This is a genomic window from Cardinium endosymbiont of Dermatophagoides farinae (genome assembly GCF_007559345.1).
Taxonomy (GTDB): Bacteria; Bacteroidota; Bacteroidia; order Cytophagales; family Amoebophilaceae; genus Cardinium.
In genome coordinates, this window is the sequence record NZ_VMBH01000001.1 from 230,687 (window position 1) to 288,357 (window position 57,671).

A 57,671-nucleotide genomic window follows, 5' to 3' on the forward strand; every position below is an offset into this window, starting at 1 on the left:
GGAAAACTGGGGTAAAGCAGACAACTATACAGATGAACAATTAAAACAAGCGTTAAAAGATTATTACAATGGCTACTGTTTTAGTCGCAATAAGCGTGTAAGGCGGATGTATAACCCAGACTCCATATTGAAGTTCTTTAAAGATAAATCATTTGGTAATTACTGGTCTAACTCTGGTAATCCTGCCATCTTACTACAACAAATAAAAAACAATATCAATAGATTTACTGTCCTTTGGGATCAATCTAGTTTTCCAATCAGTCAGCTAGACTTTGAAACCCCAGCAGGCGCTCTTTTCGAGATAGCTTTATTTCCTTTAATGTACCAAACAGGTTATCTGACCTTAGATCCTAATGGATTTAAAGCAGACACACGAGCAGATAAAAACGCAACGGACTACTATTTAAAGTTTCCGAATCAGGAAGTGCAATCTGCTTTAAAGCTGACTTTATCTAGGTTTGTAGTTCAAAAACAACAGGAAACAGGAATAGCATATAGCGATTCTATTTTAGAAGCATTAAGAAATGAGAAGTGGTGTGGCTTTTTAAATCTTATTAAAGGGCTTGCTTATCTAAAGCAGGTTACCATTTTCTAGATAAAACAGAAAGGAGCTTTCATGGTGCTTTATATTCCTTTTTAAATGGTGTTTTTCATATCACGGAGGGGATGCAAGTGAATGCTGAACTAGCTAGTGGATTGGGCCGTTTGGATATCGCGCTAGAGGATAAATTGCACCAAACCGCTTACATTTTTGAGTTAAAAGTAGGAAAATCAGTTTCAGAAGCGTTACAGCAGATCTACGATAGAGATTACAGCATGTCATTCCATACATGCGCTAAAAAAGTATGCGTAGGGTTAAAATGTGATCCTGTAAGACTCAATATTACGGAAGCAGCTATTGAAGTACACCAACGCAATGAAGAACATGCTTTTCAGGTGATGCCGCGTAAAAACTTTGCAGTGAACGCTATGGGGTATTTTCAAGAAGTAAGGTAGAAACGCATATTCCCATTTTGTTGGCTCCTATTTTTGTCCGAGTTTTTCAGTCCATGATAGGTTAGTCACAATTTTTTACAAGGTCTCTTTTTGCTTGTTTCATTTTTCCAGAAAGCTAAAAGACCGATATTTTTCCTTAAGTTGGTCTCATTTATAAAATAGCGCGTAGGATCGTAAAAAGTGGTATACAGTTGAGTATTCTGGCACTGCTCCTAAAAATTGCGCACCACAAGTAGTTTTTGAAAGGGGTCTATTGCTTACTTTTTCCTTATACTTGGTAATATGTTGTATGAATGGTTATGCTAATCGCTAAGCTCTGGCACTTTTTAGTCGTATTATTTAGACCACGCTTATGGTGGTTTGTTGCGGTGCTCTCTGCTTTTGCAGCGGATGAAAAAGTACTTGAAATCTTGGAGAAAACTGTAGATGAAAAAGCACTTGAAATCTTGGATAAAACTTCTGCCTATTACCAAGGACTGGAAGACTTTAGAGCGGTCTATGGCGTGACCATTAAATATCCAGAAGAGGATACCGTTCAGTGTGGTAAAATGGAGATCACTGCTCGAGGGCAGCAATATAGGCTATCCTATGGCAAAAAAAAGACTATAACGGATAGAAAAACCGTTGATAAAAAAGAGACTATAACGGATGGAAAAACCGTTTGGGTATATGATGAAGATCTAAACGAGGTTACCATTAGCGAGTATGCTAAAACAGACTCCGATTTAAATTTCGCTGAATTATATAATCTCTATCAACAAGGGTATCAATCCGTTTATATTGGAGAACGTATCGTACACAAAACCAAGAATATAATACGAGATATTGTCCAGTTAACACCGCTTGATGAGGGTAGCAGTTTTAAAAGTATTACCCTTGAAGTGGATCGTGCTACCGCACAAATTCATAGATGGGAAGTAGTACAAAACGAAGAAACGAGGTATATTTGTACAGTTTGTAGATTTTCCGTTAACATTCCGCTATCAGATGACTATTTTACCTTTGATATGGGTGCACATCCGGGCGTAGAGGTTATAGATCTCCGGGAGAGTGAAGAAGAGCAGTGTGAAAAAACGGCTGATGTAGATGAAGGGTAGTATAGACCTTCTTCAAAACCTATTTGTGATCAGCAGTTTTTAGGAGAAGTGCAGTCGCCAGAATACTAAATGTATTTGAGGAGCATAGACCACAAAATTGCCATTTAGCAATAGGTTTTGCAGAAGGTCTTATGTAGGCTCGTTGTTTCCATAGCACCGGATCGGATCCCCTGGATCGACGTGCAAGTTACCAGTGGTGTTTCGAAAGAAGTCTACTATATAATTTACTATTTATGGAAGTTATTCAACAACATTTAGACGAAGCTGAGCGCAGCATGGATAAAGCTTATATCCATGCGCAGGATGCTTTTGCAAAGATTAATGCAGGACGTGCGCTACCTACTATGTTACACCATTTGATGGTGTCTTACTATGGGAATCCAACACCACTCCATCAAATCGCTGCTATTAGTACTGCTGATCCGCGTACTTTGACGGTTCAACCATGGGAACAAAGTATGATTCCCCATATAGAAAAAGCGATTGCAGAGAGTCAGCTTGGATTTTCTACTAGAAATGATGGCCGTGTCGTTATGGTTATGCTGCCTCCTCCTTCTGAAGAAAGACGCAAGAGTTTGGTAAAGCTTATTAAAAATGAAGCGGAAAAAGGAAGAGTGGTGATTCGAAATCTTCGCCGTGACTATAAAGAAATGCTCAAGGCTACGCAAAAAGATGGTATACCAGAAGATGCTATAAAAAGGGCAGAGAAAAAATTACAAGAGCTTACGGATGGCTACATTGATAAAATCAACCATCTTTTAGCCTTAAAAGAGGCAGATGTAATGGCTGTATAGTCCATCTGCTATATGAGACCTTCTGCAAAACCTATTGCTAAATGGCAATAACGACATCATCCGATTTACTCAATAAGACAAAAAGATAATGCTTACGATAGCAGATTTACATGTACATATAGGCAGTAAAAAAGTACTCAATGGCGTAAGCCTTCAAGTAGATGCAGGTCAGGTGCATGCGATTATGGGGCCCAATGGCGCGGGTAAAAGCACTTTAGCGGCTGTTTTAGCAGGTAAGCCTGGTTATGAAGTAACAGGAGGGCGTATCTTGCTGCATGGTCAAGATCTATTGCAGTTAGCGCCAGAGGCTAGGGCGGCACTTGGTCTTTTTTTAGCCTTTCAATATCCGGTTGAAATTCCAGGTGTAACGACCACTAATTTTTTGAAAACGGCGATCAACCAGATAAGAAAACAGGGGGAGCTGCCTCCTTTAGATGCTGTTGCCTTTTTGGCGCTTTTAAAAGAGAAGCGCAAACTACTCCGTATGGATGACGCTTTGGTGCAGCGTTCGCTCAATGAAGGCTTTTCAGGAGGCGAAAAGAAAAGAAATGAAATGTTGCAAATGGCTGTATTGGATCCTTCTTTGGCCATTTTGGATGAGACCGATTCTGGTTTGGATATTGATGCCTTAACTATTGTAGCGCAAGCCATCAATCAGTTGCGCGGGGCAGCCAATGCGATGGTATTGATTACCCATTACCAAAGGCTATTGGATCATGTGGTTCCAGATGTGGTTCATATTTTCTATGATGGAAAAATTATAGCATCCGGCGATTATACACTTGCCAAACGGTTGGAAAAAGAAGGGTATGCATGGATTACAAAACTTCATTTATGATGGCATTTATAAATTGGTTGGCAGAGGCTTTTGCAACTTTTTCTACTACAGATCCTTGCTATACAGAGCGGCTATGCTTCTTTAATAAGGTAAGCCAGCCTGCTTTTATAGCCAGTCAAAAAGAAGCCTATACCAACCTTCGTGAACTCCTTGAGTTGTTGACGCGTCAGGCTTACCATTCCCATTTACCGATTCAACCCGTTCTACCGGTGGGTGGGTATGCGCTTCCTGAAGCAGTGACCTTAACCTTTGTAAATGGCTGCCCATCTGGCGATCTTCATGCAGGGGTTGCGTTGCACAGCGTAGCAGCGCTACCCCTCTTCAAGCAGCAAGAGGTCTTGGACACTTATATGGCTGATATTGGAGCCAGTGATGATCTTTTTGTGCTATTGAATAGGGTCCTCTCTCCAGACAGCTACCTGCTCGAGGTTACTGGGCAAAAAGTGATTGTTTTGCGGCATATTGTTACCGATGCTGCCCGTCATGTAGTCCCCCATCTGATGATTAAAGTAGGCAGGGAAAGCCAAGTAACCATAATAGAAAGCTGGCATATGGCAGCCTGTAACATGCCAGCTTTTATAAACAACTTGACCCATATTCTACTAGAAGAAGCTGCCCATCTAGTTTACCATACCCTTTACACAGATGCGCCCTCATGTTGCCAAGTAAATAGCCTCTATTGCAATCAAAAGGACCATAGCACTTTTACCCATCATACCTTTTCCTTTGGTGCTGCTATGTTGCGTATGCATATTAGGGCTCAAATGAATGGCAGCTATGCCCGTGCCAACCTATATGGTCTATCTGCTCTTGCTGCAACAGAAAAAGTAGCACAACAGATCCAAGTGACCCATATTGCGCCCCATAGCCTGAGCAAACAACATTACAAATCTATCCTAGGTGGTCAGTCAGTAGGTAGTTTTAGTGGTAAGATTTACCTAACACCTGCTGCACAGCAAACCAATGCTTACCAAACCAATAATGTGCTGATTTTATCCGATGCAGCCCACCATTATGCCAAACCGCAATTGGAAATTTATGCAGATGATGTCAAATGTTCCCACGGTGCAACGGCTGGGCAGTTAGATGAAGCACAAATCTTTTACTTACAAACACGCGGCATAGCCGCTCCCTTAGCCAAAAGATTATTATTGGAAGCCTTTGGTAGTGAAATCATTGACTCCGTTACGCTTGCACCATTGCAAGATTATTTGTCTGATCAGCTCGTAGCAAAGCTTGTAAATTTGTAGTATCTTAGGTCTATTAACTTCGTCAACTCCTACTCATGTTTGCTACGCGTCCTTTAGATATAGGCCAGATTAGGGCTTTGTTCCCTATTCTAAATCAACAGGTGCATCATACACCTTTGGTCTATTTTGACAATGCCGCTACGGTCCATAAGCCACTTTCTGTTATAGATTCTGCCATCCATTTTTATCAGCAGGATAATGCCAATATTCATCGCGGCGTGCATGCCTTAGCGGCTCGTTCTACGACCGCTTTAGAGGAAACCCGTCTGGCCGTACAAAAATTTATACATGCCCCTGAGGTAGAAAATATTGTTTTTACTTCAGGTACTACAGAAGCCATTAACTTAATCGCAGCCACTTATGGAGCGATGGTAGTGGGTGAAGGAGATGAAGTGGTCATTTCTGAAATGGAGCATCATGCCAACCTCATTCCTTGGCAGCTGCTTTGTAAGCAACGAAAAGCTATTTTAAGGGTGATTCCTATAGATGACAAGGGGCAATTGGATCTTACCCATCTTTCGTTTACCACCCGCACCAAGATCGTTGCATTGAGTTATGTTTCCAATACATTGGGCACCATTAATCCCATTAAAACCATTATCGATCAAGCACATGAAATAGGTGCCGTTGTGGTCATCGATGGTGCGCAAGCAGTGGCCCATATGCCTATTAATGTTACCGACTTAGACTGTGATTTTTTTGTTTTTTCTGCCCATAAAATGTATGGACTTACTGGGTGTGGCATTTTATATGGTAAGAAAAAGTGGTTAGAAGCCATGCCGCCCTATCAGACAGGTGGTGGAATGGTCAAACAGGTTACTTTAAGAGAAGCCATCTACCAAGATCCTCCCTATAAATTTGAAGCAGGCACACCACCATTGGCTGCTATTATCTCTTTTTCAGAAGCACTTAAGTTTATTTTAAGTATAGGCTATTCCAGGTTAGCTGCCCATGAAGACAGCTTATTGGCTTATGCATTGGCTGGTTTAAGCCGTATGCCAGCGGTACAATTGGTAGGTACTGCTACCCATAAAGTAGGTATTATTGCTTTTAATTTGGCTGGTATGCACCACTTAGATGTAGGTCTATTTTTAGACGCCAAAGGCATTGCCGTTCGTACAGGCCATTGTTGTACCCAGCCACTTATGGAAAGGCTGGGGATAGAGGGGGTGGTCCGTATTTCTTTTGCGGTCTATAATACCATTGAAGAAGTAGATCGGTTTTTCGATGCATTGCAACAGATTATTTATAAAGGAACGTATTAGTATGGTACAAATAGGATTTAAAACAGTGGATCAACACCAAGACGAAATCATAGATGCCTTTGCAACCTTGTCTGATGATAGAGTCGCCATGCTGGACTACCTGATTGATTTAGGGAATACATTAGTCCCCATGGATCCCTTCTATAAGACAGCGGACTATTTGGTGCAAGGCTGTATGTCTAAGGTATGGGTAGCCCATACATGTATAGAAGAACGGCTATTTTTTCAAGCTGATAGCAATACCGCTATTACAAAAGGATTAATTGCTTTGCTATTAAAGGTATTGTCTGGCCAATCTGTACAAGCTATTATAGCGGCCGATCTCTATTTTATAGAAGCCATTGGCATCCGTTCATTGATTGGATTTCAGCGTGCCAGCGGCTTGGCACATATGATTAAAACCCTCAAGCTAAGGGGGTTATCTACATTTAGTAGCAGTAACGCATCTATCATGCCTAATTATGGGCTCGTTTAAGTAGCATCTAGTATGAAAACCTATACTAACAACCAGGTACCATCTAATCTATCTGATACCCTTGCCGTTAATGCAAAGTGTCCCCCGCATGCCTTAGATTTAGAAGAGGGCGTCTTGGGTGCATTGATGTTAGAGAAAGAAGCATTGGTGAGTGTGATTGATCTCTTGCGGCCTGAAAGTTTTTATAAAGAATCTCACCAGGAAATCTATCGAGCCATTCTACAGCTGTTTAATGACTCAGAGCCCATAGATATGCTTACGGTAGTCAATCAGTTGCGCAAGGATGGTAAATTGGCTGCAGTAGGCGGAAGCTATTATGTAAGCTATCTAACAACGCGCATTAGCTCTTCGGCCAATATTGAATTTCATGCCAGGGCTATTCTAGAATATGCCATGCGCAGAAAGCTAATAGAAATTTCCAGTATGGTTCAGAAGCATGCCTATGATCCTACTATGGATGTTTTTAATACTTTAGACCGCACGGAACAAGCACTATTTGAAGTTTCTGATGGAAACATTCGCAAGAGCTATCTAGAGATGCGTTCATTACTGGTAGAAGCCTTTGATAGTTTATCCAGTCGGCGTACCCGAGCCAATGGCCTTACTGGCATTCCAAGTGGGTTTACCGCTTTGGATCGTATTACCTCTGGTTGGCAGAAGTTTGATTTGATTATTATTGCTGCTAGGCCTGGTATGGGTAAAACTGCTTTTGTACTCTCTGCTTTACGCAATGCAGCTATAGATTATAAGACACCGGTGGCTATTTTTTCCTTAGAAATGGGTGCATTACAGCTCGTTAATCGGTTGATATCAGCTGAAGCAGAGCTAGCCGGTGAAAAAATAAAGCAAGGTAAATTAATGGACCATGAGTGGGAACAATTGCTTCATAAGACGGCTGCGCTTTCCAGTGCCCCGATTTATGTAGATGATACGCCTGCACTTTCTGTCTTTGAACTGCGCACCAAATGTAGAAGGTTAAAAGCCAAACATGATATCCAACTGGTGGTTATTGACTATTTGCAGTTGATGTCAGGCGATCCTAATAGAGGAGGGAGCAATCGCGAACAAGAGATTGCTTCGATTTCACGGGCGCTTAAAAGCATTGCCAAGGAGTTGGACATTGCGGTGGTGGCGCTTTCGCAGTTAAGCAGGGCAGTAGAAACACGTGGAGGAAGTAAACGGCCCCAATTATCTGATTTGCGTGAATCTGGTTCTATTGAACAAGATGCAGATCTTGTTTTATTTTTATATAGACCAGAATATTATGGACTAACAGAAGATGAGTCGGGCAATCCTACACAGGGGCTAACAGAGGTTATTGTGGCCAAGCACCGGAATGGCGCATTAGATCAGGTCCATTTGCAATTTATGGGCCGATATATGAAATTTATGGATGCCGATATGCCCCCTTCTATGGTTCAACCGGAACAGTTTGTCATTCATTCAAGCAAGGCCAATGCGTTAGATGATGCATCTGAATAGTTTTTCGAAGGTATCTACCTGTATTGTAGCTTACACATATAGCGTATTTCATATCATTGATAAACCTATTGTATTGATCATACGAGTTATTATATTGATTGGCAGCTTGATGAGATCTCCAAATAATCTCACTAAGCTTATCCAAAGCCTGCTGTATATCTGACTGAATCATCCTTATAGTATTCAGGGCAGTTCTTAGGTAACTAGTGTAACTGTTTTCGGCTGGTTGTGCGGTATGCACAAATGCATTACAACCATTCAGCATCGTTTGAATGGTTGGTGTAAATTGGTCAAAATATTCAGCAAAATCGCGATAAGCCTTTCTAGCGTTTTGAGCAGCATCTCTGGCCTCTATTGTACAATCAAATGCTTGCTCGAGCGCTTGAAGCGAAAAAGGATGCTTACAAATAGATGCCCATATATGTTGAACCTTTTTGTTGGCGTTATTAGCCTTTGCAAAGGCATTATAAGCCTTATTGCGTAACCATTCAAGTTGGTCTTCAGTAAAGAATACTTCATCAATCCTATGGTATTTGCTATCAATTGCGTTGATCGTAGCATGGGCATATGCTAGTATAGATGGAAGTATAGCTATAATATGATCATGATAAGCATGATATGCAGGCGTAACACTGGTGTGGTTTAGTAGAAAGTCAGCAATATGTCTGCTATAATTTTTGTTTATAGTAGGTGTAACACGGTGTAGCATCATGTGAATATAATTTGCAAGCTCATCTCTGTCGAAAATAAAAGTAGCATAGTGGGTTATAGATTGCGCTATATACATAATATTACTGTTGCCAACAAGCTTAGGTTGCTCTAAGGCGATCTTGATAATAAGTAAATATTCACACAGCTTATAAGTATATTCATATAGCTTAGACATAATATTTTCTACTTTTACAATCCCAGTAGGTATGGTCTGATCCGTTAGGGCATTGGCATAGGTTTTTCTTATTTTTTCTTGAATATGAGCATATTGAAGGCTATACAGCGGTTTTTTGTCTATTTTTTCGGGGAATTGAGCGTTTGTATTTTCAATACTCATATTGGCCAGATGTGCCTCTTTTACCTTGCTTATGTGTATGCTATTACATGCAGATAGGTAGACATAAAGCAGTGCGCTCAAATAAACATAGCCTTGTTTTCATAATGGTTTGGCTTAAAGATTCCAAATCAGATGTACAATCAAGATGCGTCATCTTTACGCACCAATACGAGTCAATCCATATATTAGGCCTTCTGTAAAACCTATTGCTAAATGGCAATTTTGTGGTCTATGCTCCTCAAATATATTTAGTATTCTGGCGACTGCGCTTCTCCTAAAAACTGCTGATCACAAATAGGTTTTGCAGAAGGTCTATAGATTGCATATTCAATTCTATTAACTATACTATATATTTTTGAATATAGCAAGCGGTATATGGTACCTTGCTTTTTTTACTTTTAAGCTGTTTTGTTTGTTTGGTCTGGTTGGGGAGCTATGAATACTATATGCATAGTATCTGCAATATTGTTGTATTGATTATAACAGGTAGTATACAGCTCAGCAGTCTTATGCGCTTCCTCAATAGCGTTATTCACGCTATTACAATTCTCCTGTACATCTTTATAAGATTTTTTAATAGCCTTATTAAGTTTATCCACCACCTCCTGTACTGCTTTAAGGTCAACTCCTAAGGGAACCGTTTTATTACCTAGTTGTTTGGCCTGTGTTACATTGACACACTGATCACAACTACGAAGCGTTTTCTGGATGGTTGGTCTGAACCATGCTGTACAACTATTCAGCATGGTTTTAATGACTGATGTGAGTTGACTAAAATAGTCAACAAAATAGTTAACCAAAGCACAATAAGCGTCACTAGCGTTTTTAGCAGCATCTCTGGCCTTTATAGTAGCATCAAATGGCTGTTGCAGTGCTGCAAGCGGACAATGTGTAAGGTTCATAATAGGGTTCCATGCATTTTGAAACGCCTGGTTCGTGTTATTGGCTTCTGTAAAAGCAATAAAAGCCTGATTGTATAAAGATACAAGACTATCTCTGGTATTATCTGTTGTATTGCAATGAAAAAATACATCATCCTCAAGGTAGTTGGCATCAATTTTATTTATTGTATCTATTTTCTCTATAGCAGCATGTGCACTTTTTAGTATAAAATCAAGCGTGTCAGTGATATTGTTATCAGGCAGCTCATCTATGGTAGGAGTGGGGTGTTTCAGTTTATATTTAAGCAAATCCTCAAGTTCGTTTTTATTTTGAATAACAATGGTATTTTCCAGTATATCGGTAGCAAGTTTAAGCATATCGTTACCTACAACACAATGAGGCTGGTTTAAAGCAATATGTATGCCAATCGCACATAAGACTAGCTTAGCAGCATGCGTCCATATATTATGCGTGGCACCTGCTATTGCTATCATACTAAAGAGCTTCTGCTTTTTCCTAGGTGCATTGGGAAAATTTTTATCTATTTTCGCTTGAATCTTCGTTAGATTTGCTATAGCCTTATCTGGATTTCTATTTTCCCGTGCATCACCTTTTTTTAAGCAAGGCGTAATGCTTATAGGTGCAATATTGTGCATCTTTTGATTCGCACTGCTTGCACTTTTATGAGCTTTGTTAGCATCACTAGTAACTAATGAAACAGCTTCAACGTCCAGATAATCATTATTCATCTTCCTTATATGTATGTTGTTGCATGCATTAAGCCATACATAAACATAAACAATTATAAGGGAAGATAGGCTTGTTATCATAATAACAAGATGGTTATGATGTTACTATAGACCTTCTGCAAAACCTATTGCTAAATGGCAATTTTGTGGTCTATGCTCCTCAAATACATTTAGTATTCTGGCGACTGCGCTTCTCCTAAAAACTGCTGATCATAAATAGGTTTTGCAGAAGGTCTTATTTCATATTTAGGTCATAAAATTTTTATATGCGAATAATTTTTGTTAAAAACAATAGTTGGTATGGCTAGCTATAATAAATGCGTTTCACTCTTTGGCCTATTTGCGTGAGCAATTCATACGAAATAGTACCCACCTGTTCTGCTAGTGTATCTATTGAGTGTGCTGCACTAAAAATAATCACTTTATCGCCACGTTTTAATGCCATACCGGTTACATCCACTATGGCCATATCCATGCATACATTGCCTATAATAGGACATTGACGACCTTGGATGACTACCCTGCCTTTTCCACCGCCAAATGATCTGCTTAACCCATCTGCATACCCTATAGGTATGGTGGCAATTGTCATATCTTGCGTGGCTATTGCTTTGCGATCATATCCTATGCTATCCCCTTTTTGAACAGATTTGATCTGTGAGATGGTGGTCTTAAGCTTACTGGCTGGCAATAGGTGGGGCTGTATGGTTGCATCAACTCCTACACCATGTAACCCAATCCCTAGCCGTACCATATCAAATTGGAACTGTGGGAAACGTAGGATGCCATTGGTGTTTAAAATATGTTTTAAGGTTTTTATTTGCATATTTTTTTCTATATACCGTGCCATTTTTATAAACCTTTCTACTTGTAAGTGGGTATAGCCATCGTGCACATCTGCTTGTGAAGCGGCTAAATGGCTAAAAATACTGACGATATGTAGGGAAGGCATTTGTTGTAACTGTTCTATAAGCTGGTCCAGCTCGTTTTCTGCTATGCCCAAACGGTGCATGCCTGTTTCTAGTTTAAGGTGAATGGGTATGGGTTGAGTGTTTCTTTCTGCTATAAAACAAGATAGCTCATCTAATAGTGCTAAGCTGTATATTTCTGGTTCTAAATGGTGGCTTAGGATGGCATCAAAGTTATCATCTGTTGGGTTCATCACCATAATGGGTAGGGTAATGCCTTTTTGTCGCAAACAAATGCCTTCGTCCATATAGGCAACGCCCAGGTAGGCAATGCCATGGCGTTGTAGTGCGGAAGCAAGTTCAAAGCTACTGCTACCACTTCCGTAGGTGGAGGCCTTTACCATCGCCATGATTTTGGTAGTTGGATTTAATTGTCTTCTAAAGTAGGAGAGGTTATGTCTAATTGCATGCATGTCTATTTCTAGAATCGTTCCATGGCTGTTTTTTTCTATCGACTGCACGATGCGTTCTAATTGAAAGGTACGTGCTCCTTTTACTAAAATGGTTTCATCTTTAAAGGATGGCTTTTGGGTTATAAAATCTGCTACGCTATTAAAAAAAATAGTTTCTGGTATGGGAAAAAGGGTGCTGTAATGGCTGATAACGGGTCCAATACCGACTAATCGATGGATGGCGTGTTTGGCCAATAAAGTAGCTAGCTCCTGGTAAAGCTGGCCATCAGCGGTGGCAGATTGGAGGATATCTGATAGAATAACCGTTCGTTTGGTGGGCTGTTGTTGCTGCATAAAATCTAGTGCAACCCTTAAGCTGGCGATATCATTGGTGTAGGTATCATCTATAATCTGACATCGATGCACACCAGTTTTAAGGGTCATACGCATTGGTATAGATTTAAGTTGCAGCAGTGAGCGTTGCAGTTGTGCTGGATCAGACCCATTGTCTAGTAGGTAGACCAGACAATGGGTGATGTTTGCTATCGATGCATTGTCCCGAAAAGGGATTACAAAAGTGTTACTTCCAGTTGAACTGGTAATTTGTAGCGTGGTTTGATCCGCTAATTGTTTGCATGTCACCAGATAATCTGCCCAAAAAGGGCTATTCAAGGAGGACCAACTGACCAGTACTTTTGTTTGACCATATAGATTGGAAAGGGTTAGGTGAATCAGTGGATCGTCTTTACAATAGTAAATGGTACTACAGCTGGTAAACAACTTTATTTTCTCCTGAATCTTTTGCGTAAGGTTTTGAAAGCCTTGGCTGTGCGCAGGGCCGATATTGGTCAGTAGTCCATGGGTGGGTTGAATCAGTGGTGCCAGTTTTTCCATTTCACCTGTTTGCGAAATACCTGCTTCAAAAACACCATATTCATGGTTGGGCTGTAACAAACTTACCGCAAGCGGTACACCCACTTGAGAGTTATAACTATGTGGGTTGCTAACGGTTTTGTACTTTCTGGATAACAATTCATGCATCCACTCTTTGACAATTGTTTTGCCATTGCTACCTGTAATACCCAATAGCGGCAATCGATATTTTGATCGATAAAAAGCAGTAAATTGATGCAACGCCTTTAATGTATCGGTTACTGCTAGCATGTTTACATCCTTGTATGTTGCTATAACAGAAGGGTTATATCGGTCGTTTACTACAAACTGGCGTATGCCTTTGTGGTAAGCTGCTGCTATATAATCGTGTCCATTGTGGTTGATGCCTACAATCGCAAAAAAAATCGGAAATGGGGTAAGGGTTTTGTTTCTGCTGTCTATGCTGAGCTCTGTTATAGGCAAGTTAGCCGTTTCAGCTACTACTTGGCCAGCTGTAACCACTACTAAGTCTTTAAAATAGGCAAGGGTATGGTGCATGGTAGACTAAATTTGAGTTGTTCGATAAAGCCATGTTTGTTTTACTGTTTGCTTGATCATGCGTGGTTTTGCTTTTTTCTGAGCACATAACCGAGCAAATAATGGTGTGAATGTAAGAAAAAATATCAGTTAATTGTTACAGTATACTACTGTAGGAGGGTATAAATTGTAGGCGTTTTGCAATGCTTTGCAATGGGCTTAATGAAGTTTTGTACTTCTTGAATGTAGATAGGCCTTTTGCAAAACCTATTTCTAATGGCAATTTTGTGGTCTATGCTCCTCAAATACATTTAGTATTCTGCGGTGCTCGACTGCGCTTCTCCTAAAAACTGCTGATCACAAATAGGTTTTGCAGAAGGTCTAATGTACCATTTAGAAGCGTGATCCCGCTGGGACTCGAACCCAGGACCCTCTCCTTAAAAGGGAGATGCTCTACCAGCTGAGCTACGAGATCAACATCAACTTACATAAGTGTAAATTTATTCATTTTTTAGCGAAAATAAAAATTATTACTACTTTACAAAAAAGGAAATATATTTTATTACAACTGTAGTTGCCCCTTTGCTAGTGGCGGCCGATAAAGGCCACCAGTACACAGGGAAAGATTACAACTATCATACCCCCTTTATCGGCGGTCACCAGCACGCTAAGGTTTTAATTTGATTGATTATTAATTTAATAACTTAATACTTTCTATCCATTTAGTCTTATTACGACTCAAGACAAGAAAAACCGCGCCCTTGGACAAAGTTACGATCAGAAGGTGCAGCTTATAGACCTTCTGTTCCTGCTTGTAACTTTTCTGCATGATCTGCAACGCGCAGTGCTTTGATCATATCCAATATGGCTCCATCTAATATAGCAGCTAGGTTGTGTTCAGTATAGCCAATCCGATGATCTGTTGCACGGGCCTGGGGGAAGTTATAGGTTCTGATTTTATCTCCTCTATCACCACGTTTCACCATAGATCTCCGTTCTATACCAATCGCTTCCTGTTGTTTTTTAACTTCCATATCATAAAGGCGGGAACGCAATACCTTTAAGGCTTTCTCATAATTTTTGATTTGCGATTTCCCATCTTGGCAGGATACAACCAGACCAGTTGGAATATGGGTAAGCCGTACAGCTGAATAAGTAGTATTGACCGATTGGCCACCTGGACCGGAAGAGCAAAAAGTATCCTTTCGCACCTCATTTAAATCCAAGTTGATTTCCACTTCTCCTGCTTCTGGTAATACGACTACGCTGGCTACTGAAGTATGTATACGGCCCTGTGTTTCAGTAGTAGGGACCCGTTGCACACGGTGTACCCCAGATTCATATTTCATAAGGCCATATACATCTTCACCTGCTATGGTACAGACAATTTCTTTCCATCCACCTGCCGTTCCTTCTATGGTATATACAATGGAAAAATCCCATTTCATTTTTTCTGAAAACCGCTTGTACATCCGAAAAAGATCCCCTGTAAAAATAGCAGCCTCGTCGCCACCAATACCAGCTCGGATCTCTAAAACAATATTTCTACTGTCATTGGGGTCAGTCGGCGTCAGGGCATCTCGTAATGCTACTTCTAAATTGGATTTTTTATCTACAGCAGATGCTAGCTCTTCTTTGGCAATTTCACGGAATGCTTCTTCTTTTTCATTATTTAATACTTCTTTTGCCTCTTTTATGTTTTCTAATACCAGCTGGTAGTCTTTGTATAAATCAACAATTTTAGACAGCTTTCTATACTCTTTATTCAGCGCCGCGTAGGCCTTCATATCATTTAAGGCATCTGGCTGATGGATCGCAGCCTCCACCTCGTGAAACCGTTCCTTGATGGATTTGAGTTTTTCAATCATATGATGGTGATGTGTCTACTTAACCGTATGGCTGTGCTATAAGGTATTTTATCGCACTTTATTTCTTGATAAAAAAGTGCTCAAAAAATCAAGCCGTCGGCAAAAAGTTGCGCCTAGAAAGTGTTAGCTTATAGATAAAAAGAAAAAGCGTGGATTTAGCCATTATGGCACCACTACCCCCAAAGCAAGCAAAAACGCGCGTATCCATTCAGCCATTTGGCGATGTTATACTCCAAAAAAAGAAAAACGCCCATTGTAAAAAGTTACGTTTAGAAGGCAGCGCTTAGAGCTGAATAGAAAAACAGCATGTCTGAGCCCGCATAGCGGGCGAGTTCTGTTTTTCCAGCTCTAAGCGCTGCTTTTAGCAACTTTTTGCACAGGGCTTGATTTTTTGGCTACTTTTTGATCAAGCAAAAAGTAGCATACAAATTCTATTTGTAAGCTGCACTTTCAGCAACTTTTTTCATTAGCGCTTGATTTTTTGGCTACTTTTTGATCAAGCAAAAAGTAGCATACAAATTCTATTTGTAAGCTGCATTTTCAGCAACTTTTTTCATCAGCGCTTGATTGTTTGCTTACTTTTTGATCAAGCAAAAAGTAACGCCCTCTACGCTACTTTTTGTACAATAGCTTCAAATGCATTTGGATGGTTCATAGCCAGATCAGCTAGTGTTTTTCTATCTATATCCATATTGGATTGCTTCAGCTTGCCCATAAACTGGCTGTAAGCCATTCCATGGAGACGAGCAGCTGCATTGATGCGTTGTATCCACAACGCTCTTATGGTTCTTTTTTTTGTTTTGCGGTCTCTATAAGCATACAAGAGCCCTTTTTCAACGGCATTCTTAGCTACTGTCCAAACATTTTTTCTTTTGCCCCAGTAGCCTTTTGCTAGTTTTAATACCCGCTTTTTACGTGCTTTTGATGCTACCGAATTAACTGACCTTGGCATGTTTATGTTTTAATTTATATGATAGGTTGATTAGACCTTCTGGAAAACCTATTTCTAATGGCAATTTTGGTGTCGAAGCTTGTCTATGCTCCTCAAATACATCTAGTATTCTGCGGTGCTCGACTGCGCTTCTCCTAAAAACTGCTGATCACAAATAGGTTTTGCAGAAGGTCTACTATTAAGATTATAGAAAAATAAAGCCTACAGTTGTATAGTAACGCTGCTATACCCATTAAACGGCTAGCAGTTTGCGAATAGTGGGTGCATTGGTTTCATGCACCAGTGCACTCCGTGTAAGATGCCTTTTTTGCTTTGTGCTTTTAATCTTCTTTGCCAAGCAATGGTTTTTAAAAGCATGCTTTCGCTTAATTTTACCGCTACCAGTTAGCTGAAATCTTTTTTTTGAACCAGAATGTGTTTTAACCTTTGGCATAGCTTTAGTTGTAACAGATGTTGAATGGGTTAAATAATGCTGCTTTTTTCTTGATAATTTTTTATAAAAGAGCGGCTTTGCTTCTTTTTTTGAGTAGTGTTGCCATCCTATTGCAACAAATACCTATATAAACCTTAAGTTTAGTGAAAAATATTTAAATAAAAGCAAGGGGGCGTCAAAAATAATCTTATTTTTTTGTTCCCAATGGGGCTATGGTTAAGCTCATTTTTCTGCCTTCTAGCTTAGGTAGTTGTTCTACCCTTCCATAGGCTTCTAACCCTTGCGAAAATCTAAGTAAGATCAGCTCACCCCGTTCTTTAAACATAATTTCCCTTCCTACAAATTTAACACAAACTTTAACCTTGGCACCAGCTTGTAAAAAGTTAATGGCATGCTTTAACTTAAAATCAAAATCATGATCACTTGTATTGGGACCAAAGCGAATTTCCTTTATAACAACCTTTTGGGCATTATTTTTTATTTCTTTATGTTTTCTCTTTTGTAAGTATTTGAATTTAGCATAATCCATCACTTTACAAACAGGGAAATCGCTTGCCTTGGCAATTTCTACTAGGTCAAGTTCTTGCGCTTCTGCAATGGCTAAAGCTTCCGAATGTCATACACACCGGTAACCACATTATCACCAACCAAACGTACCTGAGATGCAGTGATACGTTCGTTTACGTTATGGGTTTCTTTTATTATATTTTTCAAATGGCGAGATATTGATTATGGTCTACTGCAGGTATCAATTTAACCAGGGTTTTTCTGGTTATCTGCATCAATATACAAATATCTGAACAAGTTTCCAATAAATCAAATCAAAACAGAAGCTGCTTTTCTGCTTGCCTAGCTGTTTTAACCAGACCTTCTGCAAAACCTATTTGTGATCAGCAATTTTGGTGTCGAAGCTTGTCTATGCTCCTCAAATACATTTAGTATTCTGGCGACTGCGCTTCTCCTAAAAACTGCTGATCACAAATAGGTTTTGCAGAAGGTCTACCGATCTACCCGGCAGTATGGCTATGCTGTATTTTTTATACTGTTTTAGGCTTTGGACGCAGTATGAAAAATAGTCCTACTATGGCCCAAGGTAGGCTAAGCAATTGCCCCATGTTTAACCACATAGCATCTTCAAAATCAACTTGATTTTCTTTATAGAATTCGTAAAGGAAGCGAATGCAAGCCGCTGCTACTATAAGTACTCCAAAGATACGACCAGGTGTTATAGTTTGACCTTTTTTGTACCACCATAAAAATAGGATAACGAAAAGCAAAAAGTAGGACAAAGATTCATAAAGTTGTGCGGGGTGTCTTGGAATACCCCAGGTATAGACACTAGTTTGATAGCCTCCGTTTTGCTTTTGTAGGGTATAGGATAGCGGTGCGCCATAGGTTTCATAGATGTGAGGTGATCTGCTAAAATAGGATTGCTGAACCAAATGGTTTTTTAAAGACTGCTCAAGGAAACTTTCAATCCTCTTTTTATCTGTAATGGTCTCTTTAAAAGAAATGGCCAATTCAATCGGTTGGTAGTTGGCTTTTATGGCTGGTAGGTTGGCCTTAGATGCTTTACGTATGGCTAGCTTATCAATTATATCAGGATAACTTTTACATAAATCATCATGTAAATCCCTGGCGAATACTACGCCATAGTTGGTCCCAGTTGGTTTGCCGATGATTTCAGAATTCATAAAATTTCCAATTCGAATCAGTGCGCCACCCAAAGGAAATAAGATAGACAAATGATCTACGATCCATAAAAATTCTCCAGCAGATCGGCGGTTTTTAAAACGAATGCGAGGAGGGAAAAGGGAAATGGTAGTTCGCTTTACATAGAAGAGCACAGCCAGTATGATGCCAATACCACCTCCATGACTTGCCAAACCGCTGAAACCAGTTACCTTAAAGGAAGGGGAGAAGGTAACAGGTAAAAATATTTCTAAAAGGTGATCTTTATAATAGTTCCATTCATAAAAAATAACATGACCTAAGCGAGCCCCGAGTAATATGCCAATTACAATATAATTCCTGAGCTGCTCTACTTCTTCGCTTTTTTTGCTAGCTTTGGCAAACATATAATATAAGATAGGAGAACTTCCCAATACACCGGTAGCAAAGAGCAGGTTATACCAGCGAAGGTGTAAAAATCCTTTTGTGAATAATTCTGGGATATATCCCATAAAATGGCGTTTAGCATAGGTTTTAAGGTAAATTAACCAGGACCTTTCTGGTTATCAGCATCAGATATACAAATATCTAAACAAGTTTCCAATAAATCAAATCAAAATATAGGATGTTTGTATCCTTTCCTAACCGCTTTAACCGATCTACCCGGCAGTAGGACTATGCTGTATTTTTTGTACTGCTTTAGGCTTTGGACGCAGTATGAAAAATAGTCCTACTATGGCCCAAGGCAAGCTAAGCAATTGTCCTATGTTTAACCACATAGTGTCTTCAAATTCAACTTGATTTTCTTTATAGAATTCGCAAAAAAAGCGAATGCAAGCCGCTGCTAATATAAGTACTCCAAAGATACGACCAGGTGTTATGGTTTGGCCTTTTTTGTACCACCATAAAAATAGGATAACGAAAAGCAAAAAATAGGACAAAGATTCATAAAGTTGTGCGGGATGCCTTGGAATACCCCAGGTATAGACACTAGCTTGATAGCCTCCGTTTTGCTTTTGTAGGGTATAGGATAGCGGCGCGCCATAGGTTTCATAGATGTGAGGTGATCTGCTAAAATAGGATTGCTGAACCAAATGGTTTTTTAAAGACTGCTCAAGGAAACTTTTAATCCTCTTTTCATCTGTAATGGTCTTTTTAAAAGAAATGGTCAATTCAATGGGTTGGTAGTTGGCTTTTATAGCTAGTAGGTTATCCTTAGATGCTTTGCGTATGGATAGCTTGAATTGTATCAGGATAGTTTGTACACAAAATCATGATGTACATATCTAGCAAATATTACGCCATAGTTGGTTCCAGTTGGTTTGCCGATGATTTCAGAGTTCATAAATCCAGTTCGAATCAGTGCGGCACCTAAAGGAAATACGATAGACAAGTGGTCTACGATCCATAAAAATTCTCCAGCAGATCGGCGGTTTTTAAAACGAATGCGAGGAGGGAAAATAAAAATTTTAACCCGTTTTACATAAAAGAAAACAGCAAGTATAATGCCAATACCCCCCCATGACTTGCCAAACCGCTGAAACCAATTATTTTAAAGGTAGGAGAGAAGGTAATAGGTAAAAATATTTCTAAAAGGTGATCTTTAAAATAGTCCCATTGATAAAAAATAACATGGCCTAAACGCGCCCCAGCTAATATGCCCAATATGATATAACCTCTGAGTTGTTCTGCTTCTTCTTTTTTTCTACCAGCTTTGGCAAAGATATAGCATAAGATAACAGAACTTCCTAGCACACCGGTCATAAATAGCAGGTTATACCAGCGAATGTTTAACAATCCTTTTGTGAATAGCTCTGGGGATATATCCCATAGCATGGTGTTTAGCATAGGTAATGGTGTAAAATACAAGACCTTCTGCAAAACCTATTTCTAATGGCAATTTTGGTGTCGCAGCTTGTCTATGCTCCTCAAATACATTTAGTATTCTGGCGACTGCGCTTCTCCTAAAAACTGCTGATCACAAATAGGTTTTGCAGAAGATCTACAGTTATATAAAATTGGTTAAGACTGCGCAGTCCCTGTTCGATTTTAGCATAAGGCTGCGCCTATGATAGGGTAGTGCAGCCGATTCATTAATTTACAAATACTGACTTTATAGATAAAAAACTAGCTATTTAGGATCCAGTCTACTAGCAGGCGTACGCCAAAACCTGTTGCACCTGCATTATAGTAGCACCAAGGCTTCTCTGTCCAGACGGTACCAGCTATATCTAGGTGGACCCAAGCTGTTTTTTCAACAAATTGTTTTAAGAAGAGCGCAGCTGTAATAGATCCAGCTCCTTTTTTGCTCCCTGTATTGCGCATATCGGCAATAATAGAATGCATGTGTTCGAAATAGGATGATTCCAATGGCATCTGCCAAGTTTTTTCACCCGTTCTTGGCGAAGCAGCCATCAGGCTGTTGATCAGTTCTGGATCGCTGCCAAATATACCTGCCATGCGTGTGCCGAGTGCAACTACTATGGCACCTGTTAAAGTAGCCAGGTCGACAATGGCGTCTACACCAAGCTTTTCTGCATAGACCAATGCATCTGCCAGGGTAAGCCTTCCCTCGGCATCTGTATTGTCTATTTCAATGGTCTTGCCATTAGAAGCGGTTACTACATCACCAGGCTTGGTGGCGCTTCCACTGATCATATTTTCTGTGGCGGCAATGATAAAATGAATCTCTTTATTGGGTTTAATAGCGCCAATAGCTTCTGCTGCGCCAAGCACTGCTGCTGCACCAGCCATATCGTATTTCATTAACTCAATTTGAGCATTTCCTATTTTTAGGTTCAGCCCACCAGAATCAAAGGTGACGCCTTTGCCTATTAGGGCAATTTTAGGAGGTTGGGTGTCAAGTGATTTTGGCTTATAACAGAGATGAATAAACTTAGGTGGCGCATTAGAACCTTGTGTAACGGAAAGGTAAGCGCCCATGCCCAATCGTGCGCAATCTTCTTTTTCTAATATGTTAAGTTCCAGGTGATGCCTTTGGGCTAATTCAGTAGCGGTTTGGGCCAACATGGAAGGGGTTACATGGTTGGCTGGCGCATTGACCAAGGCCCTGGCTAGGTTTGCGCCTGTTGTAATCTTTTGGGCGAGTTCAATGGTTTGGTCATCTGCTGTGGCATGTAATAGATGTACCTCTTTAAGGTATATGGCTTTTGTCTCTTTTTGGGATTTGAAACGTTCATCTAAATACGCAGCAAGGAAGATGCCTTCAGCAAAAGCTTTTAAGTGGGCTTGCTGGCTGAATAGTGTCATAAAATGAACGACTACTGATGGACTGTGTAACTTGACACATGCGTTATAGACGGTGCCTGCAGCTTGTCGCATCGTTTCTTGGTCAACGGTTTCTTGTTTGCCCAAACCAACCAGTATCACTTTACCTACTGAATGGAAACAATTGGCCGTAGTGGTTGTTCCTTGTTTTCCGGTAAACCCAGACTCTTTTATCAAGGGTACCACGACATCATGGTAAAAAGGTTCATCGACCAGATGCATGGCATCTGGGGTCGTATCATCTTTTTCAAAGATACCAAGTGCATAACAGCTCTTTTCTGCTGGCGAGGCTTTACTGCTTAAAAATTGAAATTTAGGATAGTTCATGGTAAAAAAATAGTAGTTTAGGTTGATCAGTAGATCGTTAGACTTTCTGCAAAACCTATTTCTAATGGCAATTTTGGTGTCGAAGCTTGTCTATGCTCCTCAAATACATTTAGTATTCTGCGGTGCTCGACTGCGCTTCTCCTACAAACTGCTAATCACAAATAGGTTTTGAAGAAGGTCTGTTTTTGTTTTTGTATCAATAGCATTTGCTGCAACCAACGATTGATTAAATATAAGCAATTTATTAATAGCTACTGCAGGATAGCGTTATGAAAAAAATGGCTTATAGAGGCAATTCGCTCATATCATCATTTTCGTGTGGCCTATTTTCTGGCCTATGATTGATTACATGTACCCCTTGTGTTTTCGTTTTGCTACCACCTAATAACACCAGGTGTTGGCAGGTAATTTGTATACTATATCTTTGCTGCCCATCTTTGTCTGTATACGACCTATGGTTTAATTTTCCTTCTATATAGACTTGTTTGCCCTTGCTTAAGTATTGTGCTGCAATTTCTGCATGAGGGGTCCAAAGTACTACTTCATGCCAATCTGTATGGTTTATTTTTTCACCTTCTTTGGTTTTATAGGTATCATGTGTAGCCACCGTAAGCTGTGCCCGCATGCGCCCATTTTCTAAGTGACGTATTTCTGGATCTTTGCCTAGATTGCCTAAGATGATTACTTTATTGACGGTTGCCATGTTATGTTGAGTCGAGTCTTGATATAAGATTATCCTTTTTTACATGCCTAATCTAAGTGATTCATCCCTACTTTGCAAGTAGAGACCTTCTGGAAAACCTATTTCTAATGGCAATTTTGGTGTCGAAGCTTGTCTATGCTCCTCAAATACATTTAGTATTCTGCGGTGCTCGATTGCGCTTCTCCTAAAAACTGCTGATCACAAATAGGTTTTGAAGAAGGTCTTAGGTTGTGCTGCTATGGAAGGTAGTATCTGAGGTTGAATTTTGGAACATCAGAAGCTGGCTTCAAGTCTTTTCAATAGGGGACCAGCGGTAAGGTAGCCTTTATCTTTTCTTACCTCTAACGAGCGTTTGATGATAAAGGTAAGCAGCTGGGTAGGGTGGAGGCCAATTTCTGCTGCTTGATCGAATAAGAAGGAGGCGGGATTCATGCCAGCTGTAGTATTGGGGTCATTTAAGATGACCTGGTTATCCTTGGTTAGGAAGCCATCTATACGGGCATATACTTGACACCCTAGTAGTTGGAATAAGGCGGTAGCTTCTTTACGAATGGCATCGAGTAGGGGGGCAGATACCTCCATAGGGGTTTGTTTTCGTACCATACCAGGCAAATATTTTGCTTTGTAATCAAAATGGCGTTCTCCTTTTAGGATTTCAGTTGGTGGGAGTGCAATGGGATGACCGTTTTCTGCTTCTAGTACAATACAAGAAAACTCTCTTCCTTCTATAAAGGCTTCTATGATAATGGCGTCTTCTGCTTGTGCACTTTTTAAAAGTATAGGATCCTGTCGCTTTTGAAAATAAAGTTCTATGTAGTCTAGTAAGGCATGCGGTGTATGACAAATTTGATCTGCTACCAATAGGGGAAACCCTATGCCCTCGCGTACATCTATCAGGCTATTGAACCAATTTTTTTTGTCTGCGGGTGTGTAGCTTTTCCAGCTATCATAGCTAAGGGTTTCAATAAAAAAGGCTTTATGAATGGCAGCAATAAAGGCAGGGAGTATGGTGTCTTGCACAACAGTTACCCCTATAGAGGAGCCTTGTCTGCTGCTTTTCACAACAAAAGGTAGGCCGATGGTAGCGATGATTTGGTCTAGCAATTTGCTTTTATCAGCTCTATGCAGCCATTCTTTTTGGGTTAAAACGAAACTAGGCGGTACTACAAAACCAGCTTTTTGCAAGAGCTTTTGTTGGAATATTTTATCGATTCCCAGTGCGGCTGGTAATAGGTTAGATCCTGTATAGGGCATTTGGTACCATGCCAATAGTCCTTGAATGGTGCCATCTTCTCCATAAGGCCCATGCAAGCAGAGAAAGGCTATATCGAAGTATTTTGAAAACGCAGCGGGTTCTATTTTATGCCCTATCTTTTCACTAAATGGTTCATGGCTTTCGGGTAGTGATTCTATGTATAGGGGAATTCCCCAAAAATTAGCGTTAGCAGCAGAGGGGTAAAATTCTCGAATGGTGCCTTGGTAAAGGTATTGTGTATGGAGTAGGATAAAATTCCCCAGGCTATCTACAAAAACGGGAACGGGTTCGAATCGTTTCCGGTCCAAGTGGTCGTAGACGGTACGTCCGCCTGCAAAGGAAATCTCACGTTCTCTCGATTGCCCTCCCGAAAATATGCCTACTCTAATGGGTTTAAATAAAGAATTATGCACAAAGATGTTTTTATTATATAAGGAATTTATATACTACTATTACAAATATTTATTGTTCAGTCAGTGGTGGGGAGGGCTAAAGGAAAATATCATATCTATTCAACTGATTATCAGTACCATGAAAGAAACGCGCCTTGGAAAAAGTTGCGATTAGAAAGTGCAGCTTACAGATGAATAGAAAAACAGCTTGCAGGGAGGGCTGGAGGACGGCTCCTGTTTTTCCATCTGTAAGCTGCACTTTCTAATCGCAACTTTTTTCATCAGCGCTTGATTTTTTGTTACTTTTTGATCAAGCAAAAAGTAAGATAAAAATTCCTTATGCCATTTTTTTCAGTTCGCTTTCTTGGCTATTTTTTTCTGGTTGTCTAAGTAGTTCCAATCGTGTTCTACTGAGCTGCTCCAATGCATAGTTTTTATCTATAACTAATTTTTGTTGGTCTTTTAAGGATGGAGCAGTGTACATGATTTCACTCATAATGCTTTCACAGATAGACCGCAGCCCTCTAGCCCCTAGTTTTAGTGCTATAGCTTGCTCTGCAATCAGGTCAAGCGTTTCTTCCGTAAAGGTTAGGGTAATCCCATCTATTGCAAACAGCTTGGTATATTGCTTAACCAATGCATTTTTAGGCTCTGTAAGAATACGCCGCAGGTCAGATTTTGTAAGCAGTTCAAGCCCTTTTATAACCGGAAGGCGGCCTACTAATTCAGGAATAAGCCCATATGCTTTTATATCTGAAGCAGAAACATATTTAAGTATATCTTTGTCATCTATTTTGGCATTATGTTTTGCACAAAACTCAAACCCTATGGTATTGAAATTGATTCGATTGCTAATGGTTCTGGAGATGCCATCAAAAGCGCCTCCGCAAATAAATAAAATCTTTTCTGTGTTCACAGCGGTTAGCTTCTGGTCTGGATGTTTTCTTCCACCATGTGGCGGTGCATTTACAATAGAGCCCTCTAATAATTTTAGCAAGGACTGCTGTACCCCTTCACCACTTACATCTCGGGTGATGGATGGATTGTCTCCTTTACGGGCAATTTTATCGATTTCATCTACATAAACAATCCCTCGCTCAGCTGCGGTGACCTCATAGTTGGCAGCATGCAACAAGCGGCTGATAATACTTTCCACATCTTCCCCTACATAGCCTGCTTCTGTTAAAACGGTTGCATCTATAATGCAAAAAGGCACCTCTAGCATTTGTGCTAACGTGCGGACTAAATAGGTTTTACCTGTACCTGTTTCTCCGACCAGCAGTATATTGGACTTTTCAATGACTACATCATCTTCTATACTTGCCGGGTGGGCCAGCCGTTTATAGTGGTTGTAAACCGCAATAGACAATGCTTTTTTAGCCTCTTCTTGCCCAATCACATATTCATCTAAATGCGCTTTAATTTCTTGTGGCCGCAATAGGTTAACCGGTTTTATGTCATTGATGATGTTATCTTCCTTTTGCAGTTGGATAATCTGTGCAGCTTGCGTTACACATTGGTCACAAATGCGCCCTTCTGGACCAGTTACCATCATGCTGACGATCTCACTAGCTTTTTTACAAAAAGAACAATGGGTTTTCATAATGGTAATAATTATATGATTAATTTTTTTTCTCTTTCTCTAACACAAAGTCAATGACTCCATATTCCTTAGCCTCGCTTGCACGCATCCAATAATCTCTGTCTGAGTGGCGCTCTACAGAAGCATAGTCTTGACCAGTATGGTTAGATAGAATTTTATAAATATCTTTTTTAATTTCAATGATTTGCTGTATGGTAATTTCCATATCTGCAGCGGTTCCTTTGGCACCTCCTAGGGGCTGGTGAATCATAATCCTGGCATGTGGCAGGGAAGACCGTTTGTTTTTAGCGCCTCCAGCCAATAATACAGCAGCCATAGAAGCCGCAAGACCTGTACAGATCGTGGCTACATCAGGCGAAATATATTGCATGGTATCATAAATACCTAAGCCTGGGTATACAGACCCCCCTGGACTATTAATGTAAAGCAGGATATCTTTTTTAGCATCAACAGACTGCAAAAAAAGCAGCTGTGCAATAATAATATTGGCAATGTTATCATCTACTTGTGTACCCAGAAAAATGATTCGGTCCATAATCAGCCTGGAGAAGACATCCACCTCTCTAAAATGAGCGGGCCGCTGTTCAATAACGGATCGCGTCATGTTTTCAATATCTGATACATAGTTATGAACCTCTAAACCAGTTGCATAACCATTTTTAACTGCAAACTTTTTAAATTCTTTTTGATCTAACATAAGTAATGATGAGGGGTAAAGTATATCTATATCTTGGTTGCTACATAGGTAGTTTTTTTTGAAAGGTAGTATAAAATACTGTATTAAGCAAATTGTATGGTTGTAATTGTGCTGCCATAATCGTTATTGGACCTTTGGGCGTTGTGGCCACAGTACAAAAAGCAGTTTATGGATAGTTAGTATATTCCTCTGCCCATGGCCGCCAATAAAAAGTTTGGCACACGGATGTTAGTGGCCGTTGATAAAGGTCTTTGTAGTGCCCTCTTTGCTGGTGGCCGCCGATAAAGGCCTTTGGCACACAGAAAAGATAATGAAACGATTTATTTTTCAGCGGGGAAATCAGAACTCGCCCGCTGTGCGGGCTCAGACATGCTGATTTTCTGATCCGCTGAAAAACAAATCGTTAGAAAATTTTCCCTTTTCTGAAGCGCCGCATTCCTTTATCGGCGGGGCCACTAGCACGCTAAGTTCTCGATTTGATTGCGTATTAACTTAATAATTTTTATCCCTTTAGCCAGCACTACTACCCTGAAAACAAGAAAAAAGTAAGCAAAAAAACTCCTTTAGCCTATAATAGAACCAATATAGGCTTCTATTTTAGCTAGGTCATATGGGGTAAACCAGGTTGTCTGTTTATCTTTTTTAAACCAGGTCATTTGTTTTTTTGCATATTGCTGTGTGTTGGTTTTGATCTGGTTGATTGCTTCTGTTAAGCTGTATTTGCCATCGATATAGTTGAATAGCTCTTTATAGCCCAATGTTTGGAGGGCATTGGTCATTTTATAGGGGTAGAGTCTTTCCACTTCCTGCAACAATCCTTGTTCCATCATGGCATCCACACGCAGGTTGATCCGTTTGTGCAGCGCTGTTTTTTCTTGGGCTAGCCCTATGGTGATGGTATTAAATGGCCTGGTTGTTTTTGTCACTTGCTTACGTAGGGTAGAGTAGGGGATGCCTGTTCCCAAGCAGACTTCTAATGCTCTGATCACCCTTTTAGGGTTGTTTAGGTCTACTATATTATAGTAGGTAGGATCTTTTGCTGCCAGTAGCTGGGTCAGGTAGGGGAGCCCTTTTTCTGCTAAGGCACTATTGAGGGTGGTGCGTAGGTTGGTTGGCAGGGGAGGTATTTCGGCTAGTCCTTCACAGAGTGCTTTTAGGTAGAGGCCAGAACCGCCCGTTGCGATTACTACATTGTGATGGCTAAAAAGACCATCGAGCTTCTGTAATGCTTCTTTGGCAAATCTACCCGCTGTATAGGTTTCTTGAATTGGTAAAAAGGATAAAAAATGGTGGGGGATGCTCCTCATTTCTGCTGGGGTAGGCTGCGCAGTACCAATGACTAGGTCGCGGTAGAATTGCCTGGAGTCAACCGATAGAATCTCTGTTTGAAGCGCCTCAGCGAGTTGAATGGAGCATGCAGTCTTGCCTATAGCAGTTGGACCCACTATAACGATTAAGTGTTTAGGCTTAGTTGTGAAGGAGTTAGACATAAGGAATGTTTGTTCCTGTTTTTTGCTTGATATAAATGCTGTTTTTAAGATCTTGTATTTATTTTAACTATTACTTATATGACTAAAAAATGGATCATGCTGATTCAAAATTGGAATAGCGCTATAGCACATTTTATAATTAAACTTGAAAGAACAGTGTAAATACCTAATATATATTTACACACTTAAAACAAAAGACCCGTTGCAAGGCATGATTTTAGGACAAATTTTTAGCATAAACACCTAATTTTTGCCCTTCACACCTAATAGGCGTTCAGCTTGTTTCATTAATTTATACATGTCGTTCTTTTTTGCCTTGTCATTTTTTATTTCTTCTAAGTTTTGATTAATCAAGTTTACCCTTGTTTTTATACTGTCCAAACGTTCTTTGCTTATATTTTCATTTTTATTTAACGCTTCCTTACAGTTTGTTAAATCTTTTTTTATTTCTAGATGATTTGCCGTTTCTTTCATCTCCTCCTTTAACTTTTTCATTGTCTCGATCTCATCTTTTTTCTTTGCTGCTGTACCTTTTTCGCTTGCTCTTGTTTCCTTTCTTGTTATTTTTGATTCTAGTTTTTCTAGGAGTTCTTCATATCTTTTGGTTTGGGTGAGGGTGAATATTTTCTCTAATGTTTCGTCCCTTTTTTTATTTCCTCTTGTATCTCTTGAGTTTCCTTCTTTAATTCTGCTTCTTTTGCTTCTGCTTGTTTTGCTTTTACTTCTGCTTCCTTTGTTTTTGCGTTTAAGTGTTCATTGATTTTTTTTTTCTTTGTCTTCGTTTTCGACATTATTACTGTTTTGGAATTCTTCATTATCCTTATTTTCCTCACCACTATTGTCGTTCTCATTCTTATCCTCATCACCATTGTCGTTCCCCTTCTTGTCGTTGTTGTCGTTGTTATTATCTGCTGGTTTTTGCTGCCCTTCTTTGTTCTCAGGGCTTATTGTCATGGTGGTAAATTTGCCCTCCTTGGTTGTTGTAATAGAAGATGTACCTGTTGGTAGTAATGATTCTACTTGATCTATTCTAAATTCACCTATTAACTGTGTTCCATTGTTATTTATTATTAATGAAATGGTTCTATTTTTTTCCTTTTCCTTTTCTTCCTTTTCCTTTTTCTGTTCCTTGTCCTTTGATGGCGGAGATGTTAAGGTGGCTTTCTTATGGTTACTGCCGCAGCTAGATCCTATAAAAAAAGTAAAGCAAAAACATTGTGTGAATATAAGCTTAATAAGATGCATTGTAACTAATATTGGTTGAAATAGTGGCGAACAAATCTTTTCTTTCTTATTGACTTTTAGGTATTTTTGATCTAATCTTTTGTTGCTATCGTTGCATCCAAATAGACATTTGTTGAGGTGAGGCAATAACCTATTATTGGCCAAGCCATTTTAAAAAATATGGCCAACCCTTCCTTTGCAAAGCTACAAAAAAATTCTATGCCGTTTATATGAGCCTTTTATTTAGCCAATCGATTGTTTGCGTCATTTATACTATATTGCTTATATCCAATCAAAATAAGCCCATAGACCTTCTGCAAAACCTATTGCTAAATGGCAATTTTGTGGTCTATGCTCCTCAAATACATTTAGTATTCTGCGGTGCTCGACTGCGCTTCTCCTAAAAACTGCTGATCACAAATAGGTTTTGAAGAAGGTCTCTTGATAAGCCTTCTATCTATCTATCCTATAGTTATTGCTCCCCCTCCTAGCATTTTAGCTTTAAAAACTGAGCTGTAACACTTGTAGCGCAGTCTTTTAAAGAACATTTAGTGTTTATTTTTTTTGGTCTTGCGTCGTTTTTTTTCTGCTATAGCTTTTTTGATGTTTTCTGGTAGTTCGTCGTCTATGCTTTTTACTTCTGCTTCTAATTTTACTAAATCATCTTCTAGTATATCTTTTCTTTTCAGATTTGTTATCTCTTGCTGAGTCATTTTAACTTTGTTTTTTAGTTGTAGTAATTTTTTTGCAGCTGAGTCTGGAGATTTATTTGAACTGTTATTTAATTGTTTTAGTTGTTTTCGTTTGTTAGTTTTTTGTTTACTTGGTGTATTTTTTAATGATATTATCTTATTTTTTAATGCTTCTAATATATTATCTTCTATCGTTTGTAATCTTCCAGTCAACTTGCTTAATGTTGCTTCAATATTTTCTGCTGAGCGTTTAGTAGACGTATTTTGAGCATGTTGGCTAGTCTCTCTAGCATTATACATGTTGTAGTTGTAATATCTTAATTGAATCTTCTTTACTTCTTCAGCATTTTTTTTGGCATCAGCAGCAGCTGTACACGCAGCTTGAGCATCTTCACCTGCTTGTTGCGCATTGTACATCTTGCTACCAGCAGCGGCTTTAGCCATTTTAGTTGCTCTTTTTGCTGCTTGGTCTGCATCTTGGACTATTTGTTTGAATTTTTCAAGTTCTGATTGGATGGTGGACGCTCTTGCGTCAGCTAACGCTTGCTTGGATTGGTTAAGCCACTCCTTTGCTTTTTTACAAGCCTGTGCAGCTTGATCCGCATGATCTGAAACGGATGGAGTGTCTTCTGCTTTTTGCTTTGGGTTTGCATTGGGCACATTTAAATGGTCTAATTGATTGCTATGCGTTTTTATTTTATGATCGCATGCACCTCCAGTTAAGGCGACTCCAGTGAGCATTACTATAGCAAGGTAAGATAAAGTATTTTTTAATAAGCTTTTCATATTGTTTTCTATTGTTTTAATCCACAGAAATAGATGATTCTTACTTTTTAGAATGATAAAACTAGATATTTAGCAATCTTTTTTTAGATAAAATTTCATATTTATTAATAAAATTTTTATGATTATACAAAACTTACGCTATTGCATATTGGGGTTTTATATCTTTAGCGGCTAAAGGAATTTTTCCCTTGCTTTTTTTAAATAAAAACGCAACAAAAAATCAAGCGTTAATGGAAAAAATTGTTGGAAGGGCACCGGGAAAAACAGCAGGTAGGGGCGTGTTGTTGCTTGTTAACATGGTTCGTTTGAAGCCCGCGAAGCGGGCTGGATTTATGGTTTTTTTAGCTTAAAAACAGATTGTTTTATTAATTTTATAGGCGCCAAACTTTTTATCAGTGGCCATTAGAGATCAGTGACTGGTATAGCCTTTCTTAGCTCCTTAACATCCTTTAATAGCTTGTTTATTGCTTTTGCCATACTTTTCATCTCCTTGCTGTATTTTTTTGCACTTTGCTCTGTTAGTGTTATAGAGCCATCTAACCATTTACTCATATTGTTATAAAACCTAATTGCCTTGTCACATGGGGAGTCTAGTGCCTTTATTCTTGTTTTTAATGTTGCTAGCTCTTTTTTTGCTCCTCTGTTAGTAGATGATCAGGATATCTACGCATAGCCACCATCTCATTTGTTGTGGTTTCTATTTCCTTTATAAGGGCAATTATCCTAAACCCTTTTGAATTTGGTATCTGTTCATGTACTCTATCTGAATTGCAATTTAAATGTTTCGTTATTTGGATAGGATTGGTCGCTTCCCTATTGGCATCTGTTTTATTAGCTGCTTCATTACTGGGTTCATAGATACTGTCATAAATATTATTATCCGTCTGTGGCTGACCATTATGTTTTGAATTTTCTAGATATTCATAAATAGACTCCTCTGTTTTGTTATCACTGCTATATATCTGATGAGCGTTTTCTTGATCTTTTGGCTTATTGCTTTGCTTTCCATTTGTCTGTTTATATTCCGTTATAGAGGGTATGGTTGAATAAATATGCCTTTTGCTACCGTTCCCATTGCCGGACTTCTGGTCATCATCTTGTAGATCTTTATCAGTATATACGCGCTATCGTTGTCACTGCTATATTTTTGGTAAGAAGGCTTATTTGTATTTTTGTGATCCTGCTCTCTTTTTTCCTCGTTTATCTCCTCATAAATAGGGTCCGTTTCAGATTCAGAGCCGCTTTTATCCCCACTTTCATCCCCTCCATCATACCCTCTATCATACCATTTGTTGTATTCTTTGTAGTGCGTTAGGTTCTGTGTGGGTAGCTGTTTTTCTAATTCTTCTAGGTTAAGAGAGACCTTGCCTAGATTCTTTTTTAGCTCATTGAATGTCTCCTTTATTCTACCATCCCCTTCGGTCTCCTCTATTCCACTATCCTTTTTGGTATGTATCGTTGAACAACTGTTAGTGGTAGGTTGCTTTAAAGGTTGTTGGACAGGTTTTGGTTTGTTATTAAGGAGGCTACACATGTTCCCGTTTAGTATCAGTATGCTGCTGGTTAGTAAAAGTTTCGATTGATTGGTTGTTTTGTTTTTTATGAATTGCATTTTTTTATTTTGTTTTATGTATCAATAGTTCATGTATTTATAAGACGTTATGTAGAGGCTACTTTTCTATATAGATTCTACTGTGGCGTTTGTTCAACAGTATAGTCCATGTTAAGAAAGAAAACGCGCCCTTGAAAATGCTGCCAATAGAAGGCAGTATCACATAGTATTAGCTTAAAAAAAGGAAAACGCGCCCTTGGAAAAAGTTACGGTCAGAAAGGGCAGCTTACAGATGAATAGAAAAACAGATTCCTTTTGAAGCCGCGCGCAGCGGGCGGTTCCTGTTTTTCGATCTGTAAGGTGAACTTTCAGGAACTTTTTTCATCGGCGCTTGATGTTTTGCTTACTTTTTAATCAAGCAAAAAGTAGGATACAAATCCATTTTATCAAGCAAAAAAGTAATAAAGACACTTGATTATATCAAGCAAAAAGTAGGGTAAAAATGCTTGTACCCATAGGGTATGGTAAGTAAATTTTTATAGCCATCCAAATATATCTTTAGGATTTCCATCTTCTATGTGACCAAAGCCAAAAAGGCGGGTTTTGTAGAATAGCTGCTTCCAGCTTTCTGATATAACCTTCTGCAATCTCTTCGGTAGATAATTGGGCAGGCCTTTCTGCTAGTAATATCGGTCTTGCCTGGTATTGCCCTCGTTTGATGCGGTCTATTTGGATGTAAAAAATAGGTTGGTTATACTTTTGGGCGAGCTTGGCAGCTGTTAAGACAACAGTAGTTGGCTGGTTTAGAAGAGTAGTAGCATAGCCCTTTCCTTTTTCCAAAGGGGCTTGGTCTACTAAGAGTATGGTAGCTTGAGGAGGCCCCTGGTAGCTGCTTATATGCCTGAACAAGGCAGCCATTGGAATGGCTTTTCGTTGAAAACGACTTCTTATATGCCGTACGGTGCGGTCTATGCCTTTATGGTGTAGGGGTTGATAGCCTGCACATATCGTATAGGATGTTTGCAATGCAAAGGCGTTTCCAACCCATTCCCAGTTCCCAAAATGACCAGAAATGAGTATAATCGATTGCCCTTTCTTGTAAAACCTTTCTAAGATTTCTACCTCGTGCAGCTTAACCTGTTGTGCAAGGAGCTGAGGTGTAATGGTTAAGCCTTTTATCTGCTCCAATAGCAAGTCAGTTAGATGTTGGTAAAAGGCTTTTTCTATAGACTTGCGTTGCTGATCCGTTTTGTGGGGAAAAGCATTGGTTAAATTTTGAACGACTACTTTTTTCCTATAGCCTATTAGGTAATATAGGGCTATGTACAATAGATCTGAGATAAAGTATAATAGCCGAAGTGGTAAACAAGAAAGTAAATAACATAAAATGTATGTAATAGGCATAATGAAAGGGCAAGTCTTAGAAAAACAGGCCTATTCTGCTAAAAAGGGCATGCTTTAAAAAAATAAAATGTTTCTTATTTTATAGTTGCTTTGATCTTATTTTCAAGCAATGTATACAAACGGCTATATTCCGGATCTTTATTCAATAAGTTATCTATGACCTGTATAGCATGTATCACAGTTGTGTGATCCCTTCCACCAAAGTAGGCACCTATCGACTTTAAAGAGTGGGTAGTATACTTTTTGGTCAGATGCATGGCCACTTGCCTGGCAGCTACAATCTCTTTTTTGCGTGATTTGCTTTTGAGGTCATCCAAAGAAATATTATAATGCGCAACCACTTGCTGTTGCAGTGCCTCAATAGTAGTTTCAGCAGTGGGGCATTGTTGTACAATATGTTTTAAAATTTGTTGTGCCAGCTCTATGTTCATTTCTCGCTTGGTTAACGAAGCATGCGCGATCAGTGAGATCAGCACCCCCTCCAATTCTCGTACATTTGTGTCGACATGTTTGGCAATGTAATCGATTAAATCTGATGGCAGTGTGATGCCGTCCGCTGCCACTTTACTATGTATAATGGCAACCCGGGTTTCAAAGTCAGGGCACTGTAAGTCTGCTGTTAACCCCCATTTGAACCTAGAAAGAAGGCGTTCTTGTAGCCCTTTTAAATCACGTGGTGCACAGTCACTTGTAATGATAATTTGTTTTTTGAGTTGGTGTAGATGGTTAAAGATATGGAAAAATATTTCTTGTGTTTTTTCTTTGCCAGCTAAAAACTGTATATCATCCAAGATAAGCAGATCTACTGCTAGGTATTGCCCTGTAAAGGCTTGAACATGGTTGCTACGCAGGGCTTCTATAAACTCTGTAGTAAATTTTTCTGAGGAGACATAGGCTACTTTTTTTTCTGGAAACAATGTTTTAACCTCATTGCCAATAGCTTGAGAAATATGGGTTTTTCCTAATCCTACACTTCCGTAGAGCATCAGCGGATTAAAAGCAGTGCCACCTGGCTGATTGGCTACCGCTTGTGCAGCAGATTTAGCCAGTTGGTTACAACTACCTTCTATCAGGTTATTAAAAAGATAGTTAGGATTTAATCGGAAGATTTCATTCCCTGAAATAGTAAATGGCTGTGTGGCCATACCTTTTGGCGCTGGCCCTGGATAGGTAGGCAAGTTTACCATTAATGGTTTGTGCTTTTTATTCCCCTTGTCTATCACAACAGCATAGGCTAGTTTTCCATGAGGGCCTATTTCTTGAAGCACAGCTTGCTTGAGCAATGGCAAGTGGTGTTCTTCTAACCACTCATAAAAAAATTGACTAGGGACTTGAATGGTTAAGATACCATCCTTGAAGTCTTTAGCTATAATAGGGCTAAACCAGGTCTTATAAGTTTGTTCACTGATCTGACCTTGAATATATAGAAGACATTTATCCCAAATAATCTTGCTATCGGTATGCATGTATGACTTCTTTTTCAGCTTTTTTTAAACCCTATTACGATACGATGCACAATTGCTTTATGGCCAATTGTTGCACACGATAGATGCATGCCAGGGAGCCAACCACCTTATCTTTGATATTGTATTTTGTAGAAAGCTAGGTAGTCCATAAAATGGGATAGGAACTAGCGACACATCTGATCGATAATACATTGCCCTTGTTAAAAGGGGCAGGGCGCAATTTATGAAAATTATGGCGCTACTACAAGGTAGAAATTAAAATAGGCAGCTAGCTGCCTTCTTACAAGCTGCCTTACACTAAGAATTAATAACATATAGGAGCCCATATTAAAAGATTAGAAGCGTAAATGGCATTATACCCGAGTATTACAGTATTAGCTGGTCACCTAGTATGGGATTAATCTCTTCTTTTTTGTTCTCCTAGAAAACGCAATAGGTATAAAAAAAGATTTAAGAAATTAAGATAGAGCGAAAATGCACCCATAAGTGCTGCTTTCTCTACTAAAGGTGTGTCTTGTACCTCATAGTAGAGGTGCTTTAATTTTTGGGTATTGTAGGCCACAAAAACAGTAAAAACCACCACCCCTATAAAACTGGTTACAAAATAAACCGGAGCACTCTGAAAAAAAATATTCACCAGACTACTTATAATAAGCCCCAAATGGCCATCATACAAAAAGAGCCAACAGCGCTTAGGTCCCGGTTGGTCATGTAGCCATATATGCTCATAGCGCCAAAGGTAAAAGCCGTAATTAGGAAGGTTTTATGTAAAGAATCAGCTGTGTAAAAAAAGGTTAGCTCAGCCATCGAAATCCCAACGAGCGCAGCATACAAAGCTAAAAGGAAACGAGAGCGGGTAAATGTTGTCCTAACAAAATTGCCCGATAAATACATAGCAATACCAAATGGCGCAAACATCACCACATAGCTTAAGGTAGTACGACCTATAATATTTCCCCACTGGTCAAATCTAAAAAGCAAGTTGGTTAAAGGAGGAAAAGTAAAGGTCGCAGCTGCAGCAGCTGCTGTAATCAAGAGTCCAAAAGCCATATGGACATATACTTTAACCATATAGCGCTGCAATCCAGTATCTATGGCCCGCCTAGTGCGCGCATAACCTCTTATGTAATCATTCATTGTTCTTAATCTTTTAATAGTTGGCCTATAAACTTACCATTCGAATTTAGAAAATAATAGGATACTATACAATACTACCCTTTGAATGGGTAGACCTTCTTCAAAACCTATTTGTGATCAGCAGTTTTTAGGAGAAGCGCAGTCGCTAGAATACTAAATGTATTTGAGGAGCATAGACCACAAAATTGCCATTTAGCAATAGGTTTTCCAGAAGGTCTGGTGTTTGGTTAATCACTTAACCGTAGACATGTGGCTATGGCATGCAGCCCTGCATCAACTAGCATTTTGATAATTTTTTTTTGCTGGTCTACTTCAGGTATTGCAGAGAGCAGGTCTTTGAAATACACTAGTATGGTTTGTCTTTTTTTGTCGTTATGGTTAATAATCCGTGGAAAATGCTTGTGGCTCAATAGGGATTTTAACATCTCTTGCTTATCTTTGCATACATCGTCAAATATGCATTTGGCCACTTTAGCCTTAGATTTAGCCTTAGAAGGACTCCGGTTGTATCCACCTATAAATTCATTAAGCGAGCTGTAATACTTACGATAGATATCAGTATATCTATTTAATAGGTGCATCAATACATTTTGACCATCTAAATCTGTTGTAGTGATACCTGCCTTTTCAAGTAATGCACAGAATATTTGACTCCATTTAGGATAGCGCGTGTACGCTACCTCCATTAATAGCGTATGACCATACTCATTTTTCGTCCAAATTTTTTATACGATTATTCTTAATCAAATGCATTGCTATATCTTTTCGGTCATATGAGACTATACGCCTCAATCCATTTCCATGTTCATCTGCTCTTTCACCATTATATACCCAATTTATTAGATCAGCGCCTGCATCGATTAGAAGTCCTATTATCTCTGGAGTCCCCAGGCATATTGCCTTGCCTAATAGAGCAGGCAAATCAAGGTCTGGATCTTTCCTGCGAATGTGCACCAGTCGTCCATATTTTATGAGCGCTTGTACCATTTCTTTATGACCAGAAGCCATTGCATAATCCAATACAGATATCCCAAATAGATCTTTTGCATGTATATTTACTTTTATATTTTCACTTGTAAGGAACCTTATAAATTTCAATACAACTTTAGGGGATTTTGAAAAAACGGCAAGTGCAAGTAGATTCTTTATCTGGCTATATAACCTAGAAGTCCTATGATTCAGTTTGATAATATTATCAAAAAATTTGTTATGATGTTTTTCGTGTTGCCTGGATTGGCCTTTATATAAGATAGATAGGGAGTCATTTCTAGGTAGGGTACCACTTTGGAGCCTGTAATCTACTTTGTTATGTTGTTTAATATTATCTAAATGTTGCAATATGTACGAAAGTAGTTGATACCTTTTTGGTACACCTATCTGTGTTTGTGATGGACTTGTATGTATGATGTTATCAATTAAACGACTTATATTGCGTGTAAAATTTTGTATTCTAGTTGTATTTTCCCGTTTCTGCACAGGTTGCTCAGCTGGAGCGTTTTTATTTTTATACCCAGTAACTGTACCAAGGCCTTGTTCATTTTTTTCCTTCGCGTTTAATACAGTAGGTTTAGTTAGATTGGTACATGATAAAGGTATGTAACTCAAAGCTAGTAAAAACTTGATTTTTCTCCTCATAATCTATTGAAGTAATGTTAATAATCAAACTCGATGATAGCAGCATATTGCCTGTAACTATTGTGTAAATAAGTAAATTCATATACTATAAAAAATTAAGGTAATATCAAAGCTTATGTGTCTAAATAAAGGTAAGATCAAATGACAGCATCCAATGACGCTATCTACTTTTTACATATCCATGCAAAACCTAAAAGCCATCAGGGTAAGGTTGAGCACTGGATAGAAGAAGGGGGGAAGTATAGATTACAGCTCCGTATTATGGCGCCTCCTGAGGGGGGTAAAGCCAACAAAGCGATTATTGCCTTATTGGCTAAAACGTTAGATATAGCTAAAAGCAATATTACCTTAGTAAGTGGCGCTACTGTGCGCCGTAAAACTTTTAAGATAGTACCATGGTCTGTGCTATTGGCTGAGAAGTTACCAAAACGCAACCCATTGCCTACGCTTTTTTAAAGAGACTTGATTACGGTATCTTATTTTAAGAAATCTTTAAGGTCAGGATCTATTGCAGTTAGCGCCAGAGGCTAGAAAGGCCTTTGGCACACAAATACTAGTGACCGGCCGATAAAGGCCTTATTCCTTTATCGACGGTCACAATACCCCTCTAGTATCGTCTACTAGAAGAGCCGTGAACAAGGAAAAACGCGCCCTTGGAAAAAGTTGCGATCAGAAAGTGTCACCTTACAGATGAAAAGAAAAACAGTTTGCAGGGAGGGCTGCAGGACGGCTCTTGTTTTTCCATCTGTAAGGTGCGCTTTCAGCAACTTTTTTCATCAGCGCTTGATTTTTTGGCTACTTTTTGATCAAGCAAAAAGTAGCATACAAATTCCTTTGATCAAGCAAAAGGTAAGAGACCAATTCCTTTTACTCACAAATCAACTGATTTTTAAACGCCACATTTACACGATGGTAGGCCTTCCAGCCCTTGTAGGGAATAACCTGGCTATAGAAAAGTTGGAGTTTCTCAAACTTTTCCTCTATACTTTCTGCTTTTTCAAATTCTATTTGATGCCCACCCACTTGGGTGCCTAGTATGATTGTACCATTAGCTGCTACCTCTAAGCTTGTAATCTGCCGGCTCCAAAAGGCATTCCTATAAATAAAGTGTAATAATGCCAACAACCCTTTATCGCATAGCTTGCTTTTTTCTGTAACTATATTTTCACCAGCTACGACAAGCAGCCGAAGTGGGGGTGGGTCTTTTAACGTTATCAACCTACCTTGTTCATCTAGGTAGGTCTGTGAATTACTTGGCTCCATTAAGCCAATAGACCGCTTTTGAGATTCGATTGCTAGATGGCAATTTTGTGCGCTATGTTCCGCACATATATTTGAGTATGTTGGCGCCTGCGTTTTTCCTAAACATTGCGCATCACAAATGGGTTTCGAAAGAGGTCTGACGATACGGGCAATAAAACATTTGGTTGTTAAGCAGATTTTTAAAGTGCCGTTCCAACTTTTATAGACCAATACGTTTTGTATAAGCGGGTGGTTTTTAAGTTGATGTTGTATGGCATAGGTGTTGATACTTTTTAGTGGCTTACCACGTAAAGTGTTTTGATCTGTTGCCTGGAGTAGGTTGATGATCTCTTTGCGGGTTATAAAAGATTGTCCTGGATGGTCTTTGATGGTTAGCTCTATAGCTTTGCAGACCAAAGCAGCATGCTTTTTTTCCACGAATAGTAGCGATAAACATAGACCAACCGTTACAAACAAAGCGGCTACCTTGCTTACTATTTGACCCATTGCGATGATGTATAGCTATGATCAGATCCTTAGTACTTTACGATGCAAAGAAGAAAAACCAAATTACAAAAAGTATAGGCAGCAAAATAGGCATAGAAAAGCGGAAGATATAGTTTCCAAAAGGAGGCATGGCGATTCCTGCCTGCTCTGCAATGGCTTTAACCATAAAGTTGGGGCCATTGCCAATATAGGTCATGGCACCAAAAAAAACGGAAGCTAAGGCAATCGCGCTTAATCGAGTCACTGAATCAGGGTAGATCGCTCCTGCTGCATAGGCTTGCACATTGGCTACCACTTCAATGTCTGCCCCTTGTGCAGCCATACTGGCGGCTACAAAATTTAGATAGGTGGGCGCATTGTCCAAAACAGAGGAAAAAAGGCCTGTTCCCCAGTATAAAGTAGTCGGTGTAATCAATTGTTTGCCTACTTCAGATGCAGCAAATTTGCCAATCAACTCAAGTGCTGGGATCATGGTTCCGAAAATACCTATAAAGATTAAACAAACTTCATTTAAAGGTGCAAAACTAAATCCATTCGATAGGAGTACTGCTTTATTTGCACTATAATAGGAAAGTGTGGCCACCGTTAGCATGATCAACTCACGTACAAAAGAAATAGTATGGCCATGGTAATCAATAGTAGGCAACCAAGGGAAAATGGTTGGATCTAGAAATACCCCACCAATAACGATAACCAACCAAATTAGATTTTTACTACCTGCAATAGAGACTATACCGGATCTGCCATCCAGCATCACCTGATTAGGTGTTGAAAGTGGTCTATTGTTGCGCTCAAAAAAGTAAAAAATAGACAATAGCATCAAAAGCGCTATACACCAAGGGAGGCTATTGTGGATTAAAGTCCATTCAAAAGGTACGCCTTTGAGAAAGCCTAGAAACAAAGGTGGGTCGCCAATAGGTGTTAATGCGCCCCCTATATTACTCACTATAAAGATAAAGAAAACAATATGGTAGACTTTAATGCGCCCTTTATTTAATCCTAAATAAGGACGTATGAACAACATAGAAGCACCCGTTGTACCAATCAAATTGGCAAATAGGGCACCTATAAAGAGTAGGAGGATGTTGGCTAGCGGGGTCGCACGGGTAGCTACTTTAATGGAGATACCACCGGTTGCCATGTATAAAGCAGTAATTAAAGCCATAAATTGTATATATTCAGCTGCTGCTTCTATAGGCTTTATCTTATTTTCTAAAACGATACAGTAGTAAGCCATAACGAAAGTGGCCAATAATATGGCTACCTTTGCGTAATGTTTGTGCCAAAAACCAGCAAAAAAAAGCGGACCGGTAGCAATCATCAATAGTAAAGCTATAAAAGGTATGGCCAACCAAAATGAAGGCGTCATTAGGCTACCATCTGTAGGTAGACTGTGCTCCATACCCTTTGATAGGGTAGCAGCTGTATGGCATAATAATGGCAACGTAGCAAACATATATTTTCTAGGTTTTATGGTAATCCTACCGTATTAAGCGGAGGCAATATACTTAAGTTAAAGGTAAAATCATTATATTCACCAGATATTTTAAGTAAAAAAGAATAGCCTAGCTTGCTAAGCGTATGCAACGTTCTTTTTAGTTAATAATTGAACATTATGATTGTCAAAACAAAAAAGTATAAAATATCAAGCGGTCTTTATGTAAAATTAGGGATACAAAATATTTTACGTGTGCAATGGTGGATTTTTCCATTGCTTGCGCTTTTTATGGGTACTACCTTTTTTATAAAAACGATTTGGTTTGTGTTGATTGGTATAATAGGGATTACTTGTTATCTGATTTTTTGGGTGGTGCAATTTTATGGCCTTACCCAGCTAGATGCCAATCGCCCTATGTTTGAGCGTGTAGCTTATGAAATCAATAATCAGCATTTGATGATGCAGCTCAATGCAAGGCAAGCCATGCCCATAGCATGGGTAGATATTAGAAAAGCTTATAAGAAAAAAGGATACTTTCTATTGGTATTATCTAAGGTTCAGTTTTTTTATCTTCCATTTAAAATTTTTCATGGAGATAATGAGATTAAATTTTTTACAACTGTATTGCAACGCAAAGGGTTGTTGAGGTAACTGCTACCTTATATATAGGCTTCTTTTGTGGTGCGCTTATGCTCTGGAATTTGTAGGAGACACGGAGCGCAAAACCGGAGCGTACTAGATGTACGTGAGGATTTAAGCACCGGATCGACGTACAAATTACCAGCAAAAGTAGCGCCACGGAAGAAGTCTAATGGGTAGTCTTATTTTGATCCTATTATAGAAGGCGGTAAATTCGCAATGGTGGTCTCTATTCGTGGAGTAGGTTTTAAACTTAAATGGTTTATATAAATGGCAATTCTTGGAAGTCTTAGAAAGAGTGGAAATACTTTTGTGGTGGCAGTAGTCTCCTTTTTGGTCGTTATGTTTTTGGGTGGAGAGCTGGCGCGTGTAGTCCCTTATTTTTTTAGTAGTAAAGGTCAAATTGGTAAGCTTTCTGGTCAGAAAATCAGCTATATGGATTACCGTAAAATTTATGAGACCATTTATCGTAATTTTGCCAGTCAAGGCAAGCAGCAGGTGGCAGAAGATCAAATTCGTGATTATGCCTGGCGTCAGCTGATTGAGCGCATGCTTTATATTAAGGAGATAGAACAGGTTGGCCTTGCGGTAGGCAACCGAGAGCTGATCGATTTGGTGCAGGGTGAACATATTGATAAGGAGCTTATAGATGCTTTTAAGGATCCTAAAACAGCTGCATTTGATAAGCAAAAATTATTAGATTACCTTAAAAATTTATCTAAAAGTCAACAAGAATGGTGGTGTGAGGTTGAAAAAGCATTTGCCTTAAAAAGAACCAAGCAAAAGTTACATCAGCTGATGGTACAAAGCTCCTTTACTACTGCATTAGAAGCCCAGCAAGCGGCACAACATGCTGTCCTGTTTTGTAATGTAGCTTATCTTTACATTCCTTTTGCTTCGGTTAAAGATGATTTGGTGCCACTGACCAATCAGCAGTTACGAGATTACATGGCTGCCCATAAAAACGAGTATACATCTTTATCAGAAAGCAGAACCATTCAGTATATTACCTTTCCTATTCAACCAGATGAAAAAGATAAGGCTGATTTTCAAAAAGAGTTAAACTCCCTTCTGGTTCAATTTTCTACTGTGACTGATCCGTATGCCTTTGCTAAGCAGCATACAGATGGGAATCTTTCAGATACACGTTTGAGCTGTACGGCCGATACATTACCGGATGCTTTTGCAGCCATAAAGCATACATTGAAAGAGGGTATGATGGTAGGACCTGTTGTTGGTGATGCCTTGCATACCCTGTATAAGGTGGTTAAGAAAGAGAAAAACAATTATGAAATTGCGTGCATTGAGAAAAAGCCAATGGTGAGTGACCATACACGCCATACCCATTTTAGATCGGTGCAACAGCTTACTGGCTCAGTAAAGGATTTGGCCAGCTTAGCGCAATTGGCTACCAATGCCCATTTAACCATTCAGAAAGAGACTGTTGCACCATCTGATGGCTCTATCGGTGCCTATGCAAATGGCCGGAAGGTAGTGCGCTGGTTGTACAATGAAGCTAGTGTAGGGAAGGTTTCCCAGCTTTTTGATTTGGGGAATGTCTATCTATTGGCCGTTATGGTCGAACAGGTAAAAGCAGGTGATTTGGTCCCTTTACATTCAGTTTCCCGAAAAGTATACCAGAAAGTGTTGCATCAAGAAAAAGCCAAAATAATTTTAGATAAGCTCAAACAAATTGAAGCTACTACGCTAGAAGGTATAGCAGAACAGTATGGTGAGGGGGCAACCATACAATTGGTAGAACAGTTGCGCTTTTTGGAAAATGATCACCCTGATCTTAAGCAAGCCCAAGCTTTTATAGGGAAATGTTTTGGCTTAAAGCCAGGTGTTATCAGTGATCCAATTGTTGATGATAGCGGCATCTTCATTGCTTGTGTAAAAAAGTAAAGATAGCGCGCCTACACAAGAAAAGGATACTGAACAAATGAGACAGATAGAGCGGTGGATGCAGCCCTATTATATTGGTAGTGCTATGGAGGAGCTGGCACAAGTTATCGATGAGCGGTATAAAATTGAATAAGCTAGTTTGTCTGCTATAGCTGTAGTATTGTTGCTACTTTAATAAGCCATATCATAAATTTTTATTAGATTTCCTGTATATGTACAATATATCTATTCTAAAAGAGCAGCTAGCTCGTCCTAAGCAGGTTGCGGTGGTCATGCATGCTAGGCCTGATGGAGATGCACTTGGCACTTCGTTGGCTTTGGCTTTGTTTCTAAGCGCACAAGGCCATTCTGTTCATGTAATTGCACCAACTGAATATCCTACTTTTCTATCCTGGCTACCGGGCTTAGATGCTGTAACAGTAGCTGCCCACTGCACACGGGAGGACTTGTTGGCGCAAATCAAAGGCATAGATCTACTTTTTTGTGTTGATTTCTCTGCTGCTAGCCGTTTGGATGAGTCAGCCTATATATTAGAACAATCTGATGCCTTTAAGGTTATTATTGACCATCATATAGAACCGGAAAACTTTGCAGACCTTTTATTGTGGGATCCAAAAGCAGCTGCTAGTGCAGAAGTATTGTTTCAAGTTTTTGAAGCATTGGGTCAGAAAGACAAGGTAACCCTTTCGGTTGCCACTTGTTTGTATACGGGTCTTGTAACCGATACCAACTCCTTTAAAAATCCAAATATTAGGCCTATAACCCATCGAATTGCAGCAGAGTTGATGGAATATGGCGTTGATACCTTTAAGGTACAACGCTTGATTTATGGCAATCAGCCCTCAATAGGTTGCATTTCTTTGGTTTTGCAGTTAGTCAGCGTTTGGTTGTGCTATCCGCTTTGCATGTAGCCTATTTTGTGATTCAAAAGGAGGATTATAAGAGATACGATTTAAAGAGTGGGGATACAGAAGGATTGGTAGATTATGGCCTTTCCTTAAAGGGGATATCTTTGGCTGCTGTTCTAAAGGAAAAAGATGAGATGGTCTATCTTTCCCTTCGATCTGTTGGCGATGTGCCAGCCAACTTAATTGCTAAGCAATATTTTAGTGGCGGAGGACATAAGAATGCTGCAGGAGGTATTTCTCATTTAAGTTTAGCTGAAACCGTGGATCGGTTTGAGAAAATATTACAAGAACTTCATCTTCAATTTAATTTTTAATTTAATCATATGAAACTGAAACGTAAAGTAGTCTGCGCGTGGATATTATTGGCGCTAGTTATGGGACTTGTCTGGTACAATCATCAATACCATTCTTATGGTTATCCTTTTATGACCACTCCATCTGGTCTTTCCTATAAGTCTATAGGAAGGCAAGGTAACGGAAAGAAGGTAAAAGATGGAGAATGGGTCGAGCTCGCGCTGCTTATGAAAGTAGTACCTAAAAAAATAACTGAAGCTAATCCAAGCAGTGCTCAGGAAGCAGGTGAAGCTAAGCCAAGTAGCGCTCAGGAAGCAGGTGAAGCTAAGTCAAGCAGTGCTCAGGAAGCAGGTGAAGCTAAGTCAAGCAGCGCTAAGGAAGCAGGTGAAGCTAATCCAAGTAGTGCTCAGGAAGCAGGTGAAGCTAAGTCAAGCAGCGCTAAGGAAGCAGGTGAAGCTAAGCCAAATAGCGCTAAGGAAGCAGAAAAAGGTAAGCAAAGAAGTACTGACGAAAGAGTATTACTAAACATACAGCAACCTGTGCTCTATCAATTTGATCAATCTTTCCAATCAAACAATAAGCAAATAGCTGAAATGATAGGTATGATGGAAGCAAAGCAACGCATGGTTTTTAAATGTAACCCTGGGTACTATTTAGAAGAAAAAGATCCAGAACGTTTGGAGCAGATTTTAAAGGCGCTCGATTTACACAAAGAGGATGAAATAGTAATAGATATTAAATTAGGTAGAATTATGACTGATCAAGCATACAAAGACATGCTAGAGGAACGCTGTGCTACACAACTAGCCAAGGATAAAAAGCTTATTACGGACTATTTAGCTGCCCATCATATTGAAGCATCTTCAACTGATTCTGGGCTTTATTATATTATTGATCAACCCTCCAGAGAGATGGCTGTGGATAAGGGAAAGATGGTTACAGTTCATTATACGGGCAGGCTACTAGATGGCACTATGTTTGATACGAGTATCGAAGAAGTTGCCAAAGCGAACAATCTCTATAATCCACGAAGACCCTACAGGCCACTTACCTTTCAGGTAGGTATTGGCCAAGTGATTAAAGGGTGGGATGAAGGCTTATTATTGCTTAAGAAGCATGAAAAAGCACGCTTTTTTATACCATCTGCTTTGGCCTATGGCCTAGATGCTCGAGGCGATGTGATTCCTGCAAATGCAATTCTACTATTTGAAGTTGAGGTGGTGGATGTATGTGAGCCTAGTGAATCGAAACCTAAGCAATCAGCATCTGATGAATCGAAATCTAAATAAGTCTTTACGATAACATACATGCCCATTGTCTTCTATTGCGGTAATGGAGGTTAGGTGATTCCAATACCTACCATACAATACGATTGGTTATGGTGCTGTCTCTAGACCTTTTGCAAAACCTATTTGTGATCAGCAGTTTTTAGGAGAAGCGCAGTCGAGCACCGCAGCATACTAAATGTATTTGAGGAGCATAGACAAGCTTCGACACCAAAATTGCCATTAGAAATAGGTTTTGCAGAAGGTCTTCTGATGCGCTTATTGTTTTATTGGTCTACCCTATGCGTTATTTAATTTTATTTATTATGATGTTATTTGCCTTGCAGGCAAGCAATTGTCCTAGGAGTAGACCAGAAACAAAAACGCCTGATTTGATTTCACTGGTGAAGCAATGTAAAGCTAGTGCTGTGCAAGCATCTTTGGATCGAGGTGCAGATCCTAATGCGCCAAATGTGTATGGTACGCCTCCCTTACATTGGGCCTGTTATTACGATAAAAAAGGAGATATTATTGAGAAGCTGCTTAAAGCAGGTGCCAGGATAGATACAAAAGATAAAGATGGCTATATCCCCTTAGATTGGGCGGTATATAAGGAACCTAATCAATCTGCCATTAAACAGTTGATTCAAAAAGCAATAGAACTGAAAAATCTAGACCTTCGGGATAGTGATGGGAGAACCTTACTGCACTATGCAGCTACCTTAGGAGGTACAGAGGGTTCTGAGCTAGTTGGAAAGTTATTGGAACTAGGCTTAAAGCCAGATGTGAAAGATAATAATGGTCGTACGCCATTGGATGATGATATAAACAAGCATATTCAGGTTCAATTGTTACTTCAGCATAAACGTTAGTGCTAAAGGGTGGCTGCTATTGTTGCGGTATATACTGTATCTGACTGGGTGACTATTTTGTATCTGTTCAATTTATAAACGAACTTTATTGCTCGTCAAACTTTTTATTTAGTGCATATATGATCATTGATAACGACCTTTTAAATAAATTGGCCTATCTTTGTCGTCTTGAATTGCTGCCGCATGAACGAGATACCATGCTGCATGACTTAAATGCAATGGTAGATTGGGTCAACCAATTGGATGAATTGGATGTTGACGACAATATTGTTTTAGAGGAATCTTTTAAGTTAGAAGCTACTAGTTTACGTTCAGATGTTGTCTCGAATTTGCTTGGACATAAGGAAGCGCTCGCGCTTGCGCCTAGTAACGATTCGAATTATTTCAGGGTGCCCGCTGTGAAAGGGGTAACTGCTTATACAGATGATTCATCTGAACCAAGTTAAATTAATTATTAGACGCATATGGATGCTCAAGAAGCGCTTAAAACATTAAATGTTAAAAAAATATGGTTCCCTATAGTATGTGGGCTAGCGATTACAGGATTTTTATTTTATAGATCTGGTAAAATTTCAATTGAAGTAGTGGCCTTATTAAGGTCACCCAATTGGCGCTATTTGTATATGGCCTTTTTTTCTATTTTGCTAAGAGAGGTCGGCCACATTTATAGATTGCGCATCTTGAGCAACAATAGTTTGCCTTGGACGAGTTGTTGCTATGTTGCCATTCTTTGGGAGTTTGGCACTGCTGTAACCCCATCAGTAGTAGGGGGAGGGCTAGTGGCCATTTTTCTCTTATCGAAAGAAGGATTATCACTGGGTAGATCCATTGCCTACATTGTTGTGACCGGGATTATGGATAATCTTTTCTTTCTTTTAGCTGGTTCATTCGGTTTAGGGGCGGCATATGCGCCTATTTTTGCTATGGCAGGCCCATTAAGTAGCAGCATAAAGGCCTTTTTTTTTCTGATGTATGCTTTTTTCTTCGTCTATAACTTGATTATGCTTATTGGTGTTTTTGTAAACCCCAAGCTATTAAAGTGGATTTTAATCCGTGTGACCAGCGTTGGTTTTTTGAAGCGGTGGCGTCGGCCTGCTTATCAGCTTAGTAAGGATATAATGGTTACCTCAGATGAATTTAGAGGAAAGTCCCCTCTTTTCTGGTCTAAAATGTTGCTTTGTACCCTTTTAACCTGGATGGTTCGATATATGCTGATCAATTGTTTGATGGCTGCTTATTGTCCTATTTCTTTTACCCAGCACCTAGCCATTTGGGGCAAACAGATTGTTATGTGGGCACTGATGTTGGTTCCTGTTTCTCCAGGTGGGAGTGGCATTGCAGAATTCTGGTTTCAGAAGTTTTTTGAACCTATGTTAGGTGACTATACGTTATTGATAGCATTGCTATGGCGCATATGTACTTTTTACCTCTACTTGGTTTTAGGGGTTATCTTACTGCCTAAATGGATTCAAAAGAGATTCAAAAGAGAGGTAAGGGTAAAGTCTCCTCATTAGACCTTCTGCAAAACGTATTTGTGATCAGCAGTTCTTAGGAGAAGCGCAGTCGAGCACCGCAGAATACTAAATGTATTTGAGGAGCATGGACCACAAAATTGCCATTTAGCAATAGGTTTTGCAGAAGGTCTATTAAAGGAGCCTTATAATGTCTACCAACCGATGGGCATAGCCGCCCTCATTATCATACCAGCTGATTACTTTGACTAGTTTACCACTAACGTAGGTTAACTTGCCATCGACAATAGAAGAGTAGCTGCTCCCTATTACATCTACCGAGACAATCGGCTCTTCTGTATAGGCCAATATATGCTTAAGAGGCCCTTGCGTTGCCTCGAATAATACTTGATTTAAGGCTTTTTGAGTGGTCTCTTTCTTTAATATTGCTGTAAAGTCAACTGCTGAACCATTCGCAACAGGAACACGCATGGCAATCCCATCTAGTTTTCTTTCTAAATGAGGCATTACCAGTCCGATTGCTTTGGCAGCACCTGTAGAAGTAGGAATAATAGAAAGCGCAGCTGCCCTTGCTCTTCTTAAGTCACTATGGGGGCATCTTGTAAGGATTGGTCAGCTGTATAGGCATGAATCGTATTGATCACCCCTTGTTCGATACCAAAATGGTCGTCTAGTACTTTGGCAACCGGTGCCAAACAATTGGTTGTACACGAAGCATTGGATAATATAACCGGTTTTGTATTTAAAATAGCCTCATTAATGCCCAGCACAACGGTAGGAATGGCATTATCCTTAGCAGGCGCAGAAAGTACCACCTGTTTGGCGCCTGCGCGCAAATGGTGCATGGCACCCGCTTTGTCCAAGAAACGCCCTGTAGCTTCTATGACTACATCCACACCTAATGATTGCCAGGGTAATTCAGATGGATCAGCCAAGGCATAGACCTTAATGCGCTGGTTATCTACGGTGATGCTGGTCTCATCAAATGAAACGGTTCCCTTAAAAGGACCATAGTTGGAATCATATTTAAATAAATGGGCTAAAGTAGCACTGTTTGTTAGGTCGTTAACGGCAACTACCTGTAGGTCATTATAGGCTAAAAGCCTACGCAAGGCCAATCGGCCAATACGACCAAATCCATTAATGGCAATATTTTTCATAATTAAAATTTATAATACGCTTTTAAGTTTGGTTAATACATTTATTCCGCTTTTCTCTATATTATACCATATCCACAGCTTATGGGGAGTCTGCAGCTTCTCAGGACTATTAGATATTATCATAGCAAGGGTTGAATTATTTCTATAGATGAAAATCAATGTAATTAACAGGGTAATGCGTTCCGTTCTGCTAAATTCTTCAAAGAAAACAGAAAATAAATTTTCAATACTAATTTGTTCTGTTTTATCGAAAAGCTTTTTTAAATCTTGTTGACTTTTGGTATCCAATTCTAGTATCAATTTTAGAAATTCGTTTCTTTGATCACCTTCTAATGGTAGCTTTTTTCCCCAGCCATCTTTTGGTATATCATCATCTTGGTCCTTTTGGCCTTGGTGGTCCTGCACTGCGTCTTTAATTAATTTCTTTATATCTAATACTTGTGTGGCAGCGGTAGCTTCTTTAGGGGTGGTCGGTGATGATTCTGTTGTACTACTTTGGTTTATAGAATTTCTAAGCATCTCTTGCCGTTTGCCATCTGGAAGTTGGGAGAAACTTTCTTTATCATTAGCATCTAACTGCTTAAATTTCTCAGGCAGCTTCGATGCAATCAGTTTGTCGATTTTATCTAGGCTATCCGCATGGGCTATATCGTTTTTAAATTTAACGCTTTCAGCTTCTGGCAATACCTTAAGCAAATCTATATAGTGCTGCCGGGTGAGCATAGGTGCATCCTTGATAAGCTTAAGCTCTCTTTCGTATTGGGCGATAAGCTCTTTTTTATGCTTGATTTGATTATCAATATCCTTTATATCACTATATTTCTTCCACTGGTTCTGGAGTTCTTCTTGCTCACGCTTGGTTAGTAGTTCTTTTATATCGTTATATTTTTGATGAATTGGAATGATTTTTTGTATACAGTTTTCTAAGTCATCTGGATTTTTGATGCGCTTGATTGTTTGTTCCATCTGCTTCTTTTCATCATCATCATTTAGCATCTGAAATAGGGTCAAATAATCTTCTTTAGCCTCTTCAGATATCTTACCCAATGTTAGATTACGTTCAGGCATAAGCTCTTTTCGTGCGCCAAAACAACTTGAAAATAGAAAATAGATTAGGAATGTGGCATAGAACAAAAAATAATGTAGGAAACATGCATATCTTTTGTGGTTTTTTCTATTTAACATATGGCTGTTGCAACTAAGGGTAGTAAATGTAAATAAATAGTTAATGAATGGGCCAAAACAGCATACCTACAATAAAATACTAGATGGAGAATGGCTAAATAATTATAAATTTAACTATTAATCTTACAAAAAAAACTATAAGTGGACAACCATTACTAGACCTTTTTCAAAACCTATTTGTGATCAGCAGTTTTTAGGAGAAGCACAGCCGCCAGCATACTAAATATATTTGAGGAGCATAGACCACAAAATTGCCATTTAGCAATAGGTTTTGCAGAAGGTCTTGTATATATTTGCACTACTATGTAATAAAAGGATTCTTGTAGTCCTACAAACCAAATCTTTTATTCCATTTTTTTGTTGCAATATATGCATAAAGGTTTTGATATCGTCCTTTATCAGTATATTAGGTACCTAATTTATTTAGCCGTTTAATGCCTATGCAGCCTTTTTTCTTTTTTTACTTTGCTAAAAAACAGCTGGGTCTATTGCTTTTTTTTTGGATGCTATCCATCAGTGGTGCATACGTCCATGCTAGGGATAGCACCGCTGTAGTTCCTTTAAATGCACTGCCCCATTTAACTAAAGATAAGCCGTCTGGTGTAGATAAACAGCTGATATACGCGATTCAAGAGAATAACTTGCAACAAGTTACTGCTTTACTGCATAATAATAAAAATATTAACCATCAAGATTTTTTAGGATATAGCCCATTGCATTATGCTGCTAAACGTGCTAAAGCAGCAATTGTGGCATCTCTGATTGAAGCCAAAGCTTTGTTGAATCAATGCAGTGTTAAAAATGAGAATACACCTTTGTTGCTGGCGGTTAAAAGGGGAGATAAAAAGATTGTATCGCTTTTGCTGGCCGCTGGTGCCAATCCAAATATTGTAAATCGTAAAGGATACGATGCATTACAGCTTGCTATTCAACAAAATAGGAAAGACCTTGTCCAGTTGTTGTTACAAGCAGGTGCCACCACTAGCACTGGAGTCAGTCCATTATTACTGGCCATTAAAAGGCGTAGTCTGCCCATCGTTCAGCTGTTGTTGCAGCAAAAAGAAATGGTTGAAACCCGTGATAAAGAGGGATATACCGAGTTGCATTGGGCTGCTAAGAAAAATGTGCCAGCTGTTTTTCGAGCCTTATTAAAGTCCCGGCGCTTTAATGTTAATGCAAAAGCCGATAACGGTGCTACGCCACTCCATATTATAGCTGCAAATAAAAAAAGTAAGTTGGTAAAAACTTTGTTGGCTTGCCCTTTATTGGAGGTAAATGTACAAGATAGTACGGGCAGTACACCATTGCATTATGCAGCAGCTTTTAATCATCTAAAGGCTGTGAATGGCTTGTTGTGTCATCCTTCTTTTAATACCAAACTACATAATACCAAGCTAGATAATACTAATCTAGATAATACCAATCTACAAAACCATCTAGGCGAAACTGCCTTACATTATGCGGTTCAATGCCAACATCTAGCTATTGTAAAAAAACTCTTGCCACGTGTTGGTAAAGGGGTATACATACAAAATAAAAAGGAGGTTACACCATTAGAACTTGCCGCTATGGATCAAAACGATCCTGCAATTTATAACTTAATACTAGCCCATGTAAACCTTTTAGGCGTTGATTAGTGCGCTTATAGGTTTATTACGTTTTGCGGTGCGTTGATAGACCTTCTACAAAATCTATTTGTGATTAGCAGTTTTTAGGAGAAGCGCAGTCGAGCACTGCAGCATACTAAATGTATTTGAGGAGCATAGACCACAAAATTGCCATTTAGCAATAGGTTTTGCAGAAGGTCTAATAATATATCTAAGATGATCGAACAAGATTCAGCTATTCTTGAATTGATAGCAAAAGAAAAAATACGTCAAGAAGAAGGATTAGAGTTGATCGCTTCTGAAAACTTTGTTTCTGCTCAAGTAGCTGCTGCTACAGGAAGCATTCTAACCAATAAATATGCAGAAGGCTTTCCAGGCAAACGCTATTATGGTGGTTGTCATATTGTGGATGAAGTAGAATCCTTGGCTATTGAGCGGGCCAAAGCATTGTTCCATGTGGACTGGGTGAATGTGCAGCCCCATTCCGGTTCACAGGCAAATGCGGCCTTGATGATGGCGGTTTTAAAGCCTGGTGATAAAATTTTAGGATTCAATTTAGCCCATGGTGGCCATTTAACCCATGGATCTCCTGTAAATTTTTCTGGCAAGTTCTATCAAGCTTTTTTTTATGGTGTAGATCCCGAGACGGGATGTATTGAATGGGAAGCAGTTGCAGAAAAGGCAAGAATGGTCAGGCCGGCTATGATTATTTGTGGTGCTTCTGCCTATAGCCGTGATTGGGATTATGTGCGGCTACGGGCAATTGCAGATGAAGTAGGTGCATTTTTATGGGCAGATATTGCCCATCCTGCAGGCCTTATTAGCCAGGGGCTACTCAATAACCCTTTTCCGTATTGTCATTTTGTAACTACTACAACGCATAAAACATTGCGAGGCCCTCGAGGTGGCATGATCCTTATGGGAAAAGACTTTGGAAATCCTTTTGGTAAAACCAATGCCAAGGGAATGGTTCAAAATATGTCTACTTTACTCGATGCGGCTGTCTTTCCTGGAACACAAGGTGGACCGCTGATGCACACTATTGCGGCCAAAGCTATTGCATGCTATGAAGCGATGACCAGCGACTATAAAGCCTATGCCATACAAGTACAAAAAAATGCAAAAGCCATGGCACAAGCATTAATGGATAAAGGATATAAAATTATATCTGATGGAACAGATAACCACCTATTATTGCTAGATTTGTCTGGTAAAAATATGACAGGTAAAAAAGCCGAAGCAGCCTTACAAAAAGCAGCTATTACCACTAATAAAAATTTAATTCCTTTTGACGCTACCGCTCCACAAGTTACCTCAGGTATCCGATTGGAACAGCTGCTGTAACGACCAGGGGCTGGTAGCCTCTGATATGCTATTGATTGTAGAATGGATCGATCGTGTTCTTAAAAACACTGAAAATGACTCTAAAATTAAAAAAGTAAAAGAAGAAGTCAATCAATATATGCGCAATTTTCCGCTCACAACGGTGGATTATTCAAGCTAGTGCACCAAGATAGCTATCGGTAGCTTAAAAATTTCTTAAAATTATGAAAGAAGGCTTCTCCTTTAACTAAAGCTGACCAGCAAGCTATCGCAGCTGAGCAAGATCGACTGGCTTGGAAGCGTATGATAGCATATGCAATCAATGAAAGAGAGAAGACCTTCTGCAAAACCTATTGCTAAATGGCAATTTTGTGGTCTATGCTCCTCAAATACATTTAGTATGCTGGCGACTGCGCTTCTCCTAAAAACTGCTGATCACAAATAGGTTTTGCAGAAGGTCTAGAGAAAAAGAAATTAAAAAAGATACAATAATGCGTAAGATAGATGCACTGCCTATTGGCTATTCAGATGTTCAATCAGTGATTGAAACAGGCTATTATGTAGACAAAACCCGGTATGCACAAGCGTTAATTGAAAAGAGAAATCCTATTTTCATCGCTAGGCCTAGGAGATTTGGGAAATCACTATTTATCAATACACTAGCTACTATAGCTAACGGAGCAAAAGAAATTTTTAAAGATTGCTATATAGGTAAACCAGAAAATGGATATGAATGGAAGAAATATCCCGTAATTAAGCTAGATCTTTCAGGCGTATCTAATAACACGCCTGAAGAACTCAGTACATCTATTAAAATGGTACTCAAAGAAATAGCCTTTTCGTATAATGTAAAAATAGAAGATGTTACGGTGATGCATTACGTAGCCTAGTGCTACAATTGATACATCTAAAAGGTACTACAGCAAACAATGGAAATATAAAACCTCTTTATGCGTCCAAAATAGTAGTCCTTATAGACGAATACGACGTGCCTATAGTGCATCTAACCAAAGGTTCTGACCTAGAAAAAGCCAATATCAAAGTCATGAAGGATTTCTTTATGACTTTAAAATCACTAAATGACTACTTTCAACTCACCTTTATCACTGGGGTTAGTAAGTTTAGTTTATCTGATGTATTTTCAGGGGCCAATCATTTAGACGATATTACTATTTCCAAAGATGCTGATGCCATGTTTGGGTACACCCAAGATGAAATCTTATCTACTTTTCCATTCTATTTAGAAAGTATCGCTTTAGAATGGAGTCAAAATAGGGATAAAAAAATCACTAAGGAAGTAGTAATGGAGCGGATAGCACATTACTACAACGGTTATAGATTTCACGAGAAAGGTGCACCTGTGTACAACCCATGGTCGACGCTCGAGTTCTTTAAAAGTGGCAAACTAGAAAACTATTGGTATGAATCAGGTAGTCCAACTATACTGATTAACCAGATGTTAGCAGATCCTGATAGATTCGATCTTAATATGGATAATCTGCAAATGGAAGCCACTAGGGAAGACCTTATGTATACAGGCGGTAGGAATGAGATTAGTTTAAAATCGCTAATGTTTCAAACGGGGTATCTAACCATTCATAATTATGATGACTCTACTGGGCTATATATCCTAAAATTCCCTAACGAAGAAATAGAGGCCTCTTTTCAGAAAAGTATACAGTCCAGTTTGGAAAAGAGTGTAAAGGATTATTTTTTACAAGAGCGAGATAAAATTAGAAGTGCACTAGCTAATAAAAAAATTGATGCCTTTATAGAATATATTAATACAGCTTTTGCGACGCTTCCTTACTATATCAATAGTGGCCAAGAGAAACAGTACCATAGCAATTTACATATGTTGTTACAAGGATTGGGATTTTTAGGTGGGAGAAAAATGCATATGCATAGTGAAGTTTCTTCCAGCCAAGGTAGATCCGATATTATTTTGGAACTAGAAACGGCCATTTTTATTATAGAAATCAAGTATAAATCCAGCGGGAAAATAGCCTTAGAACAAATCAAAGCAAACGGTTATTATAAACCTTATTTACTCAGACAAAAAGCCATTATCCTGCTAGGTATTAATTTCAATGAGGAAACCAGAATGATCGATAACTCCGAGTATGAAATACATGAAGCGCATCTAAAAAAATAATATAATTTACACACTTCAGTGGATAGCGTCCTTTTAGGTAATATTTCTAGAGGAGGGAACCGTTATATTTTCTTTAAATTAAGAGTTCTTTAATTTTTCCAACAAATAGAAAATCTTCTAGCTCCATTAGTTTGGTATGTAAAATATCTTTAGAGCTACCTTCCCACAATTTTTTACCCTGGTAGAGGAACAAAATAAAATCTCCTAAAGATAAAATAGTATTCATATCGTGGGTCACCACTACGGTGGTCATATTGTAGGTGTAGGTTACTTCAGCAATTAACTCATCTATTTTAAGTGCCGTTTGGGGGTCTAGTCCTGAATTGGGCTCATCACAAAAGAGGTATTTAGGATGGTTGACAATAGCTCTAGCAATACCAGCTCGTTTTTTCATGCCACCACTTAGCTCATTGGGCATTTTGTGCTGTACATCAGGCAGACCGACCTGTAACAGACACTCATGGACACGTTCTTTCTTTTCTGCTGTACTCATATTGGTCAGCACATCTAATGGGAAACGAACATTTTCCTCTATGGTTTTAGAATCAAACAAAGCACTTCCTTGAAAAAGCATACCCACTTTTCTTCTTATTTCCGTTTGTAACAGCTTATCACCATGGACTAAATCTCGCCCATCAAAAAGCGAAAAGCCTTGATCTGGTAAGATCAAGCCAAGCAAGCATTTTATTAAAAGGCTTTTGCCAGTTCCACTTGAACCGATTACTAAACTGATTTGTCCCGTCTTAAATAGACCACTAACGCTATCTAAGACCAATTTATTATTAAAAGATTTAGAAATATGCTCAAAAGAAATCATAAAGGATAGGTCAGTTTAGATACGGTGACCGAGTAAAACATAAACTAAAAATAAGTCTGCTATCAGAATAGCAATACAACTATTGGTAACAGCATTTGTACTGGATTTGCCGACATCTAATGATCCACCTCTTGTAAAAAAGCCTTTGTAACAAGCAATCGAAGAGATAATAAAAGCATATACCAATGATTTATAGAGCGCTACATGGATATCATATGCATCAAAAGCGTTTCTTAATCCATTTATATAGGCTTGCGGAGGAATGGAGGTCAGCCATTTACAAGAAAGGAACCCTCCATAAATAGAAAGAAACATAGCAATGATAACCAGAAATGGATACATGAAAACCGTAGCAATAATTTTAGGTAGCACCAAATAGTTATTGGCATTGACACCCATAATCTCTAATGCATCTATCTGTTCACTAATGCGCATAGAGCCCAGCTCGCTCGCCATACTAGAACCTATTTTTCCAGTAAAAACAATACCAATTACAGTTGGAGCCAGTTCAGAAACGGTCATATTGCGTACCGCAACACCTATAAAATCTTTTGTTATAAGTGGATTTTTTAGTTGAGAAGCAAGCTGAATACAGGTAGCTCCGCCCATAAAGATAGAAATAATACAAACAATAAAAAGAGAATCAACTCCTACTTGAATA

General features: G+C 39.1%; 52 protein-coding genes, 1 tRNA gene and 5 pseudogenes (2 of these 58 running past the window's edge). 23 read left to right on the forward strand and 35 right to left on the reverse strand.

Translation table 11 applies throughout. The annotated features are described in order from the left end of the window. The 9 genes and pseudogenes from FPG78_RS01110 to dnaB all read left to right on the forward strand — a co-directional run. On the forward strand, window positions 1-595 hold the 3' portion of the coding sequence (locus FPG78_RS01110) for an AAA family ATPase (protein ID WP_144086238.1). The gene continues 830 nt to the left of window position 1, outside the view; the window shows 595 of its 1,425 coding nt (coding positions 831-1,425); its start codon lies beyond the left edge, outside the window; it ends in the stop codon at window positions 593-595. A gap of 20 nt (window positions 596-615) precedes the next feature. Then, window positions 616-996, forward strand: a pseudogene (locus FPG78_RS01115) (PD-(D/E)XK nuclease domain-containing protein); the annotation flags it as partial. 299 nt (window positions 997-1,295) lie between these two features. Further along, window positions 1,296-2,093 carry an outer membrane lipoprotein periplasmic chaperone LolA1 gene (lolA1, locus tag FPG78_RS01120; protein ID WP_186292387.1) on the forward strand — a complete coding sequence of 266 codons (798 nt, stop codon included), beginning with the start codon at window positions 1,296-1,298 and terminating at the stop codon, window positions 2,091-2,093. Between the two features lie 233 nt (window positions 2,094-2,326). Then, window positions 2,327-2,887: a ribosome recycling factor gene (frr, locus tag FPG78_RS01125; protein WP_144086241.1), complete on the forward strand. Its 561-nt coding sequence runs from the start codon at window positions 2,327-2,329 to the stop codon at window positions 2,885-2,887. A gap of 88 nt (window positions 2,888-2,975) precedes the next feature. Continuing rightward, the gene (gene sufC, locus FPG78_RS01130; protein WP_144086242.1) at window positions 2,976-3,725 is read left to right on the forward strand and encodes a Fe-S cluster assembly ATPase SufC; all 750 of its coding nucleotides are present in this window, start codon (window positions 2,976-2,978) and stop codon (window positions 3,723-3,725) included. Beyond that, window positions 3,722-4,975: a SufB/SufD family protein gene (locus FPG78_RS01135; protein WP_186292388.1), complete on the forward strand. Its 1,254-nt coding sequence runs from the start codon at window positions 3,722-3,724 to the stop codon at window positions 4,973-4,975. The genes sufC and FPG78_RS01135 overlap by 4 nt, the downstream gene beginning before the upstream one ends. 35 nt (window positions 4,976-5,010) lie before the next feature. Next, window positions 5,011-6,240: an aminotransferase class V-fold PLP-dependent enzyme gene (locus FPG78_RS01140; protein ID WP_144086244.1), complete on the forward strand. Its 1,230-nt coding sequence runs from the start codon at window positions 5,011-5,013 to the stop codon at window positions 6,238-6,240. Window position 6,241: 1 nt separating this feature from the next. Next, on the forward strand, window positions 6,242-6,715 hold the full coding sequence (locus FPG78_RS01145) for a SufE family protein (protein WP_144086245.1): 474 nt from the start codon (window positions 6,242-6,244) through the stop codon (window positions 6,713-6,715). A 12-nt stretch (window positions 6,716-6,727) separates the two neighbouring features. Further along, the gene (gene dnaB / locus FPG78_RS01150) at window positions 6,728-8,197 is read left to right on the forward strand and encodes a replicative DNA helicase (protein ID WP_144086246.1); all 1,470 of its coding nucleotides are present in this window, start codon (window positions 6,728-6,730) and stop codon (window positions 8,195-8,197) included. Here the strand turns inward: dnaB and FPG78_RS01155 are convergent. The 5 genes from FPG78_RS01155 to prfA all read right to left on the reverse strand — a co-directional run bounded on the left by FPG78_RS01155 (window position 8,151) and on the right by prfA (window position 15,514). Further along, on the reverse strand, window positions 8,151-9,326 hold the full coding sequence (locus FPG78_RS01155; protein ID WP_144086247.1) for a hypothetical protein: 1,176 nt from the start codon (window positions 9,324-9,326) through the stop codon (window positions 8,151-8,153). The two genes, dnaB and FPG78_RS01155, sit on opposite strands and share 47 nt — an antisense overlap. Before the next feature lie 317 nt (window positions 9,327-9,643). Continuing rightward, complete coding sequence (locus tag FPG78_RS01160) at window positions 9,644-10,876, reverse strand: hypothetical protein (RefSeq protein ID WP_186292389.1); 1,233 nt, start codon at window positions 10,874-10,876, stop codon at window positions 9,644-9,646. A 304-nt stretch (window positions 10,877-11,180) separates the two neighbouring features. Next, window positions 11,181-13,667, reverse strand: a complete 2,487-nt coding sequence (locus FPG78_RS01165; protein WP_144086249.1) for a bifunctional UDP-N-acetylmuramoyl-tripeptide:D-alanyl-D-alanine ligase/alanine racemase — start codon at window positions 13,665-13,667, stop codon at window positions 11,181-11,183. Window positions 13,668-14,048: 381 nt separating this feature from the next. Continuing rightward, window positions 14,049-14,121: transfer RNA gene (locus tag FPG78_RS01170), tRNA-Lys, on the reverse strand. Window positions 14,122-14,437: 316 nt separating this feature from the next. After that, window positions 14,438-15,514, reverse strand: a complete 1,077-nt coding sequence (gene prfA, locus FPG78_RS01175) for a peptide chain release factor 1 (RefSeq protein ID WP_144086250.1) — start codon at window positions 15,512-15,514, stop codon at window positions 14,438-14,440. Window positions 15,515-15,678: 164 nt separating this feature from the next. Here prfA and FPG78_RS07970 point away from each other — a divergent pair, with 164 nt between their 5' ends. Further along, window positions 15,679-15,801 carry a hypothetical protein gene (locus tag FPG78_RS07970; protein ID WP_255431690.1) on the forward strand — a complete coding sequence of 41 codons (123 nt, stop codon included), beginning with the start codon at window positions 15,679-15,681 and terminating at the stop codon, window positions 15,799-15,801. A gap of 320 nt (window positions 15,802-16,121) precedes the next feature. On the opposite strand, the gene rplT is transcribed toward FPG78_RS07970, so the two are convergent. From rplT to FPG78_RS01285, 24 genes and pseudogenes are all read right to left on the reverse strand, one after another. Next, complete coding sequence (gene rplT, locus FPG78_RS01180) at window positions 16,122-16,466, reverse strand: 50S ribosomal protein L20 (protein ID WP_144086251.1); 345 nt, start codon at window positions 16,464-16,466, stop codon at window positions 16,122-16,124. Window positions 16,467-16,698: 232 nt separating this feature from the next. Next, window positions 16,699-16,899 carry a 50S ribosomal protein L35 gene (gene rpmI, locus FPG78_RS01185; protein WP_144086252.1) on the reverse strand — a complete coding sequence of 67 codons (201 nt, stop codon included), beginning with the start codon at window positions 16,897-16,899 and terminating at the stop codon, window positions 16,699-16,701. A gap of 187 nt (window positions 16,900-17,086) precedes the next feature. Continuing rightward, a pseudogene (gene infC / locus FPG78_RS01190) lies at window positions 17,087-17,613 on the reverse strand (translation initiation factor IF-3). Window positions 17,614-17,936: 323 nt separating this feature from the next. Continuing rightward, entirely contained in the window at window positions 17,937-19,082 is a 1,146-nt protein-coding gene (locus tag FPG78_RS01195) for a prolipoprotein diacylglyceryl transferase (RefSeq protein WP_144086253.1), read from the reverse strand. 147 nt (window positions 19,083-19,229) lie between these two features. Then, complete coding sequence (locus FPG78_RS01200; protein WP_186292390.1) at window positions 19,230-19,742, reverse strand: prolipoprotein diacylglyceryl transferase family protein; 513 nt, start codon at window positions 19,740-19,742, stop codon at window positions 19,230-19,232. Between the two features lie 77 nt (window positions 19,743-19,819). Further along, entirely contained in the window at window positions 19,820-20,083 is a 264-nt protein-coding gene (locus FPG78_RS08370; RefSeq protein WP_144087054.1) for a prolipoprotein diacylglyceryl transferase family protein, read from the reverse strand. Next, window positions 20,050-20,406, reverse strand: a complete 357-nt coding sequence (locus FPG78_RS07975) for a prolipoprotein diacylglyceryl transferase family protein (protein WP_186292391.1) — start codon at window positions 20,404-20,406, stop codon at window positions 20,050-20,052. Before FPG78_RS07975 ends, FPG78_RS08370 begins: the two co-directional genes overlap by 34 nt. A 291-nt stretch (window positions 20,407-20,697) precedes the next feature. Then, complete coding sequence (locus FPG78_RS01215; protein WP_144086256.1) at window positions 20,698-22,185, reverse strand: leucyl aminopeptidase; 1,488 nt, start codon at window positions 22,183-22,185, stop codon at window positions 20,698-20,700. 283 nt (window positions 22,186-22,468) lie between these two features. Then, a complete protein-coding gene (locus tag FPG78_RS01220; protein ID WP_144086257.1) occupies window positions 22,469-22,888 on the reverse strand; it encodes a single-stranded DNA-binding protein in 420 nt (139 codons plus the stop codon). 273 nt (window positions 22,889-23,161) lie between these two features. After that, entirely contained in the window at window positions 23,162-24,556 is a 1,395-nt protein-coding gene (locus tag FPG78_RS01225) for a D-alanine--D-alanine ligase family protein (RefSeq protein ID WP_144086258.1), read from the reverse strand. A 316-nt stretch (window positions 24,557-24,872) separates the two neighbouring features. After that, window positions 24,873-26,138, reverse strand: coding sequence for an ATP-dependent Clp protease ATP-binding subunit ClpX (clpX, locus tag FPG78_RS01230; RefSeq protein WP_144086259.1), 1,266 nt, complete (start codon window positions 26,136-26,138; stop codon window positions 24,873-24,875). Between the two features lie 19 nt (window positions 26,139-26,157). After that, the gene (locus FPG78_RS01235) at window positions 26,158-26,835 is read right to left on the reverse strand and encodes a ClpP family protease (RefSeq protein ID WP_144086260.1); all 678 of its coding nucleotides are present in this window, start codon (window positions 26,833-26,835) and stop codon (window positions 26,158-26,160) included. A gap of 563 nt (window positions 26,836-27,398) precedes the next feature. Further along, the gene (gene miaA / locus FPG78_RS01240) at window positions 27,399-28,325 is read right to left on the reverse strand and encodes a tRNA (adenosine(37)-N6)-dimethylallyltransferase MiaA (protein WP_144086261.1); all 927 of its coding nucleotides are present in this window, start codon (window positions 28,323-28,325) and stop codon (window positions 27,399-27,401) included. A 243-nt stretch (window positions 28,326-28,568) separates the two neighbouring features. Further along, window positions 28,569-28,820 (reverse strand): hypothetical protein, encoded by a 252-nt coding sequence (locus FPG78_RS01245; RefSeq protein ID WP_144086262.1) that lies wholly within the window; start codon window positions 28,818-28,820, stop codon window positions 28,569-28,571. Between the two features lie 134 nt (window positions 28,821-28,954). Then, a complete protein-coding gene (locus FPG78_RS07055; protein ID WP_186292392.1) occupies window positions 28,955-29,116 on the reverse strand; it encodes a hypothetical protein in 162 nt (53 codons plus the stop codon). Then, the gene (locus FPG78_RS01250) at window positions 29,079-29,570 is read right to left on the reverse strand and encodes a hypothetical protein (protein WP_144086263.1); all 492 of its coding nucleotides are present in this window, start codon (window positions 29,568-29,570) and stop codon (window positions 29,079-29,081) included. The genes FPG78_RS07055 and FPG78_RS01250 overlap by 38 nt, the downstream gene beginning before the upstream one ends. Window positions 29,571-30,097: 527 nt before the next feature. Beyond that, window positions 30,098-30,901 (reverse strand): hypothetical protein, encoded by an 804-nt coding sequence (locus FPG78_RS01255; protein WP_144086264.1) that lies wholly within the window; start codon window positions 30,899-30,901, stop codon window positions 30,098-30,100. Window positions 30,902-31,429: 528 nt separating this feature from the next. Beyond that, on the reverse strand, window positions 31,430-31,579 hold the full coding sequence (locus FPG78_RS07060; RefSeq protein WP_186292393.1) for a hypothetical protein: 150 nt from the start codon (window positions 31,577-31,579) through the stop codon (window positions 31,430-31,432). Window positions 31,580-32,054: 475 nt separating this feature from the next. Beyond that, the gene (locus tag FPG78_RS01260; protein ID WP_144086265.1) at window positions 32,055-32,639 is read right to left on the reverse strand and encodes a hypothetical protein; all 585 of its coding nucleotides are present in this window, start codon (window positions 32,637-32,639) and stop codon (window positions 32,055-32,057) included. Window positions 32,640-33,137: 498 nt separating this feature from the next. Next, the gene (locus FPG78_RS01265) at window positions 33,138-33,983 is read right to left on the reverse strand and encodes a lysophospholipid acyltransferase family protein (protein ID WP_144086266.1); all 846 of its coding nucleotides are present in this window, start codon (window positions 33,981-33,983) and stop codon (window positions 33,138-33,140) included. A gap of 74 nt (window positions 33,984-34,057) precedes the next feature. Next, window positions 34,058-35,449 (reverse strand): chromosomal replication initiator protein DnaA, encoded by a 1,392-nt coding sequence (dnaA, locus tag FPG78_RS01270; protein WP_144086267.1) that lies wholly within the window; start codon window positions 35,447-35,449, stop codon window positions 34,058-34,060. Between the two features lie 397 nt (window positions 35,450-35,846). After that, a pseudogene (locus tag FPG78_RS01275) lies at window positions 35,847-36,586 on the reverse strand (Bax inhibitor-1/YccA family protein). 227 nt (window positions 36,587-36,813) lie between these two features. After that, window positions 36,814-37,272: a hypothetical protein gene (locus tag FPG78_RS01280; protein ID WP_144086268.1), complete on the reverse strand. Its 459-nt coding sequence runs from the start codon at window positions 37,270-37,272 to the stop codon at window positions 36,814-36,816. A gap of 19 nt (window positions 37,273-37,291) precedes the next feature. Continuing rightward, window positions 37,292-38,221 carry an ankyrin repeat domain-containing protein gene (locus FPG78_RS01285; protein ID WP_144086269.1) on the reverse strand — a complete coding sequence of 310 codons (930 nt, stop codon included), beginning with the start codon at window positions 38,219-38,221 and terminating at the stop codon, window positions 37,292-37,294. A gap of 141 nt (window positions 38,222-38,362) precedes the next feature. Here FPG78_RS01285 and FPG78_RS01290 point away from each other — a divergent pair, with 141 nt between their 5' ends. Continuing rightward, a complete protein-coding gene (locus tag FPG78_RS01290) occupies window positions 38,363-38,677 on the forward strand; it encodes a DUF167 domain-containing protein (RefSeq protein ID WP_144086270.1) in 315 nt (104 codons plus the stop codon). Window positions 38,678-39,088: 411 nt separating this feature from the next. Here FPG78_RS01290 and FPG78_RS01295 read toward each other — a convergent pair whose 3' ends face one another. Both FPG78_RS01295 and FPG78_RS01300 read right to left on the reverse strand, forming a co-directional pair. Beyond that, complete coding sequence (locus tag FPG78_RS01295; protein WP_144086271.1) at window positions 39,089-39,970, reverse strand: cell division protein FtsQ/DivIB; 882 nt, start codon at window positions 39,968-39,970, stop codon at window positions 39,089-39,091. Between the two features lie 37 nt (window positions 39,971-40,007). After that, complete coding sequence (locus FPG78_RS01300; RefSeq protein ID WP_144086272.1) at window positions 40,008-41,426, reverse strand: sodium:proton antiporter; 1,419 nt, start codon at window positions 41,424-41,426, stop codon at window positions 40,008-40,010. Window positions 41,427-41,585: 159 nt separating this feature from the next. On the opposite strand from FPG78_RS01300, the gene FPG78_RS01305 reads away from it, so the two are divergent. The 8 genes from FPG78_RS01305 (at window position 41,586) to FPG78_RS01340 (ending at window position 48,805) form a co-directional block, all read left to right on the forward strand. Next, the gene (locus FPG78_RS01305) at window positions 41,586-42,059 is read left to right on the forward strand and encodes a YcxB family protein (protein ID WP_144086273.1); all 474 of its coding nucleotides are present in this window, start codon (window positions 41,586-41,588) and stop codon (window positions 42,057-42,059) included. Between the two features lie 258 nt (window positions 42,060-42,317). Further along, the gene (locus FPG78_RS01315; protein ID WP_144086274.1) at window positions 42,318-43,952 is read left to right on the forward strand and encodes a peptidylprolyl isomerase; all 1,635 of its coding nucleotides are present in this window, start codon (window positions 42,318-42,320) and stop codon (window positions 43,950-43,952) included. 212 nt (window positions 43,953-44,164) lie between these two features. After that, the gene (locus FPG78_RS01320; protein ID WP_223261933.1) at window positions 44,165-44,863 is read left to right on the forward strand and encodes a DHH family phosphoesterase; all 699 of its coding nucleotides are present in this window, start codon (window positions 44,165-44,167) and stop codon (window positions 44,861-44,863) included. Further along, on the forward strand, window positions 44,842-45,174 hold the full coding sequence (locus tag FPG78_RS07490) for a DHH family phosphoesterase (protein ID WP_223261934.1): 333 nt from the start codon (window positions 44,842-44,844) through the stop codon (window positions 45,172-45,174). Before FPG78_RS01320 ends, FPG78_RS07490 begins: the two co-directional genes overlap by 22 nt. Window positions 45,175-45,234: 60 nt before the next feature. Further along, the gene (locus tag FPG78_RS01325; protein ID WP_223261935.1) at window positions 45,235-46,443 is read left to right on the forward strand and encodes an FKBP-type peptidyl-prolyl cis-trans isomerase; all 1,209 of its coding nucleotides are present in this window, start codon (window positions 45,235-45,237) and stop codon (window positions 46,441-46,443) included. Window positions 46,444-46,721: 278 nt separating this feature from the next. Further along, window positions 46,722-47,291 carry an ankyrin repeat domain-containing protein gene (locus FPG78_RS01330; RefSeq protein WP_144086276.1) on the forward strand — a complete coding sequence of 190 codons (570 nt, stop codon included), beginning with the start codon at window positions 46,722-46,724 and terminating at the stop codon, window positions 47,289-47,291. Between the two features lie 119 nt (window positions 47,292-47,410). After that, window positions 47,411-47,737: an Asp-tRNA(Asn)/Glu-tRNA(Gln) amidotransferase subunit GatC gene (gene gatC / locus FPG78_RS01335; RefSeq protein ID WP_144086277.1), complete on the forward strand. Its 327-nt coding sequence runs from the start codon at window positions 47,411-47,413 to the stop codon at window positions 47,735-47,737. A gap of 18 nt (window positions 47,738-47,755) precedes the next feature. Continuing rightward, a complete protein-coding gene (locus FPG78_RS01340; RefSeq protein ID WP_144086278.1) occupies window positions 47,756-48,805 on the forward strand; it encodes a lysylphosphatidylglycerol synthase transmembrane domain-containing protein in 1,050 nt (349 codons plus the stop codon). 132 nt (window positions 48,806-48,937) lie between these two features. On the opposite strand, the pseudogene gap reads toward FPG78_RS01340, so the two are convergent. Both gap and FPG78_RS01350 read right to left on the reverse strand, forming a co-directional pair. Then, window positions 48,938-49,923, reverse strand: a pseudogene (gap, locus tag FPG78_RS01345) (type I glyceraldehyde-3-phosphate dehydrogenase). A gap of 9 nt (window positions 49,924-49,932) precedes the next feature. Continuing rightward, complete coding sequence (locus FPG78_RS01350) at window positions 49,933-50,991, reverse strand: hypothetical protein (RefSeq protein ID WP_144086279.1); 1,059 nt, start codon at window positions 50,989-50,991, stop codon at window positions 49,933-49,935. A 620-nt stretch (window positions 50,992-51,611) separates the two neighbouring features. Between FPG78_RS01350 and FPG78_RS01355 the strand changes: the two genes are divergently transcribed. The 4 genes and pseudogenes from FPG78_RS01355 (at window position 51,612) to FPG78_RS07990 (ending at window position 56,193) form a co-directional block, all read left to right on the forward strand. Continuing rightward, entirely contained in the window at window positions 51,612-52,745 is a 1,134-nt protein-coding gene (locus tag FPG78_RS01355; protein ID WP_186292395.1) for an ankyrin repeat domain-containing protein, read from the forward strand. A 186-nt stretch (window positions 52,746-52,931) separates the two neighbouring features. Next, a pseudogene (locus FPG78_RS01360) lies at window positions 52,932-54,219 on the forward strand (serine hydroxymethyltransferase). 310 nt (window positions 54,220-54,529) lie between these two features. Then, window positions 54,530-54,928 (forward strand): AAA family ATPase, encoded by a 399-nt coding sequence (locus FPG78_RS07985; RefSeq protein ID WP_144086281.1) that lies wholly within the window; start codon window positions 54,530-54,532, stop codon window positions 54,926-54,928. Continuing rightward, window positions 54,928-56,193 (forward strand): AAA family ATPase, encoded by a 1,266-nt coding sequence (locus FPG78_RS07990; RefSeq protein WP_144086282.1) that lies wholly within the window; start codon window positions 54,928-54,930, stop codon window positions 56,191-56,193. Before FPG78_RS07985 ends, FPG78_RS07990 begins: the two co-directional genes overlap by 1 nt. 73 nt (window positions 56,194-56,266) lie before the next feature. Here the strand turns inward: FPG78_RS07990 and FPG78_RS01375 are convergent, their stop codons facing one another. Both FPG78_RS01375 and FPG78_RS01380 read right to left on the reverse strand, forming a co-directional pair. After that, complete coding sequence (locus FPG78_RS01375; protein WP_144086283.1) at window positions 56,267-57,010, reverse strand: ABC transporter ATP-binding protein; 744 nt, start codon at window positions 57,008-57,010, stop codon at window positions 56,267-56,269. A gap of 15 nt (window positions 57,011-57,025) precedes the next feature. Then, a protein-coding gene (locus FPG78_RS01380; protein WP_144086284.1) for an MlaE family ABC transporter permease crosses the window boundary here: on the reverse strand, window positions 57,026-57,671 show its 3' portion. It continues 98 nt past the right edge of the window; only the last 646 of its 744 coding nucleotides appear in the window; its start codon lies beyond the right edge, outside the window; the stop codon is at window positions 57,026-57,028.

Excerpts from the sequence above, each read along its gene's own strand:
- rpmI (WP_144086252.1), bottom strand. The coding sequence starts at position 16,899 with ATGCCAAAGGTTAAAACACATTCTGGTTCAAAAAAAAGATTTCAGCTA.
- FPG78_RS07060 (WP_186292393.1), bottom strand. The coding sequence starts at position 31,579 with ATGAGTAAATGGTTAGATGGCTCTATAACACTAACAGAGCAAAGTGCA.
- FPG78_RS01135 (WP_186292388.1), top strand. The coding sequence starts at position 3,722 with ATGATGGCATTTATAAATTGGTTGGCAGAGGCTTTTGCAACTTTTTCT.
- FPG78_RS01250 (WP_144086263.1), bottom strand. The coding sequence starts at position 29,570 with ATGCATCTTATTAAGCTTATATTCACACAATGTTTTTGCTTTACTTTT.
- rplT (WP_144086251.1), bottom strand. The coding sequence starts at position 16,466 with ATGCCAAGGTCAGTTAATTCGGTAGCATCAAAAGCACGTAAAAAGCGG.
- FPG78_RS01140 (WP_144086244.1), top strand. The coding sequence starts at position 5,011 with ATGTTTGCTACGCGTCCTTTAGATATAGGCCAGATTAGGGCTTTGTTC.
- FPG78_RS01160 (WP_186292389.1), bottom strand. The coding sequence starts at position 10,876 with ATGAATAATGATTATCTGGACGTTGAAGCTGTTTCATTAGTTACTAGT.
- lolA1 (WP_186292387.1), top strand. The coding sequence starts at position 1,296 with ATGCTAATCGCTAAGCTCTGGCACTTTTTAGTCGTATTATTTAGACCA.
- FPG78_RS01300 (WP_144086272.1), bottom strand. The coding sequence starts at position 41,426 with ATGTTTGCTACGTTGCCATTATTATGCCATACAGCTGCTACCCTATCA.
- FPG78_RS01290 (WP_144086270.1), top strand. The coding sequence starts at position 38,363 with ATGACAGCATCCAATGACGCTATCTACTTTTTACATATCCATGCAAAA.
- FPG78_RS07970 (WP_255431690.1), top strand. The coding sequence starts at position 15,679 with ATGGCACCACTACCCCCAAAGCAAGCAAAAACGCGCGTATCCATTCAG.
- FPG78_RS01355 (WP_186292395.1), top strand. The coding sequence starts at position 51,612 with ATGCTATCCATCAGTGGTGCATACGTCCATGCTAGGGATAGCACCGCT.
- dnaB (WP_144086246.1), top strand. The coding sequence starts at position 6,728 with ATGAAAACCTATACTAACAACCAGGTACCATCTAATCTATCTGATACC.
- prfA (WP_144086250.1), bottom strand. The coding sequence starts at position 15,514 with ATGATTGAAAAACTCAAATCCATCAAGGAACGGTTTCACGAGGTGGAG.
- FPG78_RS01145 (WP_144086245.1), top strand. The coding sequence starts at position 6,242 with ATGGTACAAATAGGATTTAAAACAGTGGATCAACACCAAGACGAAATC.
- sufC (WP_144086242.1), top strand. The coding sequence starts at position 2,976 with ATGCTTACGATAGCAGATTTACATGTACATATAGGCAGTAAAAAAGTA.
- frr (WP_144086241.1), top strand. The coding sequence starts at position 2,327 with ATGGAAGTTATTCAACAACATTTAGACGAAGCTGAGCGCAGCATGGAT.
- clpX (WP_144086259.1), bottom strand. The coding sequence starts at position 26,138 with ATGAAAACCCATTGTTCTTTTTGTAAAAAAGCTAGTGAGATCGTCAGC.
- FPG78_RS01165 (WP_144086249.1), bottom strand. The coding sequence starts at position 13,667 with ATGCACCATACCCTTGCCTATTTTAAAGACTTAGTAGTGGTTACAGCT.
- FPG78_RS01375 (WP_144086283.1), bottom strand. The coding sequence starts at position 57,010 with ATGATTTCTTTTGAGCATATTTCTAAATCTTTTAATAATAAATTGGTC.
- FPG78_RS01295 (WP_144086271.1), bottom strand. The coding sequence starts at position 39,970 with ATGGGTCAAATAGTAAGCAAGGTAGCCGCTTTGTTTGTAACGGTTGGT.
- gatC (WP_144086277.1), top strand. The coding sequence starts at position 47,411 with ATGATCATTGATAACGACCTTTTAAATAAATTGGCCTATCTTTGTCGT.
- dnaA (WP_144086267.1), bottom strand. The coding sequence starts at position 35,449 with ATGCATACCGATAGCAAGATTATTTGGGATAAATGTCTTCTATATATT.
- FPG78_RS01235 (WP_144086260.1), bottom strand. The coding sequence starts at position 26,835 with ATGTTAGATCAAAAAGAATTTAAAAAGTTTGCAGTTAAAAATGGTTAT.
- FPG78_RS01220 (WP_144086257.1), bottom strand. The coding sequence starts at position 22,888 with ATGGCAACCGTCAATAAAGTAATCATCTTAGGCAATCTAGGCAAAGAT.
- FPG78_RS01340 (WP_144086278.1), top strand. The coding sequence starts at position 47,756 with ATGGATGCTCAAGAAGCGCTTAAAACATTAAATGTTAAAAAAATATGG.
- FPG78_RS01320 (WP_223261933.1), top strand. The coding sequence starts at position 44,165 with ATGTACAATATATCTATTCTAAAAGAGCAGCTAGCTCGTCCTAAGCAG.
- FPG78_RS01330 (WP_144086276.1), top strand. The coding sequence starts at position 46,722 with ATGCGTTATTTAATTTTATTTATTATGATGTTATTTGCCTTGCAGGCA.
- FPG78_RS07985 (WP_144086281.1), top strand. The coding sequence starts at position 54,530 with ATGCGTAAGATAGATGCACTGCCTATTGGCTATTCAGATGTTCAATCA.
- FPG78_RS01265 (WP_144086266.1), bottom strand. The coding sequence starts at position 33,983 with ATGCCTATTACATACATTTTATGTTATTTACTTTCTTGTTTACCACTT.
- FPG78_RS07975 (WP_186292391.1), bottom strand. The coding sequence starts at position 20,406 with ATGCTATGGGATATATCCCCAGAGCTATTCACAAAAGGATTGTTAAAC.
- FPG78_RS01215 (WP_144086256.1), bottom strand. The coding sequence starts at position 22,185 with ATGAACTATCCTAAATTTCAATTTTTAAGCAGTAAAGCCTCGCCAGCA.
- FPG78_RS01325 (WP_223261935.1), top strand. The coding sequence starts at position 45,235 with ATGGGACTTGTCTGGTACAATCATCAATACCATTCTTATGGTTATCCT.
- FPG78_RS01285 (WP_144086269.1), bottom strand. The coding sequence starts at position 38,221 with ATGAGGAGAAAAATCAAGTTTTTACTAGCTTTGAGTTACATACCTTTA.
- FPG78_RS01305 (WP_144086273.1), top strand. The coding sequence starts at position 41,586 with ATGATTGTCAAAACAAAAAAGTATAAAATATCAAGCGGTCTTTATGTA.
- miaA (WP_144086261.1), bottom strand. The coding sequence starts at position 28,325 with ATGTCTAACTCCTTCACAACTAAGCCTAAACACTTAATCGTTATAGTG.
- FPG78_RS01245 (WP_144086262.1), bottom strand. The coding sequence starts at position 28,820 with ATGAAAAAGTTAAAGGAGGAGATGAAAGAAACGGCAAATCATCTAGAA.
- FPG78_RS01350 (WP_144086279.1), bottom strand. The coding sequence starts at position 50,991 with ATGCCTGAACGTAATCTAACATTGGGTAAGATATCTGAAGAGGCTAAA.
- FPG78_RS01195 (WP_144086253.1), bottom strand. The coding sequence starts at position 19,082 with ATGGGATATATCCCAGAATTATTCACAAAAGGATTTTTACACCTTCGC.
- FPG78_RS01315 (WP_144086274.1), top strand. The coding sequence starts at position 42,318 with ATGGCAATTCTTGGAAGTCTTAGAAAGAGTGGAAATACTTTTGTGGTG.
- FPG78_RS07055 (WP_186292392.1), bottom strand. The coding sequence starts at position 29,116 with ATGTCGAAAACGAAGACAAAGAAAAAAAAAATCAATGAACACTTAAAC.
- FPG78_RS01260 (WP_144086265.1), bottom strand. The coding sequence starts at position 32,639 with ATGCAATTCATAAAAAACAAAACAACCAATCAATCGAAACTTTTACTA.
- FPG78_RS01280 (WP_144086268.1), bottom strand. The coding sequence starts at position 37,272 with ATGGAGGTAGCGTACACGCGCTATCCTAAATGGAGTCAAATATTCTGT.